Genomic DNA, 55,639 nt, shown 5'->3' with positions numbered 1-55,639 from the left:
TCCGCGCAGTGGCAGGGAGAGCTTGGACGACACGAAGATCATCGCGAGCATCGCGACCGCGACCACCGCCAGCACGACCAGCGCGATCCGCACCCAGCCGTCCCGGTTCAGGGTGAGCTCGTTGCCGTGCGCGGTAGCCGGATCCAGGACGAACAGCAGCGCGGGCGGCGCGACGAACGCCGCCAGTTGCTGACGTCGTGCCGAGTCCACACAGGACCGGTTGGCCAGGGTGTCGTTTCCGGACGTGGGCGTGAGGTCGAGGCCGACCGCGGCCGGGGGCAGGCCCTGGCGTTGCAGGCAGGCGTGGAGCAGGTCGTTCAGCTGGGCGAGGGCGGCCTTCTCGGTGGTGGTCGGAGCCTGGAGTTCCTCCAGTCCACACTTGAGCAGCCTGACCTGGTTGTCGAAGCCGGGGGCGGCGGTGATCCTGACGCGGCCTGTCGGCAGCTCCCGCACCTGGTAGCGCACGCCATCGCCATGCAGGCAGAACGTCACTTTCGCGGCCAGCGTCTGCTGCCGGGCCCGTTCCTCGGGGGTGAGCTGAAACGGCCCTGTCGCACGGGGATCGACGTGGTCCGGCCCGATGTCGGGCACCAGCTCCGAGTCGACCTTCAAGGGGTCGATCACCGCGCTGGCCTCGGCCGGCAGTGACAGCGGCTCCTTCCCGCCGGAGTCCACGAGCGGCTGTCTGTCCATTGTGGTCACCGCGACTCGGCGTCCTGATCGGACGGACGCGACCCTCACCTGTTCGGCGGCGTCGGACCAGCGCGGGTTCCTGGCGGCGAAGCCGAGCAGGTCGTTGTAGACGGTGGCCGCCCTCGACAGCGCCGCTCCCCGTTCCTGCTGGATCTCCCGTGTCGTCGTGGTGACCGCGAGCCAGGCGGTGGCGGCGATCGACCCGATCGCGATGAGCACCGAGATGGCCGTCAGCCGCACCACCAGCGTGCGGCGCAGCGGGATCCTAGGAGCCATCGGTCAGCTTGTAGCCGACGCCGAACACGGTCACCAGACGGGCCGGCCTGCTCGGATCGCGCTCGATCTTCTTGCGCAGGTTGAGCACGTGCGCGTCGATGATCCGCGGCGTCACGTACGCGTCGGTACCCCTGGTCAGCTCGAGCAGCTGCTGCCGGGTGAACACCCGGTCCGGCTGCCGCACCATGACCTCCAGGAGCTGGAACTCGCCGTACGTGCACTCGACGGAGATGCCGTCGATCGTGACCTGGTGCCGTACCGGGTCGACGACGAGGTCACCCAGCCGATGTGCCTGCGCTCGGTCCGCGAGCTCCCTCGGTTTCGCGCGGCGCAGCAGCGTGCGCACGCGGGCGGTGAGCTCGCGGGGACTGTAGGGCTTGGTCAGGTAGTCGTCGGCACCGAAGTCGAGTCCTCGCACCAGGTCGTACTCCGACGAGCGGGCGGTGAGGACGAGGATCGGCACCTCGGATTCCGCGCGCAACGCACGACAGACGTCGAGACCGTCCATCCCCGGCAGCATCACGTCGAGCACCAGCAGGTCCGGCTGCTGTTCACGGGCCCGTGTCAGTGCGATCGCGCCGTCGTGCACCACCGTGACGGAATGGCCTTCCGCCGTGAGGTAGATCCCGATCACCTGCGCCTGGTTCGGGTCGTCCTCGGCGACCAGCACGTGAGCGCACATGCCGCCACTCTATGGGCAGGCACATCAGGTCAGACACCACCGGCACCTCGCTCTGACAAGATCCTCACATCCGCTGGCCAGGCTTTCCGGCATGACCAGCTCTTCCCGACCTGCGGCGCTGGGCGCCGCGGTGCTGACGATCGTGCTCACGGGATGCGCTCAGAAAGCGCCCGAAACGCCGTCCGTCGCCGAACTTCCCGACAAACCCGCTCCCTCCTCGGCACCCTCGAATGCGACCCCGGCCAAGGGCCCGGACAAGCATCCGCAGCAAACGCTGGACACCACGGACGCCGAGTTGTGGGGCTGGTGGAACACGTGGGGGAAATGCCTGGCCGCCAAAGGGGTGCCGACCTTCTCGAAGCGCAACGACCAGGTTGAGGTCACCTTCCCGACCCAGGAGGGAAACGCCGGCAAGGACACCACCTACAAGGACGCGTTCGCCCAGTGCGACATCCTGCGGCCTCTGCTGAACCCCTTGCTGTCCCCCGACACCAACCCCCGCTACCTGGACCAGTACCGCGTCGAGATCAAGTGCCTGAACGACAACGGCCTGAAGGTCACCCCGTTGCCCAACGGCGGCGGCTACAACTACGACGGCACACCGACCATGTCCCAGGACCAGCAGACCAAGATCGAGTTCGACTGCCGCAAGAAGGCCTACGGTGGGTAGTAGAAGGACGGTGTTCGCGGCGCTGGCGGTGATCGCCGTGGCGTCGGCGACGTGGTATCTCTGGCCTGCCCGTTCCGCCGCACCGGCCCTTCAGGCGACCGGCGCGGAAACGCGATCCACCACCACGGTCACCAAAACGACGTTGACCACGTCCGACACGGTCGGTGGCACGCTCGGCTACGGCAGGCTGCGCACCCTCAAGACCACCAAGCCCGGCCTGGTCACCTGGCTGCCCCAGCCGGGAGCGGTGGTGTCCCAGGGCGAGCGGCTGTACTCGGTCGACGACAAGCCGATCACCCTCATGTACGGCGGCACGCCGTTGTACCGCAAGCTCGACTCGATCGGCATGATCGGGGGCGACGTCACCGTGGTCGCGGACAACCTGAAGGCAATGGGGTACCGCCTCGACGCGCCGAAGTCCGGGGTGAAGAAGGAGACCGCGCTCACCTCGTCCCTGGTGGACGCGATCAAGCGCTATCAGAAGACGATCGGCGTCGAGCCCAATGGAGTGCTCGACGTCGGTGACGCGGTCGTCCTCGACGGACCGGTCAGGGTAGGTGCCGTGCAGGCCCAGCTCGGCGACAGCGCCTCGGCCCCGCTGATGACGGTCAGCGGCACGGCCAAGGCGGTGACCGTGGAGCTGGACGCCGCCGCGGCCACCCGCGTCAAGACCGGTGACGCGGTGACCATCACACTCGCCGACGGCACCACCACACCGGGCAAGGTCAGCGCGGTCACGGCGCCCGAGCAGGCCGCGGGCACCGACAGCTCGACACCGGCCAAGATGAGCGTGCTCATCGGTTTCGACGAGCCTCCAGCCAACGGGACAGCCGACTCCGGCCGGGTCCAGGTCACGTTCACCGCGCAGACCAAGGCCGACGTGCTGGCCGTTCCCGTCGGCGCGCTGCTCGCGGTCAAACAGGGTGGCTACGCGTTGCAGCTGCCAGAAGGCCGGCTCCTCCCGGTGGCCACCGGGCTGTTCGCCAAGGGCATGGTCGAGGTCAGCGGCCCGGACGTGACCGAAGGCCTGAAGGTCGTGGTCGCGTCATGACCCCTGTTCTCGCGGTGCGGGGCGTGAGCAAGACCTACCCCGGTGGTGTCGTCGCGCTCGACGACGTCACCCTGAGCATCCACGCGGGAGAGTTGCTCGCGATCGTCGGGCCGTCCGGCTCCGGCAAGTCCACCCTGCTCACCGTCATGGGCACGCTCGACCGGCCGTCGTCAGGCAGCGTCGAGATCAACGGCCGTGACGTGGCGGCGCTGCCCGATGCCGAACTCTCCGCGGTGCGCGGGCGGTTCATCGGATTCGTCTTCCAGCACTTCCACCTGATCGAGGGCCTGTCCGCGACGGCCAACGTGATCATCGGCCTGCTCTACAGCGGTGTGCCGAGGCGGCGTCGCCGGGAGCTCGCGCTGGCGGCGCTGGACCGCGTCGGACTCACGCACCGCGCCGGGCACCTGCCGAGTCAGCTCTCCGGTGGTGAACGTCAGCGCGTCGCGGTGGCGCGGGCGTTGGTCAAGGAACCCGCTCTGCTGCTCGCCGACGAACCGACCGGCGCGCTCGACACCGCGACCGGGACCGCCCTGATCGACCTCCTGGCGACGCTCAACGCCGAGGGCACCACCATCGCGGTGATCACTCACGACCGGGACATCGCCGCGCGACTGCCGCGCCGGGTCGAACTCCGCGACGGCAGACTCGTGGCCGACTCGGAGCGTGCGCATGCGTGATCTCATCGCCGCCGGACTGATCGGCCTGCGGGCGCGCAAGGCCCGTGCCGCCCTGTCCGCGCTCGGCATCTCGATCGGCATCGCCACCCTCGTGCTCGTCACCGGCATCCCCGCGTCCAGCCAGCGTGCTTTGCTGGACGAACTGTCCGCCCTCGGCACCAACGTTCTCGCGGTGTCGTCTCCCGGCAAGATCGAACCGCCCGTGCCGCTGCCGGTCGAGTCGCCGGCGATGGTGCGGCGGATCGCCCCGGTGACCGAGGCGAGTTCGGTGGGCAAGACGACCGCGCAGGTCACCCGCTCGGACCGGTCGGACCCGTCCGAAGTGTCGGGGGTGAGCGTGCAGGCCGCCGAACTCGGCCTGCTCCCCGCCGTCAACGGCCGGATGCAGGCGGGCCGCTTCCTGGACGAGGCAACGCAGTCGTTCCCGACCGCCGTGCTCGGCGCGGTGGCGGCCACCCGGCTCGGCGTGGGGCCGGAGGGAGCGCCGCAGATCTACGTCGGCGGCACCTGGTTCACGGTGATCGGTGTGCTCGCACCCATGCCGCTGTACCCGGAGCTGGAACGGTCGGTGCTGGTCGGCTGGCCGGCCGCACAGCGCCATCTCGGGTTCGGCGGCCATCCCAGCACGATCTACCTCCGTGCCACCGAGTCGGCGGTCGAGGACGTCCGCGCCGTGCTGCCCGCCACGGTCAACCCGGCCCGGCCGGACGCCGTGCAGGTCACCAAGCCATCGGACGCGCTGGCGGCCAAACGCGTCACCCAGACCGCGCTGTCCGGCCTGTTCCTGGGCCTGGCAGGGGTGGCGTTGCTGGTGGGCGGGATCGGGGTCGCCAACACCATGGTCATCTCGGTGCTCGAACGCCGCCGCGAGATCGGCCTGCGCCGTGCCCTGGGCGCGCGCCGCGGCCAGATCCTCGGCCAGTTCCTCACCGAGTCGGTTGCGCTGTCAGGGCTCGGCGGCCTGTTCGGCACCCTGCTCGGATCGGTCGCGGCAGCCGGTTACGCCACCCGGCAGCACTGGCCCGTCGTCCTGGAGCCGGGACTCCTCGCCGCAGGCTGCGCCGGGGCGTTGCTGATCGGAGTGGTTGCTGGGCTCTACCCGTCGATGCGGGCGGCCGGGGTGATGCCGACCGAAGCCCTCGCCACCTGAGAAGGTCACCAACCGACGGCGGGGCATTCCGGTCAGCGCGCCGGATTTCTGCACCGAGATGTGGGCGTCCCGCAGTTCGGCGAAAGTGGTCGTCAGGAGACGTCGGCTCGTTGTTGTCCGCACTCTCGGAGAGTTCCTTCACGAGGGCGTGCGTTTTTCCGTGATGTCCGGTGCTAATCGGGTTTTCGTCAGTTCACATCACGCTCGTGTTCATTCGGCGACGTGCTGGGGATGCGGGCGGGTAGGGCGCTGACGAAGGGGTCATGACCAGCCACAAGCGCATGCGCCGATGCCGGCCGAGGTGGCCGTTCGCGTGTTCTCGAACCCTCTTGAATCACTGTCAATCCCCGTAGGAGTGCGCTAAGTTGGGGCTGTCGGTAAAACTTGCGAAACCTCATTGCGCTGAAGCATCGGGCACCTTCATGACGGGAGACAGCAGCACGTGGAAACCACTGGACCACGCACCGCCGAAAGCATTGCCGCGCACTTCCACGACGTCGATTCCTCTGCCGTCCCCGAGGATTTCATCGCCTATCTGCAGAAGATGGAGGAGAGCGAGAGCGGTCGTGCGGTGCGGGAGGCCACCTATCGCGCCGTGGAGGTCGCCGGGAGCAGGGGAGCGGACATCGGGTGCGGCGCCGGACGTGCCGTCGCGGATCTCGTGCGGCTCGGGAAGGACGCTGTCGGGGTCGACAGCAGTCAGGCCATGGTCGACGCGGCTCTGGCCCGGTTCCCGCACTGTCACGTGGTCAGGGGCAGTGCCTTCGAGTTGCCGTTCGAGGACGCTGAACTGTCGTGGTACCGGTCGGAGCGGACCTTCCTCCACTTCCCCGAGCCCGCCGTGGCGCTGTCCGAGGCCCGCAGGGTGTTGAGGCCGGGCGGGACGATCGTGCTCGCGGACCCCGATCTCGCGTCGCTGGTGGTGAGTTCGCGGATCCCGGAGACGACCGAGGTGGTCAAGGACGCGTTCTGCGCGGCCGTCCCGAATCCCCACGCCGGTACCCACAACGCCTACAGCCTCGCCGACGCCGGATTCACCGACATCTCCGTCGTTCCCGTCATGGCGAACCTGAACGACCACGCGTCCGCGTTCGGCGTGGTGCTGGAGCCGGCTCTGACGGCGGCTCTCACCCAGGGCGCTGTCAGTGAGGAGGCGGCGGCGCGGTGGAAGGACGACCTGGGCGATCTTTCCCGCCGGAACGCCTTCACCGCGACGGCGATCTTCTTCGTCACCACGGCCCGCCTGGCGTCGTAGGTCAGAGGACTCCGGTGGTCGGGTCGCCTGGGCGGTCCGACCACCCTCCTCAGTCGGCTGAGTGCGCACGAAGCCGTTGCCGGAGAAGGTTCTTGCGCACCTTGCCGGTCTCGTTGCGCGGCAGCTGGGGCAGGAGTTCCAGACGGGACGGCTGGCACCATTCGCTCATGCCGAGGCCGTCGAGCCAGTCGCGCAGGCCGTCGAGGGTGGGCGTCCGGACTCCCGGTACGACGACCGCGCAGGCGAGTTCGCCGCCGTGGCCGTCCGGGTAGCCGACCAGGGCGACGTCCCGCACGTCGGGGTGGTCCAGCAGCACCGACTCGACGTCGCTGACCGGGATCATGATGACGCCGATCCGGTCCTCGGCGCGGCCGTGCAGCCGGATGCCGCCGTGGCCGTCCGGCGCCGCCAGGTCACCGGTGTCGTACCAGCCGTCGTCGTGCTCGGCCAGCACGGTCAGCCGGCCGTCGTCGCGGCCCCAGGTGGCCAGGCACAGCGAAGGGCTGCGGACGTGGAGACGCCCGGGTCGCTCGTCGCTGATCGGGTGGTCGGCCCGCAGGTCCATCTCGTGGCCGGGGGCACCGCGCCCGATGGTGCGGCCGGCCAGTTCCGGGTGCTCTCCGGTGCGGGTGAAGGTGCTGGCGCCCTCCGTCATGCCCCAGCCCACGTCCAGCGGGATTCCGAACGTCTCGGTCACTCGCCTGAACAGCGGCTGCGGGACGACGGTGCCTCCCGCGCGGATGATCCGCACCGTGGGCAGTCGCTGCGACGTGCGTTCCATCGCGTCGATCAGGACGGACAGGAAGACCGGGACGATGACCATCCAGCTGACCTCGGCCTGGGCCAGGAAACCGATGACGGACTCCGGCTCCCAGCGGTCCGTCACGACCGCGCAGGCCCCGCGGTGCACCGGCATGAAGATGCCCATGTTGAGGCCGACGATGTGCGTCGCCGCGTTCGGTGAGTAGATGCGGCTGTCCTGGTCGATGCCGTCGGCGGCTGCCAGAGGGGCGTACCAGGCGTACGAGGTGTTGAGGGTGTGCAGGACGGCCTTCGGCTCGCCGGAGGTACCGGAGGTGAACAGCACCAGGGAGACCCGATCCGGGTCCACAACGGACGGATCCGGCAGGGTGCCGTGTTCCGTCTGCTCGAAGTACTCGCGGAAGTCGACGTCGCCGTCCGCGGTCCGTTCGCCGAGCACCACGCGGTGACGCAGTGCGGGCAGCCTGGGTGCCATCTCGGCCAGCGCCGCCGCGTGGTCGAAGTCGTCCCACCGGTCGACGGTCACGCAGACGACGGCCTCCAGCCGGCGGAGCATCCGTTCCAGCTCACGGGGGCGGAACGCGCACATGATCGGCGCCGCCACGGCCCCGAGCCGGGCGCAGGCCAGCACCAGCGGCCCGACCTGCCAGACGTTCGGCAGCTGCATCGCAACGACCTGACCGCTGCGCACCCCCAGCGCGTGCAGCGCGCCGGCGAAGCGGTCCACGTACTCGGCGTACTGCGCGTAGCTCAGCTCCAGGGTGCCCCGGCCGGCCTCCCGCACGAGAAGAGCGGGGGCGTTGGGAGTCTCGGCACGCCACCGCGCCAGGTCGTCCAGGATGGTGCCGGAGCGCCAGTGGCCGTCCTTGCGGTACTGCTCCACTGTGGTGGCGTCGGGGCGCAAGGTGGTGATCGGGTTCACGAGTTCCGCCTGTTCCGAGTTGTCGTTCAGAGTCCTGTGTAGCTGCGGTAGCGGAGCAGCACCCGATCCACCAGCGGGCCCGCAGCGCCGGTGTAGCGGGCCGGGTCGAGCAGGTCGTCCAGGTCGAGGCCCGCCAGCTCCGGCAGGGTGCGCAGGACCTCGCTGAACGTCGACCCCGGTGTGGTGGACGCCTTGGTGAGCAACGACTTGGCCCGGGCCTTGCCCAGCTCGGGGGTCAGGGCCACCGCCAGCCGTTCGGCGACGACGGCGCCGTGGCTCAGTTCGACGTTCGCCCGCATCCGGTCGGGGTGGACTTCCAGGCCTTCCGCCAGTTCCGCCGCGGTGAACGCCGCTCCGCCCGCCAGCCGCAGGGCCTCGCGCAGTGCCTGCCACTCGGTGTGCCACGCGCCGGCCGGACGCTCGTCCTCGGCGATCATCGACTGCGCCAGCACCAGTGCGAGGGCGGGGACCTGCCGGCCGGCGGACAGGATGAGCGTGGCCAGGACCGGGTTTCGCTTCTGCGGCATGGCGGAGGACGCGCCCCTGCCGTCGGCCGCGGGTTCGGTGACCTCGCCGATCTCGGTGCGGGAGAGCGTCTGCACGTCCACCGCGAACTTGCCCAGTGCCCCGGTGACGAAGCTGAGCACCGCGCCCAGATCCGCGATCGGGGTGCGCACGGTGTGCCACGGCAGCACGGGTTCGGCCAAGCCCAGTTCCTCGGCGAAGGGGGCGATCAACTCACACCCGTCCGGTGCCGGGCGGCCCGACTGAACGGCGAACTCGCCGTACGCGGCCAGGGTTCCCGCCGCGCCTCCCAGCGAGGCGGGCAGGCCCGCACACGCCACGGAACGGACCTTCGCCAGTGCGTCCAGCACCAGTTGCAGCCAGCCCGCCGCTTTCAGGCCGAACGTCGTGGGCACGGCGTGCTGGGTCAGCGTCCGGCCCGCGATCAGGGTGTCGCGGTGCTCCTCCGCCATCGCGGCCAGCGCCGCGGCCACCCGGCACAGGTCGCCGTCGATCTGGGCCAGCACCCGGCGGGCGATCAGCATCGCGGCGGAGTCGAGCACGTCCTGGCTGGTGGAGCCGCGGTGCACGGACTCGGCGGCCTCCGGGTCCACGGCGGCCACCAGCGCGGTGAACGCGGGGACCAGTGCCACCACGGGGTTCGCGGCCGCGCGGGCGGCCCTGGCCAGCGCGACGACGTCGAGACCGCCCGCCTCCGCGGCTTTGGTGATCACCAGGGCGTGCGCGACGGGAATCAGGCCCAGCCGGGCCTGGCTGCGGGCCAGCGCCGCCTCCACCTCCAGCATCGCGCTCAGCCACGCCTCGTCGCACGTGGCGGCTTCGACCGGCGTACCGGCCCACGTCGGGGCGAGCAGGCCGGAATCGGTGCGGCTCAAGCGTTCACGCTCCTGTGCTGGGAGTGGACGGTCAGCACTGCTCTGGCGATGGCGTCGGAGTCCTCCAGCGTCACCGAGCCGACGCCGGGACGGATGCCCGCCGCCGTCACCCAGTGCACGCCCTCGGTGGGCACGCCGAACGCGAACCTGGCCGGGTGCGCCAGACCCGCGCGGTCGAGCAGCCGGTACGGGCGTTCGGTCACGGCCAGGCCGCCGCTCTCGTAGCCGCCGACGCGGTAGGGCTGGGACTGGCCGGTGGTGAGCAGGTAGCGCAGCAACGGGTTGGCGCTGCGTCGCAGGTCGATGTCCGGCAGCCGGGCCTCGACGAGGGCGCGGCAGCGCACGGGCGGGCCGGGGACCGCCTCGGAATCCACCAGGAACACGCCTTCGGTGGTGTGGCGGCGGATCCGGATCCGCGGGCCGACCACGTGCAGCACGCCCGCCTCGGCCAGCGCGATCATCTCCTCGATCCGCCGCACCGGTGGGCCGATCGAGGTGAACGCGTTGAGCGGGTTGTACCACCCCTCCAGTTCGCGACGGTAGGAGTCGCCGCTGATCCCGCTGTGGTCCACCACGAGCCGGATCTCGTTGCGCAGATCCCGCAACACGTCCAGCGCCGACTTGAGCGGGCTGGACAGGTTGCCCAGCCGCGCTTCCCGCACGTCGTCGCGCAGGTGGTCGAGCAGCCAGTCGCGGAACTCGGCGCGGTCGGCGAACACCCGGTCGCCCTGCGGCCGCTCGATGCGGTCCCAGTCCCACCGCTCGGTGACCCCGTACTGGTCCAGCAGTCGCTCGTCGTCGTCCGGAATGCCTTGCACGAACGACTGGAGGAACGCCCGCGACGCCGTGTCGCCGCGCCCGGCCTTGACGACCAGGCTGTAGTAGACGGCGCGGACCTCTCGATCCACCAACGGCCACACGGCTTCGCGGAAACCGACCGGTTCGCCGGAGTCGGCGCGCTTGCGCAGGTTCGCGATGACCATCTCGGTGAGGAAGTACGGGTGGTGCCTGCCGTGCGCGCCCTTCTGGTTCTCGCCGCGCGCGTGGTACGGCATGCCGCGCCGGGAACCCGCGTACAGCACCGGTTCCCGGCCGGACGGGAGGTAGCGCAGACCTTCGGGGGTCTGCTCGAACGCGCCGCCACGGCCGACGGTGAGCAGTGCCAGGTAGTCGAAGAAGTTCAGGCCGACGCCACGGACCGCGACGGCCGTGCCGGGCGCGATTGGGCTCAGGTCGACGTCGGCGGGGTTGGCGGGCTCGATGTGACAGAGCCTGTGCCGCAACGCGAACCGGCGGTTCTCGTCCTGCTCGCGGCTGCGCGCGAGCGGACCGTGGCCGAGTGCCAGCACGACCGCGTCCATCCCGGTCAGGCGGGTGCCGTCGAGCAGCGTGACGGTTTGCCGCCCGTCGGCGTCGTCCAGGGCGACGGCAGTGCCGGTGTGCACGACCACGGTGATCGACTCCGGCGCGGTGGTGACCAGCCGGCGGAACACCCAGCGCAGGTACCGGCCGTAGAACGCCCTGGTCGGGTAGTCGTCCGGACCGAGCGCACCACCGGCCGTCCGCGCCCACTCGTAGAGGCTGGGACCCGGCACCACGGGCCCCTCGCACGGCACGCTGTCGTCGGTGAACAGGCTGACCTGCGAGGCGACCGTGTTCATGAGCAGATGACCGGACTGCCCGGTGCGCCACACCCCGCCCGGTCCCGGCGGGAACGGATCCACGACGTGCACCTCGACCGCGCGGCCGTCGGCGTTGGCGCAGATCCGTTCCAGCACTGAGGTTCCCCGCGGCCCGGCCCCGATCAGGCAGATCCGCAGAGCGCTCATCCGGAGGCCAGACCGCGGCGCCAGGACACCGTCGGCTTCCAGCCCAGTTCCGTGCGCGCCCGGTCCGTGCGCGCGCCGCGCATGGCGGTGAGCTGGTAGTTCGCGAACCACCCCAACGCCTTCTCGGCCACGTCGGACGGAATCGGGCGCGGCGGCGGGCCGCCGAGCAGACGCGCGTACTCGGGCAGCCAAGTTCCGCCCTCCGCCGGTTCGTCGTCGGCGATGTTGAACACGCCGGTGACATCACTGTCCACAGCGGACACAGCGGCCAGTGCGGCGTCCTGCACGTGCAGGAACGACGTCACTCCCGTGGCGGTCTCCGGGATCGGCACCTTGCCGTGGCCGATCGCGGCGCCGAACGGGCCGGCGGGGTCGTACTGCGTCTGCGGGCCGAACAGCGTGCCGTAGCGCAGGATCGTGCCCGCGATGTCCGGTGTGCCCAGCACCAGTCGTTCCATCTCGGCCACGGCCTGCACCGTCCTCGCCCACCCCGGATCCGGTGCGTCCAGGTACAGCGGCGCGTCCTCCGACAGGACGGGGTCGCCGAGCGGAGCCGTGGCGAAGGAAATGCTCTGCACCACCAGCTTCGCGGCCCCCGCCTCCCTGGCCGCCATGATCAGGTTCGCGGTGCCCTCGGTGCGCAGCCGCGCCGTGGTCTCGAACGCTTCCGCGCTCATCTGCCGCAACGCGGTCAGCTGGTGCACCACGACGTCCGGCCGGGCCGCGAGCAGCGCGCCGCGCACGGCCGTCGGGTCCAGCGCGTCCGCGACGACGGTGTCGTCGGCGGCCACGGCCTTCGACTCGTCCCGCACCAGCGCGGTCACGTGGTGGCCCCTGGCCCGCAGCAACGGGAGCAGCGCGGTCCCGATGAGTCCGGTGGCACCGGCGACGACGACCCTCAAGACTGGACTCCTTCTGGTTCGACACGGATCAGCATTCGGCACGCCGGGTCGCCGAAGCGCAGGCACCCGGTCGAGCAGTTCTCCGCGAGTGCCACGCCCAGTCCGTCCGACCACCCGGCGTGCACCTCGGTGCACGGGCACTCGTAGCCCTCGAGCGTTCCCGCCATCCGGACCATGGTGACCGCGAAGTTCTGCCGCATGACGACCTCGATCACGTCGTCGTCGAGCACCACCGCCTGGAGGTCCCGCAGCTCGCGCGGGAACGTCCGGTCGGCGCACATCTCGTAGCGCTGCCGCAGTTCCTCCATGTCCCGCGCGGGTTTCCCGCCGAACTGGCGCGCGACCTTCCTGCCGATGCTCGTCGCCACGAACCGCAGCGCCTCCGCGTTGATCTCGTTCGCGACGGCCGGTCCGAACCGCTTCGCCACGCCCTGGTACCAGCGGGCGTCGTGCAGCCACCACGAGCGGTAGACGTCCATCAGCTCCGCGCGGGTCGTGGTGTCCGGGTCGTTCATCGTGGTCATCTGATGCCCTCCGAGGAGATCCCGTCGTTCAGGGCAGAGAGGAATCGGACCTCTGCGGAGCAGGGTGGGTAGGAGTAGTTGTTTCGTTGCGAGAGCGAAGCTGTGTCACCCAGCCCGCACGGGTTCCATAGTGGACTGATATGTTTGTGGCTGTGGGTGGGCAGGTGAGGCGGGCGTTCAAGTTCCGTTTCTATCCGACTGAGGCGCAGGCGGCGGAGTTGTCGCGCACGTTCGGGTGTGTCCGCAAGGTGTATAACCTGGCGTTGCAGGCTCGCAGCGAGGCGTGGACGCAGCGTCGGGAACGGGTTGGCTACGAGGCCACGTCGGCGTTGCTGACCGCGTGGAAGCGCACCGAGGAGCTGGCGTTTCTGGCCGAGGTGTCGGCAGTGCCGTTGCAGCAGGCGTTGCGGCATCTGCAGACAGGGTTCACGAACTTCTTCGCCAAGCGTGCTCGGTTTCCGCGGTACAAGTCGCGGAAGAAGTCGCGCGCCAGCGCCGAGTACACGCGGTCGGCGTTCCGGTGGCGTGACGGGGTGCTGACGCTGGCGAAGATGGCCGAGCCGTTGGACATCCGCTGGTCGCGGCCGCTGCCCGAGGGGGAGACGCCCTCGACGGTGACCGTGTCGCGGGACGCGGCCGGGCGCTGGTTCGTGTCCCTGCTGTGTGAGGATCCGAGTGTGACGCCGTTGCCTGTCACGGATGCGGTGGTGGGCATCGATGTTGGCCTGGATCACCTGCTGGTGCTGTCGACCGGGGAGAAGATCGGCAACCCCCGGCACGAACGCCATGACCGGGAACGGCTGATCAAGGCGCAGCGGGCGTTGTGCCGCAAGCAGAAGGGCAGCAACAACCGGGACAAGGCCCGCGTCAAGGTCGCCCGTGTGCACGCCCGGATCGTCGACCGGCGCACGGATAATCTGCACAAGATCACTACTCGGCTCGTGCGTGATAACCAAACGCTCGTGATCGAGGATCTGGCCGTGTCGAACATGGTCGGCAACCACCGCTTGGCCCGTGCGATCAACGATGCGGGCTGGCGGCAGTTCCGGCAGCAGCTGGAGTACAAAGCGCGCTGGTACGGGCGGGACGTGGTCGTGGTGGATCGCTGGTTCCCGTCGTCCAAGCTGTGCTCCGCGTGCGGCACGCTCGCGACAGCGATGCCGCTGCACGTGCGCACGTGGACCTGCGGCTGTGGTGCGACCCACGACCGTGATGTGAACGCGGCACGCAACATTTTGGCCGCCGGGCTGGCGGTGTCGGTCTGTGGAGCCGGTGTAAGACCTCAACGGAAACCTCCGGGCGGGCTGTCGGCGACGAAGCAGAAAACCCTGCGGCGCGAGCCGTAGGAATCCCCCTCGTTCACGAGGGGGAGGAGTCAACCGCGTCCTCCGGCGAGCTGTTCGGTGAACCGCTCGCGCATGAGCCGCTTGAGCACCTTGCCGGTCGCGCCCTTGACCACGTCGGCCGCGTCCATCCGCAGTGCCCGCGTGACGGGTGGGAAACCCTTGGCACGCAACGCGTCGTTGGCCAGCTCCGTCCACTTGGCATCGTCCGGGCCACCGTCCGTGCTGCCTTCTGCGACTTGGAGGAGCGCGTACGCCTCCGCCACACCGTCGCCCTCCCAGTCCGCGCGCACGCCCTCCGGCGCCACGCCGACCACCGTGCAGTCGGCCAGGTCGGGGAGTTCGGCCAGCAGCAGCTCTTCGGTGCAGGTGCTGAAGACGATGCCCTCACTCGTCCGGATCGCGTCCGGCACGCGGTCGAGGTGGTAGAAGTTGCCCTCCTCGTCCCGCACGGCCAGGTCACCGGTCAGCCAGTAGCCGCCGAGCCGCATCCGGTAGAACGTCAGCGAGTCGTTCCAGTAGCCCGGCGTCAGCGTGGGAGAACGCAGGCCGAGCCTGCCGACGACCCCGGCGGGCAGCGGCTGCCCGTCCTCGGACAGCACGGCGGCCTCGGCGAAGCTGATCGGCTTGCCGACGCACCGGCCGTAGGTCGAACTTCCCGTCCGGTGGCCGATGTGGAACATCGAGTAACCGGCTTCCGACGAGCCGAGGCCGTCGGTGAACACCGAGCCCGGCACCCGGACGCGCTGGAAGTCCTCGTTCACGGTCACGTGGCTGCCCCGCGTGACCAGTTCGCGCACGTACGCCTCGTGGATCGCGTCGCCGCTGTTGTACCAGGCCTCCACGCTCTCCAGGTCGCGCGCGTCCAAGTCCTCGGCGACGATCTCGCCGTACGTCCCGGCGAACCCGAAAACGGTCGTGGGCCGGAACTCCTCGATCGCGTCCAGCACGTCGACACCGCGCTGACTGGACAACAGCAACACCGGTGAGCGCAGCAGGAAGCCGAACAACATCACCGACACCGCCGCGTTGTGCGAACCCGGCATCGCCACGAGCAGCCTGCCCATCGCGTCGCCGACCGACAGCTTCAGCCGGTACAACTGGGCGTACAGCAGGGTTTCGTGGGTGTGCGGCACGCCTTTCGGCATCCCCGTCGTGCCGGACGAGTGCGTGATGATGATCGGGTCGGTGGAGTGGTGCCGGTACGGGTAGTTCTCCGGCAGCGGTCCCGCCTCGGCGATGTCCGCCGCGGTGACCAGGAACCCGAGCTCCAGGTCGCCGTCGGCCAGAGTTCTGGCGTGCTCGGCGTCGGCCACCGCGCCGACCACGCGCTGGCGGCGGATGTACTCGCGGGCGATCTCGGGGCGCAGGTTGCCGTTCACCAGCGACGGGATCGCGCCCAACGACATCAGCGCCAGGTAGTTGACCGCGAACTCGGTGCTGGACCGGGTCTGGACGGCCACGATGTCACGTGGTTTCACCCCCTGGGCGTGGAACCACGACGCGTAGACCTCGACGGCGGCGTGCAGGTCGCCGAGCGTCAGCGCCGCCGGGTGGCTGCCGTCGGGCGCCTGCCACGTGCCGTCGGTCCGCAGGACCTCCTCGTCCAACGGACGGCCGTAGGCCTTCAACCGGTGGATCACGTTGCCCGCGCCGAGTGTCGCGTCCGCCAGCACCTGTGCGCGTTCCGCTTTGCTGATCATGGTGTTGGTCCTTCAGCCAGTCGTCGGAGGTCGTACCCGCCGGAGTCTTCGAACGAGGTGTCCCGGTCGACCAGCAGGGCGACCGCGAAGTCCTCGGTGGGCTGCGGAAGCCCCAGCTCCCGGCAGAACGCGGCGGTGCGGTCGCTGCCGGCCAGTTCGACACCGACGAGAAGAACCCTGTCCAGTTCCTCGTCGTCCAGCAGGACGTGCGCGGTGTCGAGCAGGGCGGAACCGAGTCCGGTCAGCGCGGACATCGCGATCAGCGGCCCGGTGATCCCGAACTCCTTGCTCACGTAGCCGAGGATCGCGTTCGCGGTGGCCTGCATGAACAGCAGCGGGTTGCTCACCTGCCCGCCGATCAGCAACCTGCTCGCCAGGTCCGTCGTGCCCGAGTCGCCGACCGTGCTGCCGACCAGCAGCGCGGTCCGCGTGCCGTCGCCCGGCCGTTCGGTCAGGCAGCGCCGGGCGACGTCGTGGATCAGCGGGTTGAACGAGGACTCCACGAACCCCGGTACGGGGTCCGCGCGGTTGGCGGTGATCATCTGCGCTCCAGCACGAGTGCGGTGTTGACCCCGCCGAACGCCGCGTTGAGGTTCAACGCGCGGCGCACGTCGGCGTCGCGGGCCACGTTGGGCACGTAGTCGAGGTCGCAGTCCGGGTCGGCCTCGGTGAAGTTGGCCGTCGGCGGCAGCACGCCGTCGGTGAGCGCCAGCAAGGTGATCACGAACTCCACGACCCCGGCGGCCTCCAGCATGTGCCCGGTCGTGCTCTTCGTGGAGCTGACCGGCACCTGGTCGGCCCGCGTGCCGAACACCCGGCGCAGGCCACGGGTCTCCGCGGGATCGTTGAACTTCGTGGCGGTGCCGTGCGCGTTCACGTAGTCGATGCGCAGCCCGTCCGGGTCGTCCGCGCGGCGCAGCGCCCGCCCGGCCGCGGCGGCGAGCCCGGCGCCGTCCGGGTGCGGCCGGGAGACGTGATAGGCGTCCGAGCCGGCGCCCCAGCCCACGACCGCGGCGAGCGGCCGTCCACCCCGGCGTCTCACCGCCTCCGCGGACTCCAGCACCACGGTCGCGACACCGTCGCCCAGCAGCATTCCGCCGCGGTCCGCGCTGAACGGCCGGACGAAGCCGTCGCGCGACATGGCCCGGCCCGAGTCGAACTTGGCGAAGACCTCCTCCTCCACGAGGTAGGCCCCGGCGCAGACGGCCGAGGACACCCTGCCGGACGCGATCAGCCCGCACGCGTGGATGATCGCCGCGGCCGAGGCGACGCACGCGTTGGTGAACGCCAGCCGCCGCCCGGAGGACGCGCCGATCCGCGCGGCGAGCAGGTCGGCCTGCCACGCGGGGACCGTGTCGGCAGCCTCGACGCCGGCCTCGCCGCGCCAGAACCGGGTCAGCACCGCGAAGTCACCCGACGTCCCGACCAGCACGGCGGTGTCGTCGCGCGCGGTGAACCCGGCCATCTCCACGGCTTCGTCGGTGCACTCGCCGAGCACGTCCCGCATCAGGTCGGGTTTGTCGGTCCCGGTGGTGGCGGCGAACGGCGTCCGGTACGGGCCGGTGTCGAACCGCGTGGTGGGCGCGAACGCCGGCACACCACCGAAAACGCCGCGGCGCAGCGCGTCCGCACCCCGGCCGAACGCCGTCCGCACCCCGAACCCGGTCACCACCACCTCACTCATCGCCGGAGTCACCCGCCTGCACCCGGCGGAGGTACTCGGTGATGCCGCGCAGCGATCCGAACTCGGCGAGGTGTTCGTCCGCCGGCTCGACCACCAGGTCGTACCTGGTGCCGAGCTGGTGCAGGAACCACACCAGCGCCAACGAGTCCAGCGCCAGCTCGGCGTCCTCGTCGAGGTCCGCCGGCAGTTCGGGGTAGATCTTCGGGTCGGAGAGCAGTTCCCGCACGACCGCGGTCGTGATCTCCACGCGCGTGGTCATGCCGTGGCGCCCCGCTCCACGGTGACGGCGGCCAGCTCGCCCAGCGTCATCGCGCTGAGCGGCTCGATGTCGGTCTCCGGGAACTGCACGTTGAACCGGCGTTCCAGGCGCATGGTCAGCTCGATCAGGCTCAGCGAGTCCAGGTCGATCCCGCCGCTGCCCAGAGGGCTCTCGCTGGTCATCTGGCCGGGCTCGATCGGGTGGTTCATCTCCTCCACGACCGTGGTGAGGATGAAGTCGCGGATCTCTTTCTCCAGCGTCGGCATGGGCCAACCCTTCTGCGTCGGGAAATCAGGACGGTTGGGAAACGGCTTCGCGCAGGGCCTGCGTGCGCCGGATCAACTTCCCGTTGGAGGTGCGGGGAAGTTCCGGCAGCACCCGGATCAGCCGCGGGACCTTGTAGGCGGCCAGCCGGTCGCGGCACCAGCCCGTCAGTTCCCCGGCGGCGGGACCGTCCTGGGCTGTGGCCACGTACGCCTCGATGGACTCGGCGTGGATCACCACCACGTCGGTGATCCGGGGATGCTGGCGCAGCACGGCCTCGACCTCGACCAGGTCGACCTTCAGCCCGCCGATCACCACCAGCGAGTCGCTGCGGCCGAGCAGCCGCACGGTCCCGTGCTCGTCCCGCTCGGCCCGGTCGTACGTCCGCAGCCAGCCGGCGGCGTATCTGTCCACATCGGACCCTCGCAGGTACGGGGTGCCGTCGGGCAGCTCCACCTCCAGCTCGCCGTGGTTGATCCGCACCACGATGCCCGGCGCGACCGGACCGACCGCCGGCCGGGAGGTTCCGCTGACGTCCATCGCGATCACACCGGTCTCGGTGGTGCCGTAGGAGTCGCCGAGACGGAAGCCGAAGCGTTCCAGGAACGCCTCGGCGAGCTCGTCGCTCATCAGCTCGCCACCGGACACCGCGGCCCGCAGGGAGGGCAGGGCGGGCGCGGACTTCGCCGTGGTCAGCAGTTCGTAGTGGAAGGGAGTGCCGAAGATGAGGTGCACGTCGTGTTCCTCGGCGGTGGAGAGCACGTCCCTGGCGGACAGTCGCCGGGTGAACACCACAGCCACGCCCGCCGCGAGCGAGTGCAACAGCCCGGCGATCAGCCCGAAGCTGTGCGCGGTCGAGCTCAGCAACAGCAGCCGTTCGCCGGTCCTGGGCATCCCGTCGATCCGGGTGAACCGCTCGACCTCCGCGGCCAGCGACGCCGGAGTCCGGCCGATCACCTTCGGTTGCCCGGTCGAGCCCGAGCTGAACTGGATCAGCCGGTGCTCGGTCGTCGCCCGCTCACCGTCGCGGTGGTGCTTGGTGACCACCTCGTAGGCGGGCTGGAACGCCATCGCGAACCGCCCGCCGGCCATGGCTCGGACGGTGAACTCCGGACGGCACAAGGAACGCAGCGCGTCGACTTCGGCGGGGGCGAGCCGGTGATCCACCAGCATCACCTGCGCGCCCAGCGACCACAGCGCGAACACCACCTCGACCTGGGTGCGGCTCGGCGGCACCTGCACCAGGACGGTCGAGCCGTCCCCGATGCCGAAACCACCGAACACCTTGGCTTCCTCGGCCACGGCCACGCGAACCTCGGCGCGGGACACGGCACGTCCGTCGTGCACCAGGTAGGGCAGCTCGCCGGGATGAGCGTCGAACAGCTCCTCGAGAAGGCCCCGCATCTCACTGCTCCTTGCAGAATTCGCCGATCGGGATGCCCACGTGCCGCTGGTCGGTCGCGAGGTAGCCGAGCAGCTCGTCGCCCTGCTGGAGCTCGGTGACGTTGCGGACCTTGCCGCCGGGACCGAGCAGGCGGACGTGCCAGTCGTCCTGCACGATCAGGCTGATCTCGACGCCGTCGACGGAGTGCGCGGTGATGCTGAGCAACGGGCGGGACTCCAGTTTGGACCGTCCGACCACGACCCTGCGGGTGCGTCCCTCGGAGTTGACCGCGAGGACCGTGCTGCCCGAACGCAGTTCGCTCAGGTAGTTGGTCCGGTTGTCCGGGCCGAGCACGTAGGAGTGCAGCGCGCCCGCGTTGACCCGGAACGGTCGGGTCGGCATGTACGGCAGCGGGTGGGTTTCGCTGCAGCTCAACAGGAATCCGGTCGAGAACGAGCCGACCAGGATGCCTTCGTCCTCCTCGAAGTGCGTGCAGGTGTCGACGCACACCCGGTCGCCGAGGCCGTGGTGCTCGATGCGGTCGACGACGAGCGTCGACAGCTCCAGCTTCGGGCTGGTCGTCTCCAGCATCCGGCTCAGCGCGAAGACCTCGGTCGCGTCCTTCGGCGCGAGCAGCACGCCCTCGGAGCCGCGCTCCAGCACGTCGACCACGATCGACGCCTCCTCGAGGTCGCCGCAGACCGTGAACAGCTTGCCGGGAGCGCGGTCGGCCGAGGCCAGCACGATCTCCAGCGGGATCTTCGTCGGGTCGGTGAACCGCACCACGCTGTAGGGCAGTGCGACGGCGGCGGCGCACGCCAGCTTGAGCGTGCGGTCGTCGTGCACGTCCACCCACGCCGCGACGTTCTCGCGGTCGCCTGCCGTCAGCACGAGCGCGTCCAGCTCGGCCTGGTCCGCGACCACGGTCGTGGTGATGCCGGTGAAGCTCTCGTCCGCGCCCACCAGCACGCTCGCGATGGTCGGGGGCAGGGTGGCCAGCACGGCGGGGTCGTCGGACACGATGCCGTGCAGCCGGGCGTGGATGGCGGCGTCCACGACGCCTTCGACGTGCTGCGGGGCCACGGTCCGGAGGTCGATCCAAGCGAGCGTCATCTGGCACCTGTCGTCATCGTCGGGATTCGGGAGAGGTCGGCCTGGTATGCCGCGGAATCCGACACCGTGGCGTGCGACCCGTGCACCACGGCGGCCAGCCGGGCCACCAGCGATGCCGGGTGGGAGGAGGTGAAGACCTTGCGGCCCACCGCGAGGCCCGCGCAGCCCGCCGCCATCACCTCGGTGGCGTAGGCGATCAGGTCGGAGCCGTCGACGGGTCCGCCCGCGGCGAGCACCGGGATCGGCGCGTTCAGCACGACCTCCGCCATCCGCCGCACGGGCAGGGTGACCGAGGTCTTCACCAGGTCCGCGCCGAGATCGGCGGCGATGTTGACGACGTGGGCGAGCAAGGTCGGGTCCTGCGGGTCGGCGATCCGCGGTCCGCGCGGGTAGATCATCGCGATCAGCGGCAGGCCCCAGGCTTCACACGCCGTCGCGACCGCGCCGAGGTCGGCGAGTTGGCGCTCCTCGGTGTCGGAACCGATGTTCACGTGCACGCTGACCGCGTCGGCGCCCAGCCGCAGCGCGTCCTCGGCCATGCCGACGAGGACCTTGGAGTTGGTGTCGGCGGCGTGGGCGGTGCCCGCACTGAGATGCACCACGAGAGCACAGGACGCCAGGATCTCCGGCGGCACCAGCCGTGCGCGTCCTTTGTGGACGATCAGCGCGTCCGCTCCTCCCTCCACCAGGCTTCGGAGCAGGTCGTGCCACCGGTCGTGCGGTACGACCGGACCGTCGGACACGCTGTGGTCCAGCGGGACGAAGAGGTGTCGCCCGTCGTGCGCCGAGGACAACCGGCGCATCCTGAATAGCTTTCCGGTATTCGTCATGCCGTCTGAACCTCCTTTGTGAAACTTGGTTCAGCGAAGGAAGTGAATGGGGAACGCTGAGTTGGAAGGCTAGTCACGGCCGCTGGCGCCGAACAAATAACTCTTGCCAATAACTCGGGAGTTATGTCGGTTCACGATAATCGAGACGATTTCGTTTGGGCTGTGTGGACGCATCGAGATCCGCCCATCCGGACGGATCTCGCACATGATGGAGCTCTAAGAACTTTCTCATTTTCTTCTGACAAATTGTGTGTCGTGTCCCGTGCTTCGTTGAAGAGCAGGAGGCCGTCTTGAACGAGCTGACGGATCCGGTGCGCCTGGTGGTGGCGTGCCACGGCGGGCGCGGCCACACGGGCAGGCTCGCCGCGGCGGTGCGGCAGGGAGCCCTGGACGTGACCGGCACCGATGTCGCGGTCGTCGAGGTGGACAAGATCACCTCTGAGCAGTGGTTCCAGCTGGACGACGCGGACGCCGTGATCTTCGGCGCGCCGACGTACATGGGATCCGCCTCGGCCGCGTTCCACCAGTTCGCGGAGGCCAGCAGTCGCCGCTGGCTGACTCGGCGCTGGCAGGACAAGCTGGCCGCGGGCTTCACGAACTCGGGGGCGAAGGCCGGTGACAAGTCAGGAACGCTCGCGTACTTCACGACCTTCGCCGCCCAGCACGGAATGGTCTGGATCAATCTGGGTCTGCGTTCCGGCTGGTGCTCCGCCAATGGCAGTGAGTACGACCTGAACCGGCTGGGCTTCTCGCACGGCGCCGCCGCGCAGTCCAATGTCGACGAAGAACCCGAACTGATGCACAAGGCGGATCTCGAGACCGCTGAATACCTGGGCAGAAGGGTCGCCACGTACGCGCGGGTCGTCGCCGCGGGCAAGAGGGCGCTGGCACGGTGAAAAGGATGCCGAGCTGCCGGAAGCCGGTGGGGGAAACCCAGGGAAGGCGCGGACGCGGACCGTCGTCGCCGACGCTGATCGCGAACTACCACCGGCACATCGCGCCGTCGCAGCCGGAAGCCGTTCGCGACCAGGCGGTGGACTCGGCGCAGGGCGCCAGGACCGCCGCGCCGCGCGAGCCGTGGCCGGCCGACGCCGCGAACCACGCGTTCCCGCGGGCGATGTACACCTCCTCGATCCGGGCCACGCTGCTGTCCCTGATCGGGGTCGCGTTCGTGATCAGATGTTTCCGGCTGGACAGGTGAGGGCGTCATGGAGTTGGGAATTCGGCATCTTCAGGTCGTCGTGGCGGTGGCCGAGGCGGGCAGCATCAGCCGGGCCGCGGCCTCGTTGCGGATCGCCCAGTCCGGGCTCACCGCGCAGCTCAGCCGGATCGAGCGGGAGTTCGGCGCGCCGCTGTTCCTCCGCCGTCCGCACGGGGTCGAGCCGACCGAACTGGGCACCCACGTGCTGCACGGCGCGCGGTTGGTGATCGGTCAGTTCGACGACCTGATCGCGACGGCCCGCACCCGTGCGCACGGCGGCGGGCCGGCGACGATCCGGCTGGGAGGCGTGGACAGCCCGTGGATCTCCACCGTCGCCGCGGCGTTGCGCGGTCTGCGGCCGGACCACGAGCAGATCACCTACGTGGAGGACGATTCCGGCGAGGTCGTGGACCTGGTGCGCACTTCGCGGCTCGACCTGGCGGTGATCACCGAGCATCCCGACGCACCGGCGCCGAAACCGCACGGGCTGATCTTCCGCGACCTCGGGGTCGAGCCGCTGCTGGTCGGCCTGCACGTCGACCACCCGGAGGCCGGCCGCGACAGGATCCGCCTGGCCCACCTCGCCGAGTACGACTGGATCGCACCGGCGGACAAGGCGGGCGGCCTGCGGCAGAGTCTGCGCACCGCGTGCGAGCGTGCCGGGTTCGTGCCGCGGTTCCGGCATTTCGGAGCCGACCACGGCACCGCGGCCACCATCGTCGGCTCCGGCACCACCGTCGGCCTGTTCCCGATGAGCTCGCCGCCCGTGCCCGACGTGGTGCTCCGCCCCCTCGCCGAGGAACCGCTCTGGTGCCGCACCGTGCTCGTCTGGCGGCCCGGCTCGCCGCTGGCCTCCGTCGCGACCGACGTCGTCACCATGGCCTCCGACGAGCGCTTCCGCACCCGCAAACCGTTCCTCGTCGTGGAACCCGATCCGGCCGGCTACCGCCGTGCGATGTGAACTCCCGTGGACCTGGTTCGCCGCGTCACCGAGACCGGCGCGAGGGAGGGCCACGTGATCGCCGGCGTCGCGGCGGGCAGGTCCACGGTGAACACCGCGCCGGCGCCAGGTCTGCCCTCGGCCGACACCGTGCCGTGGTGGGCTTCCACGATCTCGCGGACGAGCGACAGCCCGATGCCGAACCGCTGGCCGCGCCCTGCCGTGCCGCGGTTGAAGCGCTCGAACAGCGACCTCTCGTCCGCCTGGTCGAAGCCGATTCCGTTGTCGCGCACCGACAACCGAACCGTGGTCCGGGTCGGCGTCTCCAGGGTGACGACGATGGTGCCGTCCGCGGGCGTGTGGCCGATCGCGTTGTCCACCAACGCGGTGACCACCCGGCGCAACGCGGATGCTTCTCCTGGCACGAGGAACTGTCCTGGTGTCTGCCGGACCTCCAGCACCAGGCCCGTTTCGGAGGCTCGCGCGTCCTCTGCCGCGACCACCTCGTCCGCCAGTTCCGCCAGGTCCACCAGGGCGGACCGCGGCTGCTCGGCGGAGATCGCGGAGCGGAGGATGTCGTCGACCACGTCACCGAGTTGGCGGGTGCCGTTGACCAGCCGCCGCATCTCCTCGGCCAGGGCTTCCGGACACTTCATCCTGTCCACCTTGCGCGCCAGCAGCTGTGCCCTGGTGTGCAGCTGGGTCAGGGGCGCGCGCAGCTCGTGGCTCGCGTCGGCGACGAACCGCTGTTGCCGCGCCAGGGCTTCGTTGAGCGGCTTTATCGCCTGGTTGAAGAGGAAACGGCTCCCGGCGGGGACGACGACGACCACGGTCAGCGCGGACAGCAGCAGCGCCACGCTGAACGCGATCAGCAGGTTCTGCCTCTCCAGCAGGTGGAACCGCTCGTCCAGGACGACCTGCACGGACTCGTCGCCGCGCCGCTGCGTGAGGACGCGATAGCTCTGCCCGTCGATCTCGATCTGCTCGAACCGCGGCTCGCCGGCGTGGCGCAGGCTCTCGGACAACGGAAAGCCGTCGGGCAGTCCGGCGGTCTCGGCGACCACTCCATCGCGTTCGACGACCAGCCACGTGCACGCGGGTGGCTTCGAGATCGACGAGTGCTCCATCGCCCACATCAGGTCGTGGCGGGTGTCGTTCTCACGCATGTGCGCCGTGATGAGGTAGATGACGCACTCGATGACCAGCACGATCCCCGTGGCCAGCAGCGTCAGCCGTGCGGTGATCGACCAGCGGGTGCGGGTGAGCGCGGCCATCACACGACCCCGGCGCGGTAACCGAGACCGTGCACGGTGTGGATGACCTCGCGCCCCAGCTTGCGGCGCAGGTAGTGCACATACGTGTCCACGATGGACTCCGAGGTGGCTTCCGGGAACACCTGGGTGCGCAGGTCCGAGCGCCGGCGGATGACGTCGGGCGTGACGGCGAGGGTGCGGAGCAGGTCGCATTCGCGGGCGGACAGCTGGACCAGGCCTCTCTTCGAGGTCAGCACCTCGCGCTGGCGAGGGTCGAGGTACCCCTGGCCGAGAGGGAGCAGATCGGTGTGTTCCAGGTGTCTGCGGTGCAGGGCCCGCACCCTGGCGATCAGCTCGTCCAGGTCGAACGGCTTGCTGACGTAGTCGTCAGCGCCGGCGTTCAGCCCTCGCACCCGTTCGGAGACGTCACCGTGACCGGTCAGCATCAGGATCTTCGCGGTCACTCCCACCCGCCGCAGCCGGACCATGAGCTCCAGCCCGTCGATCGCGGGTAGTCCCCGGTCGAGCACGATGATGCCCGGCTTGCGGCTCAGCGCGAGGTGCAGTCCCTGTTGCCCGTCCAGGGCCACGTCGACCTCGTAGCCCTCGTCCGCGAACAGCTCGGCCAGCATCGCCGCCGTTTCCTGGTCGTCCTCGACGAGGAGCAGTCGGACCGGCTCCGGCGCCGGTGCAGGATTTGGCACCCGGATACTTTGTCAGCTTCGAGCCGAGCTTCACATCCCCAGTTCTGACTTAGTGTCGCAACGGAGACACGGAACGCGACGATCGGAGGGGCGATCTTCGGTGAGTTCCTGGGGGTCAGACCGGTGGTTCGGTGATCAGGGAGTTCGGGTGTCAAGGCGCGCATGTGGAGTAACGCGCGCTGGTCGCCGAGGTTCGACTTCGTGGAGGTCTGGGAGGTGAGCCGTGCCGACGACGGTGGTGGGGACGGCGCACGTTGGTGTCGATTTGCGCTGGGTTCGTCCGTTGTCGCGAGTCCGCTTCACGCTGATTTGTGCGGTAGGAGTCCTTCATGGACCACGCTGTCAGCGTCAGGGGTAGAGGATTTGTTGCGCCACAAGTGGTCCGGAGACGCGGCATGCGGCAGGCCCTGACGGGGTCAGGACCTTGCCGCGCCTGTGTTCACGCTTGCTGTTGGGCGCGAACGGTTTCACGGTCCGGGCTGGTCGCCGACGATGCGGTGCGTGGCCAGGTCCAGGCGTACCGCACGATGAGGGCGAGGAGGATCAGTTCCAGTGCGACGCCGAGGCCGTAGAAGTACCGCCAGGACTCGCCCAGCGCGTTGAACGCCGTGACGGGGACGTAGAGCGCGGCGACGGTGAGGTTGGTGATGCGGTTCGCCCTGGCGGGCAGCGTCATCGACAGCGCGACCATGAAGATCGGGACGGCCACGAGGGTCAGCGCCGTCGTCGAGAAGGTCTCGGAGAGGTCGAACTTGAAGACCTTGCCGTTGAGGATGTCCTGGACGACGCCGGGCGTGAAGAAGTTGAGAATGTCCACGTAGGCGTACAGGAACATGAAGCTGGTCCACGCTGCGGCGAGCTTGGCTCTCACCGGGATCCGCTGGTCTTCCAGCGTGGCGGGGTGACGTGTACTCATCGTGGGCTCCGTTGTCGTGGTGAAGATCGGTGGGTTCACGATCGCCGAGCCCGGCGGCGGGCACCCCGGTCCGGAGGCTGGGGTTCGCCTGGCCGATGGCACGGTCTCCCTCCTGTTCTTTCGGCTGGTACGCCGGGGGACACCGATCCCTAGGCTGGAGCCGTGGTCACTGTCTGGCGCTCCATCTCGCGTGAGCCGCGGCCCGCTGACGCGCCACCCGTCGGCCGGCTCGACTGGCTGCTGGCAGCCGTGTTCGCGGCCGCCACCCTGGTCGAGGGCATCTCTCGGCCGGACTTGGCCTGGCAACCCCTCGTGACGGTCCTCGCCCTGACGCTGACGCCCGCGCTGCTCTGGCGGCGGGGGCGTCCTCTGGTGGCCGCCGTGGTCGGGTGGGGCGTTGTCGGGCTGCTCTCGGTCCTCCAGCTGGCTGCCGGCACCGGGGACCTCGGCCTCTACTCCACGATGGCCGTCCTGATCCTGCTCTACTCCCTGGTGCGGTGGGGCTCGGGACGGGAGATGGTCTGGGGGACGGCGTTCGTGACGGCCGTCGTCGCGCTGGGAATGTACGTCTCCTCCGCTGGCTGGGCCGACTTCTTCGGCGGGTGCGTCCTCTTGCTGTTGTTCGTGGCCCTCGCGGCGGTGTTCCGCTACCGGGCGGACCTCTGGCACCGCCAGCAGCGCGAGATCCGCAATCAGGAGCGGGTGGCGCTGGCGCGAGAGCTGCACGACACGGTCGCCCACCACGTGTCGGCCATCGCGGTGCAGGCGCAGGCCGGTGGTGTGCTCGCCGCCATCCAGCCCGAGAAGGCTGCCGAGGTCCTGGCCGCCATCGAGTCCGAAGCGTCGCGGACCCTGGCGGAGATGAGATCCATGGTGCGGGTGCTGCGGGAGGAGGAAGCCGTCGCCTACTCGCCGCAGCCGGGGGTGGCGGACCTGCCTGCTCTGGCGCGCGCCGACGCGACGCCCACCGTCGAGGTCTCGCTGCACGGTTCGCTGACCCGGCTGGCGCGACCCGTGGACGCCGCGCTGTACCGGCTCGCGCAGGAGTCGCTGACCAACGCCGTGCGGCACGCCCGGAGCGCCACCCGCGTCGGGATCGACGTGCGCCGGGAGGGTGACGCCGTCAGGCTGCGGGTCAGCGACGACGGGCAGACCGCTGCGGGGCCGGCTCCGGAGGCCGGGTTCGGCCTGCTGGGCATGGCCGAACGCGCCCAGCTCCTCGGCGGATCGCTTTCCGCGGGGCCGGGGTCCGACGGTGGCTGGGTGGTCGAGGCCGTGCTGCCGGTGGAGGTGGTGGCGTGAGCATCCGTGTTGTCGTGGCCGACGACCAGGACCTGGTCCGGGCCGGGCTGGTGATGATCCTCGGCGCGCAACCCGACATCGAGGTCGTGGGGGAGGCGGCGGACGGGCTCGCCGCGCTCGAACTGGCGACCCGGCTGCGTCCCGACGTCCTCCTCGTCGACATCCGGATGCCGGGGCTCGACGGCGTCGAGGTGACGCGGCGCCTGGCCGGAGCGGCCGTGACGGACCCGATGGCGGTCGTCGTGATCACCACCTTCGACCTCGACGAGTACGTCCTCGGCGCCCTGCGCGCCGGTGCCCGCGGCTTCCTGCTCAAGGACGCCGGTCCGGCGCTGCTCGTGCAGGCCGTCCACGCGGCGGCCAACGGGGACGCGCTGATCGCCCCCAACGTCACCAGCCGGTTGCTGGCGATCTTCGCCGACCAGGCGCCGACGGTACCGGTCCAGCCCGTCGACCCGCTCACCGAGCGCGAGGAGGAGGTGCTCGCGTTGGTGGCACGGGGCCGGACCAACGCCGAGATCGCCACCGAGCTCTTCGTCGGCCTGAGCACGGTCAAGTACCACGTCGCGTCGTTGATGGCCAAGCTCGGCGCACGCAACCGCGTCGAGATCGCGATGTGGGCGTACGACACCAGACGTGTGAGGGCCAACTAGCGGGTTCAGCTCGCAGCTGGTTGCGTTGGGCCGAATGAAGTCCTTTGTGGACTGACCGTGGCGTGCTGAACGTTCCGGCGCGGCGATCAGGTCAGCGGCGCGGCCGGAACTCGAGGATCTCCTGGACGCCGTCGCGCGTGACGACACAGGTCGACTCGGGCACCTCGCGCCAGGCGCCGTGCAGATCGCCCAGCGGCTCGGACACCACGAGCCGGGTGTCGGCGGAGAGCGAGTGCAGTGCGGGGTTGTCCGGGTACTGCTGTTGCAGCGTGGTGATGTCGGCGCTGTGGAACAGGCTGCGCGATCGGCCTTCGCTGGAGTAGCGGAAGGCCCAGGTGGTCTCGCCGTCGGTCGTGGCGACCGTCATCTGGAGCGGATGTCTCACACCGTGGTTCCTGCCGATCGCCTCGACGAAACCGACGGTGCGGGCCACCGCGGTGGGCGGGTCGTGCTCCAGGCCGAAGGTCAGCGCGAGGTGGAAGAGGATCTCCGAGTCGGTCGATCCCTCGATCTCGGCGTAGAGCGAGGGATCGACCACCAACGCGAGTTCCCTGCGCACCAAGGGGAACTCGGAGATGAGGCCGTTGTGCATCCACAGCCGGCGACCGTGCCGGAAGGGGTGGCAGTTCGTCTGCTGGATCGCGGTTCCGGTGGACGCGCGGATGTGCGCGAAGACGACACCCGCCGTGATCTGCGCCGCGAGCTCGCGCAGGTTGCGGTTGTTCCAGGCTGGTTCCGTGCTGAGGAACAGGCCCGGCGCCGGTGCGGTCGCGTACCAGCCGACGCCGAAGCCGTCACCGTTGGTCGTCTCCACTCCCAGCCGGGAGTGCTTGCTCTGCGCGACGAGCGAGTTCGCCGGAACGTAGAGGAGTTCCTCCAGCAGGACCGGGGAACCGGAGTACGCGAGCCATCGGCACATGCTTGGTCAGACCTCCCCGGCGGAACCGGTGGCTCCGGTTCACCTGCGACACAACAGCTTCGCGGCCGGCGGCACACCACCCGCCGCGGTGGAGCACCGGCGAGGTGCCTCATTCGCGGCGGGTGAAGCGGCCAGGACGTGGGCCGTTGGAGTCTGCGCGGGTGGACTCCAAGGCCTTGCGCAAAGCGCTCGTCCCCCTCGCCCTCGCCCAGTTCATCTGCAGCTTCGCCGGCTCCAACATGAACGTGATGATCAACGACATCAGCAGGGACCTGGACACCACCGTCCACGGCGTCCAGGTCGCGATCACGATCTTCCTGCTGGTCATGGCTGCGTTGATGATCCCCGGCGGCAAACTCACCGACCGGTACGGCCGCAAGCGGTGTCTCACCGCCGGCCTCGCGGTGTACGGGGCCGGCGCCGTGCTGAGCGCGCTCGCACCCGGTCTGCCGGTCCTCGTCCTCGGCAACTCGATCTTCGAGGGGGTCGGCACCGCGCTGCTGATCCCGCCCGTCTACATCCTGGCGACGATGCTGTTCAGCGGCGTCACCGCGCGAGCCCGCGCGTTCGGTGCGATCAACGGCATGGCAGGCATCGGCGCGGCCACCGGACCGCTGATCGGCGGGCTCATCACGACGGCACTGAGCTGGCGGGTCGCGTTCCTGTTCCAGGCGCTGGTGATCGTGGTGATCTTCGTGCTGAGCCGCAGGTACGTCCGGGATCCCGGGCCACCGGACCCGGCCCGTCCGTTCGACGTCCGCGGCGCCGTGCTGTCGTCGGCGGGGCTCGTCCTGGTCGTGTCCGGTGTGCTGGCGGCGGACGACAACCTTTGGCTGATGGCCGGGTTGCTCGTCGCCGGCTCTCTCACGCTGGTGTGGTTCTTCCACTCGGTGCGCGCCAAGGAACGCGCGGGCGTCGAGCCGTTGCTGTCGACCGCGTTGTTCCGCAGCCGCACCTCCAACCTCGGCCTGGTCACCCAGAACGTGCAGTGGCTCGTGCTCATGGGCATCTCGTTCGTGGTCTCGGCCTACCTCCAGGTGGTGCGCGGCTACAACGCGATCCAGACCGGCCTGATCCTCACGGCGGCGACGGTGGGCGTGCTGCTCGCGTCGTTGCTGGCCGAGCGCCTCGCGAAACGGCACACCCAGCGCACCCTCGTCCTGACCGGGTTCGGCGTCACGGTCGCCGGCATCGGGCTCTTCCTCGCCCTGCTCACCATCTCGTCGCAGGTGTGGACCTTCCTGCCGGGCCTCTTCCTGATCGGGCTCGGCATCGGCGCGATGCTGACACCGTCGGTGAACGTCGTGCAGTCGAGCTTCCCGGACGCCCTCCAGGGCGAGATCTCCGGCCTGTCCCGCAGCGTGTCGAACCTCGGCTCCTCACTCGGCGCCGCCATCGCGGGCACCATCCTCGTCGCCGACATCACCAGGACACCCGAACGCTCGTACGCGCTCGCGCTGATCGTGCTGGCGGTGATCGCACTGGGCGGCATGGTGGCGGCCGCGTTCCTGCCGCGGACCCAGCCGAGCCCTGTGCGGTGACCGTGCGTTCCACCCGCGGCGGATGAGGTGACCGAGGCCCGTGCGCCCCGACGATGAGGCAACTGATCGAGTCGAGGAGGGGTCGCATGGCCATCGGGCCGATCCAACTGATCGTGCTGGGCTTCACACACCCGGACTTCCGCGGTGAGGTGATCGCCGAACTGGAGAAGCTCCGCAAGACCGACTCCATCCGGGTGATCGACGCCATCGCCGTCCACAAGGACCCGCAGGGCAACATCGCGATCGAGCGCCTGAGCACCCTGTCGCCCGCGGAAGCGGTCGAGCTGGGCGGCAAGATCGGCGCGCTGATCGGTCTCGGCGCCGCGGGGGAGGCGGGCGCGGAGACCGGCGCGGTCGCGGGAGCCGAGTCGGCCGCGGAAAAAGGCGGCGTGCACCCGTTCGACGACGCGGACGCGTGGGACGTGCTCGCCGACATCCCGAACGACAGCGCGGCGGCGCTGCTGCTCATCGAGCACCACTGGGCCGTGCCGTTGCGCGACGCCGTCGCCCGTGCCGGGGGCTTCCGCATCTCCGACGGCTTCATCAGCCCCTTCGACCTGATCGCGATCGGGTTGGTGAACGCGGAGGAGGCCAGGCAACTGCACGACCTGGAAACAGCGGGATCGACTTCGTGAGGAGGCAGACGTGTTCGGATCACGCCGCGTGGCCCGCCGCACCGCACGACGCACGGCACGGCGAGCAGGGGGAGTTCCCGGGATGTTCGGAACACGCCGGGTAGTCCGGCGCACGGCTCGGCGAGTGGCCTGGCGCTGAAGACCTCCAGGACAGGCAAGACCTCTAGGACAGGGCCAGTCCGCGCAGCCGCACCCAGTCCAGCTCTGGCCGGTGCGACGGCACCCCGGGCCGGTGGCGCGGCACCCGCACGCGCAGCGCACCCGGCCTGACCACACACCGCACGGGAGCCGGCAGCGTGACCGCCTCGCCGTCCAGCCCGACCGGCAACGACGGTGTGTCCGCCGTGATGACGACCTCCGTCGCGGTCTGCTGGAACACGGCACTCGACCGCCGCCGGCCGCGCACCAGGCCGGCGGCTTCGGCAGCGTTGCGCACCGTCACCGCGAGCACGCCCAGCACGCCGCCGTCCAACCGCGGCCTGCGTCCCAGCCCGGCGAAGTCGCTCGACCCGTACGGGTTGTTGCTGACCAGCACCGCCTGCGCCCCGACGAGCCCGGCCTCGTCCGCCCGCACCCGCAGCACCGCCGCCCGCGGCCCCGTCAACAGGCCGGGCAACAGGTCGAGCGTCGTCCGGGTCTTGCCGTCGCGGTAGGCGGGGTTCCGCACAACCTCGGCGTACGCGCCGAACGACGCGTTGTTGACGAAGACGCGGTCCCCGGCCACACCGAGATCCACCCGCACCTCGACGCCGTCGCTGAGCGCGTCGAGACAGCGGCGGGGATCGTCCCGGTCCAGACCGAGGTCGAGTGCGAAGTGGTTGCGAGTGCCCGCGGAGACGACCATGAACGGCACCCCGCGTTGCGCCGCGATGCCCGCCACGATCGCCTGGGTGCCGTCACCCCCGGCCACTCCGAGCAGGTCGGCGCCGTTGTCGACGGCCCGATGGGCGAGCGCGGCGACGTCCTGCGGTCCGTCGAGCACGCAGACCTCCGCCCCGAGCCCCTGAGCCAGTTGTGCGAGACCGAACCGCTCGACCTTCCCACCGCCCGACCTCGGATTCATGATCAGGTACGGCCGCCGGGGAGGTGGCACCTCGAGTTCGGCCGGACGGTCCGGCCCACCGCTCGGAGCGAGCGCGCGCCGTCCACAAGCCAGCGCCGCCGACCACAGCAGGGCACACACCACGACCACCCACGCCAGGCGCGCCTGCACGTACAGGACGATCACGGTCAGCGGCGCGAGCAGCATCAGGATCCCCGCCAGCCAGCGCACCAGGCCGCGGTGGGTGATGAACCACCAGGTGGCCACGAGTGCGATGACCGTTCCCGCGCCACCGACCAGCACCAGCCCCACACCGGCGCGCAGCCCCGCCGCGACCAGCACGACCACGACGGCCGTTCCCGCCAGCACGAAGGCGAGCCGGGCCAGCAGTCGTCGTCCCGCAGGCACTGTCACATCGGTCACGGCAGCCTCCACAGTGGATTGTCCGTCCAGCCTGGCCGCACACGGCGCGGGCGGCCTCACCTCCGGCGGGTGAACGGGCCCGGCGGGCTCACCCGCGGCGGCGGAAGCACCGCGGCCGGCCCGGCACGATGATCGGGGCGGTGAAACCGTTGCGCATCAACAGAATTCTCTGCCCGGTGGCCACGGCACTGCTGGCTCTCACCGCCTGTGCGGCCCCTCGCCCCGTCGCCCACGTCAGCCCGGCACCGGCGACCACGGCCAGTCCCGCGCCGGCCGCGCTGCGTTCTGCTTCACGACACTTCCGCGCCCAGGTGCTCGCGCGTGTTCCCACCGACCGGGCCGACGCACGCGGCCTGGAACTGGTGGGGGATCTCCTGGTGGAGGACACGGGGCCGGTGATCCGCGCGGTGGCACCGCTCACCGGTGAGCTCCGAGCCCAGCGGAACGTGCCGCCGGGCAACGGAATCGCGCTCACCCCGGCCGGCCTGTGGCGCACCGGCGCAGGTGCCGCGGTGCTGCTGGATCCGCGGTCACTGGAGGAACGACGCCGTGTGACGATCGCGGACGAGAGCGGGGGACTGTGCTACGACGGGACGAACCTCGTCCAGTCGGACGGCACCACCAGACTGCTGCTGCGCGATCGCGACACCGCCGCGTTGATCCGCGAGCTGCGTGTCGTCACCCGCGAGTGGTCCACCGCACGGCTCGGCGAGCTCCACTGCGTGAACGTCGACGGCCGCCCGCAGGTGTGGGCGGCGGTCACCGGCACGGACTGGATGATCCGCGTGGACCTCGCCACCGGCGCCGTCGTCGCGGACGCCGACCTCACCGCCGTCACCGTCGCCGAAGTGCCGACGGGCCGCGACCAGGTGATCGGGGGCATCGCGGCGGTGCCGGACACGGCGGGGGACCTGTGGCTCACCGGCAGGCATTACCACCACCGCTACCGGATCGGGCTGCAGAGCCGGCCGTGACGCTCGCTGAATCGCGCGACCTATCCGTCCGAGCGCGGCCGGCGCAGTCCGGCCAGCACGAGGGTGATGACGCCGTCGGCCTCGGCCCGCCAAGCAGGGCGGTCGTGGGCCGCACCGATGCCGTGCAGCGCCATCATCACGGCACCGGCGTCCACGTCGTCGCGAACGGTGCCGTCCCGCACGGCGGTGGCCACCAGGTCGGTGACGGCCTGCTCCAGTGCCCGGCTGCCCTCGGCGAGGGCGCCTGAGCGGTCGGCCATGAGCGTGGCCAGCGTCCGGGCGAGGCCCTTGTGGGCAGCGGTGTGGTCGACCACGTCGCGCAGGAAGGTCGCCAGCGCCTCCGCCGCGGGCAGGGTGGCCTGCAGGTGGCGAGCGCGGTCGCACAGCGTGGCGACTTCCCCGCGGTAGACGGCCTCGGCCAGTGCCTCCCTGGTGGGGAAGTGGCGGTAGAGAGTGCCGGTGCCCACCCCCGCCAAGCGGGCGAAGTCGTCGAAGCGCAGGTCGAAGAAGTCTCCGGTCTCGAAGACCTCCCGTGCCGTGGCGAGCAGGGCCTCGCGCTTGCGCTGGGCGTCGGCCCGCAGCGGCTTGCCGGCTGTCATGCGCTCCCTCGCGTTGACAAGTGGAGATTACCTCCATATTTTTGAAGTGGAGATGACCTCCAGATCGATGGTACCCCGGCGAGGTGCGGCGTGAAGATCTTGATGTTCGGCCGAGGCGTGATCGCCACCATCTACGGCTGGACCCTGCACCAGGCCGGACACGACGTCGAGTTCTACGTCCGGCCGGGCCGCGCGGCGGCGTACGGGGACGCGGTGGACCTCGACCTGCTCGATGTGCGGCGCCGGGTGTGGTGGCGGCGCGTCGTCGAGAAGTGGCCGGTGCGCTACCGCGAGGCGCTGGAGCCGGACCACGACTTCGACCTGATCGTGCTCAGCGTGCCGCACCACCGCCTCGCGGAGGCAACGGTCTTCCTGGCCACGCGGGTCGGCCAGGCCACGGTGCTGGTTCTCGGCAACCTCTGGACCGAACCGCGGGCCGCGGCCGGCGCACTGCCGCTCGACCGGATCGCCTGGGGCTTCCCCCTGGCCGGTGGCGGCTTCGGCGCGGACGGCGTGCTCCGCGGGATGCTGCTGCCGTCGATCGTCTTCGGCACCCTCGGCGGGCCTCCGACCGACCGGGAGCGGGCCGTGCGCCAGGCGTTTCGCGGGGCCGGACTCCGGATCAAGGAGCAGCCCGACCTCCGCGGCTGGCTGTGGGTCCACTTCGCGTCGGATGCCGCCCTGTTCTCACAGGGTCTGCGGCTGGGCTCCCTGTCAGAGCTGGCCGGGGCGACGGGCGACCTGCGTGAGGCCCTGCTGGCGGGCCGGGAGCTGCTGCCGCTCCTCGCGGCGCGTGGCATCGACCTGCGACGCCACCGGGCAGGGGTGCTGCTGTTCCGGGCGCCGACCTGGCTGATGGCTCCCGCGCTCGCCTGGCTGACCGCTCACGTCAAGCCCCTGCGCGTGAGCATGGAGGCGCATTCCGACCCCGACGCCGAGGAGCCGCGCGAGATCTGCCGGGACACCCTCGCCGAAGCGCGACGGCTGGGCATCCCGGTACCACGACTGGAAGCCGCGGAACCGAACTTCGCCCGGGCTCCTTGATCCTCGACATGTTCATGTCGCTGAAACCAACGTGGTGCCCCAGCGACCTACTGTCAGTCCATCCTCGACGAGATTGATCCATTCATCGGAACGGCTGCCACCTCGTTGCCTGCGGCGCAAGGGCTGGCGGCCACTTGGTGGTGGCCGAAAGCGCAGGTGGGCAACACCCACCCCGGCGCGACGTCGCCGCTCGGCATGGTGTCCGCCTGCGCCTACTCCGGTGCCTACCCGACCGGATACGGCCTCTACCACAAGAACACCGAGGGTCAGCCGGAGGAGCTGTTCGACCGGCTGCAGGCGTCCGGGTTCACCCACTTCCAACAGTCCGGTACCGGTGCGATCCGCAAGTACTACAACTACGTGCGGGTGACCCCGATGGTGCAGCAGCTGGACGTCCTCGGTGAGGCCTGGCCGCTGCACGACGAGACCGCTGAAGCCGGGTACTACGCGGCCACGCTCGACACCGGCATCCGCTGTGAGGTCACCGTCGGCGCGAAGGTCGCCGTCCACCGGTACGCCTTCCCCGAGCACCGCAGCGCACGGGTCGTCGTCGACCTGTCCTGCGGCGGGCTGGCCATCGATCTCGGCCGCACCGTGCCGCTGCGGGCGCACGTGGAGAGCCTCGGCAACGGCCGCGCCCAGGGAACCGTGGTCGTCGAAGGCGTGCCGCTGTCGGTGTACATCAGGGTCGACAGTCCGGGCTGGCGGCAGATGCTCTGGCACGACCGCCGGCTGATCGAGGGTGGTACGCGGCTCGACTTCGACCGCATCAGGCAGACCACGTTGCGCCCGTTCGGGCTGCTCTACATGGGCCCCACCACCGCGGGGCAGAGCGTCGAGATCCAGATCGGGTTCTCGCTGCGCGGCTGTGAACAGGCGCGGGAGAACCTGCACCGCGAATGCGGCGAGGGGGCGCCGGCGTTCGACGTCGTCCGGGCGCAGACCAGGGCGCGGTGGCGCGACCACGTGGGCCGGGTGGAGGTCGAGGGCGGGTCACCCGCCAGGCGGCAGGTGTTCGCGACGGCCCTGTACCACTCCCTGATCAAGCCGTGCTTCGCCGACGACGAGAGCCCGTTCTGGCCGTCCTCGGGGCCCTTCGTGTTCGACATCTGCACGATGTGGGACATCTACAAGACCCAGCTGCCGTTGCTCATGGCCATCTGCCCGGACCGGGCGGTCGATCTCCTGGAGTCGCTGATCCGGGTGTGCGAGGAGGAAGGCAACTTCCCCATCGGGTATCGGATGGCCCGCGGCGCGGACAGGTTCTTCCGGCAGGCGAGCGCGCTGGTCCACACCGCGCTGGCCGACGCGCACACGCTCGGCCTCGGCGACCTGGACTGGACCTGGGCGCTGGTGCACATGTACGACGACCTGCGCCGGATGTACGGCGAGGACTTCTACGAGCACGGCGTCGTGCACCCGATCTCGCACACGCTCGACCTCGCCTACGCCTGCCACTGCACCGCCGGCGTCGCCAGGGCCCTCAACGACGTCCAGCTCGCCGACGACCTCGACGCGCGGAGCCGCCTGTGGTCCAACGCGTTCGACCCGGACACCGGGCTGCTCCTCGACTCGTCGTTCTACGAAGGCGGCAAGTGGAACTACTCGTTCCGGCTGCTGCACGACATGGCCGCGAGAATCGCGATGGTCGGCGGGAACGAAGCGTTCGTCAGCACCCTCGACGCGTTCTTCGGCTACGGCGCCCCGCGGGTGGCGCAGCCCGGTCAGCGTCCCGGCCCGTTGGAGATGGCGGCCGGCTACCTGCTGAACCGGTTCGAGGGCCTGAACAACGAACCGGACATGGAAGCGCCGTGGTCCTACCACTACGCGGCTCGGCCGGACCGCACCGCCGAGATCGTGCACGCGGCGCTGACCTGGCAGTTCGGCACCGGTCCCGGCGGCCTGCCGGGCAACGACGACTCGGGCGGGCTGAGCTCCTGGTACGTGTGGGCCTCGCTCGGCCTGTTCCCGGTCGCCGGGCAGAACCTGTTCCTAGTCAACGCGCCCGCCTTCAGCCGCGCCACGCTGCACCTCGGGGACCGCGAGTTCGTCATCGAGACCCGCGGACACCGCGAGACGTCCATCAGTTCCGACGGTCTGGAAGAGAACCCGCCGCCGCAGTACGTGCAGTCCGCCCAGCTGAACGGCACACCACTGGATGCGGCGCATCTGCGCGCCTCCGACGTCCACACCGGCGGCCGGCTGCTGCTCGAGCTCGGCCCTCACCCCTCGGAGTGGGGACGCAAGATCCTTCCGCCATCGGTGTCCGACCCGCCCGGAAAGGGGGCTCGCACATGAGCAGGCCAAGCCGCCGTCTCGTCATCGTGGTCCGGGCCGACCCGGTCATCTGCGGTCACTCCGGAGAAGCCCGCAACCTGGCCGAGGTCGCGCTCACCCGCGGCTTCGACGACGTCCGGCTGCTGACGTGGCCGATACCCCTGCTGCAGGCGGCAGGACTGCCGCTCAAGCCGCTGGACCGGATCATGCCCTACAGCGAGGGCATCACCGTGGAGCGGCCCGAGCCCGTCGGCGACTACCGGGTGCCCGACGGCCGGCACCTGGCCGGGCTGACGGGCCGCCTGGTCGAACTGCTGGCCGAGCCGGTGCCGACCACTTGCGTGTCGATGTACCTCGCTCCCCACGACGCCGTGGTGCGCGACGCCGTCGACGCGGCACGGGCCGTCGGCTACGCACCTGACGTCCACACCATCGCGAAGGCGGTCGGCTCGGACGTCACCAACGTGATTCGCTCGTGCCTGCGCGAGGGCCGGTTCGGGGCAGCCGTGGTCCTGTTCACCCGGTTCCTCGCCAACGACCAGGTGATCGCCGTGTCGGAGTACACCAGGCAGGAGATCATCGCCTGCGCCGAGGCCGTCGACGAGCACTGCGGCACCCGCTTCGCCCGCCAGTGCGTGCGCCGGATCTCGGTCAGCTACCCGCCGATCGACACGTCGGCCTACCTCGACCTCGATCCGGCGCTCGTCGACGTCGCCCTGAAGCGACGCGGCCTGGAACGCGACGGGTACGTGTTGTTCCTGTCCAGGGTGACCCGGGCCAAAGGCATCTACGACCTGGTGGACGCGTTCGCCCGCTGCCAGGCGCAGTCACGGCTGAAGCTCGTGATCGCCGGCAACGGCCCCGAACTGGAGCACCTCCAGGCGATCACCCGGCACAACGACCGGATCGTCTTCCTCACCGACGTCGAGGACGAGGAAAAGCCCCTGCTGATGAACGGCTGCGCCGTGTACGCGCTGCCCACCAAGCCCGAACCGGAGTTCGTCGAGACCTTCGGCATCGCGCTGACCGAGAAGATGCTCGCGGGTGGCGGGCCGGTGATCACGACCACCACCGGAGGCGTCGGCGAAGCGGTGGGCGGGACGGCCATCCTCGTCGAGGCCGGCAACGCCCACCACATCGCCGCCGCGATCGACCGGGTGGTCTTCGACATGTCAGCCGAGGAACGTCAACACATGGCGGACCGAGCACGCGAGCACGCCCTGTCCTTCGACCGTGTCCGGGTGTTCGACGGCCTCTTCGCCACGTCCGACCCGGCCGTCGCCCTGACGGGCTGACCCCGTGTGCCCCGTCAGTGGTGCAACGGGGCCCGCGGACCGAGGTAGAGGCCGCCGGTGACGTCGAGGACCTGGCCAGTGACCCACCTGCTGTCGGGCGTGGTGAAGAAGGCGACCGCGTCGGCGATGTCGGCCGCTTCGCCGACCCTGCCCAGAGCGACGATCCGGGTGACGCCCTCGGTCGCGCCGGGCACGTCGTCGAGCCAGGTGTTCATGTCGCTGCGGGTGATGCCGGGGGAGACGGTGTTCACGGTGATTCCCCTGTCTCCCAGGGTGTTCGCCAGCGATCGGCCCAGCGCGTTCAGCGCGCCCTTGGTCATGGCGTAGACCGCCTCGGGGATCGCGAACCAGGTGACCCCCGACGAGATGTTGATGATCCGGCCGCCATCACCCAGCAGTGGCAACGCTTTCTGGATGAGGAAGAACGGCGCGCGCACGTTCACCCGGAACACCCGGTCGAACTCGTCCTCCGTCGCGTCGATGCCGGGGCCGAACACCGCGGCGTTGTTCACGAGCACGTCCAGCGGCCGGCCGGCGAGGCCTTCCACCAGTCCGTCGATCAGCAGGCCGACGCCGTCGGGTCGCGCCAGATCGGCCTCGACCAGGAAGGCGTTGCCGCCGGCCGCCTCGATGGCGGCGACCGTCTCCAGTGCGGCGGCCTTGTTGGTGCCGTAGTGCACGGCCACGAGTGCTCCGTCCGCGGCGAGGCGTTCGGCGATGGCGCGGCCGATGCCGCGGGAGGCACCGGTCACCAGTGCTGTCTTGTTCATCTCGTCCCCTCGGTCCACCTCGTAAGGGAACGTTCCCTTACAACGAGGGTACGCTAGCGTGCGGCTGGAGCACCGAGCAAGAGGGAGAACAGCGATGCGCCGGACGGCGGCCGAGACCAGGGACCTCGTTCTCGACGTCGCCAGCCGCCTCTTCTACTGGCACGGCATCCGGGCGACGGGCGTGGACAAGATCGCGGCGGAAGCCGGGGTCTCGCCCAACGTGCTCTACCGCGCGTTCGCGACGAAGGACGACCTGGTCGCCGCTTACGTCGAGAGGTCGAGGGAACAGGCGGAGGCCCGCTTCGACGCGGCCGTCGCCGCAGCCGGTCCCGATCCGCGCGCGGGCGTTCTCGCCGTGTTCGACGCGCTCGCCGAGGACATCCGTCCCGAGGTGTTCCGGGGGTGCGTCTGCATGATGACGCTCGCGGAGTTCCCCGACGACGCACTACCCGCCCACCGGAGCGCGGTCGGCGCGAAGAAGTGGGTGCGGGAACGGTTCGGCGTGCTCGCGGAGCAGCTGGGCGTGGCGGAGCCCGAGGTGCTCGCCGACCAGTTGTCGATCATCTGGGAGGGCACGAACAGCACCGCGCAGGCGATGGGTGCGGACGGACCGCCGGCCAGCACACGTGCCCTGGTGACAGCGATCCTCGACCACCATGCACCCTGACCGTCACTCCAGAGCCAGCTTCGCCAGAAAGCCGATCGCGTCGTCGACCGGAGGCAGAGCAGAGATCTCGTCGGCCATCGCACGCGCAGCCTTCCGGTAGGACGGCTCGGTGAGCACGTCGGTCACGGCGGCCCGCACCTCCTCCGCCGTGGCAGGCGCCGTCTCTCCGCCGCCGACACCGATCCCCGCGCCGACGGCCGCCACCCGCTCGGCGTTGTCCGGCTGGTCCGCGAACTGCGGCACCACCACCATCGGCACCCCGGCCGCGAGGCCGCCGAGCACGGTTCCGGTGCCGCCGTGGCACACCATCGCCGCCGCGTGGGCGAGGACGTCCTGCTGCGGCACCCATTGCTCGACGTGCACGTTCGGCGGGAGCGCGGGCCAGGCTGACGGGTCGCCGCTGTCGCCGACCGTGGCCAGCACCCGCACCGGCAGGTCGGCGAGCGCCTCGACGACCGTGCGGAACGCGGCCGCTGCGAAGGGCACGCCCGCGGCCACCGTGCCGAACGTGGCGTAGACGAGCGGTGCGTCGTCGTTCGCCCACCAGCCGGGCAGCGGCGTGCCGGCGGCGGCGGGCACGCGGAAGCGGTGCACCTCCGGGCCTGCCTGCGTGCGCGGCACCTCGAGCGACGGCGGCAACAGGCTGAACGACGGCGCGCGGTGGAGGTTCTCGCCCTCCGGATCGCCGGGGAGACCCAGCGACTCGCGGTACGTCACGAGCGCCCGCGCGGCCAGCGGGAGGGTGAAGTCGACGAACTTGTCGAGCCCGATCAGCATCTGCACCTGCGGCACCCCGCGCAGCTCGGCGGCGATGGCCGAGCCCAGCTCACCGATCTCCCTCAGGACGACGTCCGGCCGCCACTCGTCCAGCGCGGCCAGCACGCCCGGCATGATCGACCGGGCGGCGAGCTCCGCGCCCAGCGTCACCATGGTCTCGTTGCGCTTCTCCGGTTCTGCCGCCAGGAACTTCGCGTGGAGCGAGGCCCGTTCGCCCGGATCGACGTCGGGGCACGGCCAGTGCCGGTGCCCGGCACGCTCGACCACCCCGGCGAACGACTCTGGCGCCGCGACCAGCACGTCGTGGCCGGCCTGCAGACAGGCGTCCGCGAATGGAACCATCGGACCGAAATGACCGTTGTTGGCAGTCGTCGCCAGCAGTACGCGCATGAAATCCCCCCGGACTCGCTCGAGCGAATACTGGCACAACCCTGGTCGATGGCGGACGAGATCCGCGGCGACGGCCGCCGAGCCGCGAAGCAGCTCGCCGTCTCATGTGGGACTTCCGGCGAAAACATCCCCGTTACATCTTGACTCGATTGATGTTATCGCTCACAGTCCAGTGGCGCGCTTAGTTGAACGGTCAATTGGCCACTGCGGCCCCGGTCCCTACATATTGCTGCCCTGAACGTATCCGCAAATTGTTAGCGCTAACACCATTCTGGTGGCTGCCCGTGCACGGGCGGGTCGCCCGCATCCGCGCGCCGTCTGGTTTCGGCGGTTCCCACATGACGAAAGGAAAAGCGCTATGTCGGTCGGGTTTGCGAGCACCGCGAGGTGGCGTCGTCGATGGCGGCAGGGGATGGCCGTCGCGGCGGCTGTCGCGTTCGTGGGCGGGATGCTCACCGCGGTCTCCACGTCGGCATCGGCCGCCACTGTGGACACAGCCGCCTGGTACGTGCTGGTGAACCGCAGCAGTGGCAAGGCTCTCGACGTCAACGGTGCGTCCACCGCGGACGGCGCCGGCCTCATCCAGTGGACGCGATCCAACGCCAACAACCAGCAGTTCCAGTTCGTGGACGCGGGCAGCGGCTACTACAAGCTGCGGGTGCGGCACTCCGGCAAGGTCGTGGACGTGCTGGGGGCTTCGACCGCCGACGGTGCCTCCGTGGTGCAGTGGAGCGACAACGGCGGCGCCAACCAGCAGTTCCGCCTCGCCGACTCCAGTGACGGGTACGTCCGGCTGCTCAACCGCAACAGCGGCAAGGCCGTCGAGGTGCAGGGCGCCTCGGCCGCCGACGGTGCCGCCGTGGTGCAGTGGAGCGACTGGAACGGCAACAACCAGCAGTGGCAGCTCGTCCGGGTCGATGGTGTCAGCAGCTCGTGCTCGCTGCCGTCGACGTACCGCTGGAGTTCGACGGGCGCGCTGGCGAACCCGAAGGCGGGCTGGGTGTCGCTCAAGGACTTCACCTCCGTCGTCCACAACGGCAAGAACCTCGTCTACGCCACGACGCACGACACCAAGGACGCCTGGCAGTCGACGGTCTTCAGTCCGTTCACGAACTGGTCCGACATGGCCGGCGCCACCCAGAGCTCGATGCCCTTCAACGCCGTCGCGCCGACGCTGTTCTACTTCGCTCCCAAGAACATCTGGGTGATGGCCTACCAGTGGGGCTGGCCGGACAGCTTCTCCTACCGCACCTCGAGCGACCCCACCAACCCCAACGGCTGGTCCGCGCAGCAGACGTTGTTCACGGGCACGCTGCCCGTCGGAGCCCCGATCGACCAGACGATCATCGCCGACGGCTCGAACGTGTACCTGTTCTTCGCCGACGACGAAGGCAACATCTACCGCGCCAGCATGCCCATCGGGAACTTCCCCGGCAGCTTCGGGTCGAGCTACACGAAGATCATGACCGACACCAAGGCCAACCTCTTCGAAGCGGTCGAGGTCTACAAGGTCAAGGACCAGAACCAGTACCTGATGATCGTCGAGGCGATGGGCTCCCGCGGACGCTACTTCCGCTCGTTCACCGCTACGAGCCTCAACGGCACGTGGACCCCGCAGGCCGCCACCGAGAGCAACCCGTTCGCGGGCAAGGCGAACAGTGGTGCCACGTGGACCAACGACATCAGCCACGGCGACCTGGTCCGCACCAACCCCGACCAGACCAAGACCATCGACCCCTGCAACCTCCAGTTCCTCTACCAGGGACGCGACCCCAGCTCCGACGGCATCGACTACGGCCTCCTGCCCTACAAGCCGGGAGTGCTGACGCTGCAACGCTAGTGGCGTGTCACGCGACGTTCGCGAGGTGACTCGCGCTCAGCAGGACGCCTCGCGGCACCGCCCCCACTCCCACCGCCGACCAGGCGGGGAAGTGGGGGCGGCACCGCGATGTGCCTGTCCGACCACGAATTCCCCCCGGCAACGTTGTCGCCGCCCTGATCAAGTCGGGCCTGGAGTGGGAGTCCACGAGTCCAGCGCCCTGCCGGGGTGGACCTTCACAGCACGCCGTGGTCCCGCGCGTACAACGCGGCCTGGGTGCGGTCGCGCAGGCCCAGGCGGCTCAGGATGCGGGAGATGTGGTTCTTCACCGTGCCCTCGCTCAGGAACAGCCGGCCGGCGATCTCCCGGTTCGTCGCGCCCGCCGCGATCAGGCGCAGCACCTCGGTCTCGCGGTCGGTGAGCACGCCGGTGGACCGCGGCTTCAGCGCCGCCGCCACGTGTCTGGCCGCCGCGTCGTCGAGCTGGGTCACGCCCGCGTGCGCCAGGCGGACCGCCTCCGCCAGCTCGGCCGCGGGCAGGTCCTTGAGCAGGTAGCCCGCCGCGCCCGCGCGCAACGCCTGCACCACGTACTCCTCGTCGTCGAACGTGGTCAGCATGACCACCCGGCAGCCGGGGGCGCGTTTCGCGAGCACCGCCATCGCGTCCACGCCGTCCATTCCCGGCATGCGCACGTCCATCAGCACCACGTCCGGGGACAGCGCGAGCGTCTGCTCGACCGCCTCCCGGCCGTCCGCCGCGGTTCCGATCACCTCGACGCCCGGCTGGATGTCCAGCAGGGACGCGATTCCTTCCCTCACCAGCCGCTGGTCGTCGACCACCAGCACGCGCACCGCCGTCACGGGACCGTCACCGTCACCGACGTGCCCGCGCCCGGCCGACTGTCCACAGTGAACTCGCCGCCGACCAGCGCGGCTCGTTCGCGCAGGCCCAGCAGGCCGTAGCCGGTGCGGCAGGCCGTGAGGTCGAAGCCCCGGCCGTCGTCGGTCACGACCAGGCGGGTGCCGGCCGCGCCGAACGTCACTGCGACCCGCACCGCCGTGGCGTGGCCGTGCCTGCGGGCGTTCGTGACCGCCTCCTGCGCGGCGCGGTGCAACGTGGTGACCGCGGCCTGGTCGAGGTCGGGTTCGTCGCCGTCGATCCGGACCGTGACCACGTCGTCCCGTTCTGCCAGTTCGGTGAGCGCGGCCCGCAGCGAGACCGGTGCCGCGCGCAGGGTTCCGACCGACGTGCGGACGTCCCGCAGCGCGCGGGCGGCCGACTCGCGGGCGTCGGTCAGCGCCTGCTCGGCGGCCCGCGGGTCGCGGTCGCGGAACGCGGTGGCCTTCTCCAGCTGGATCGCGATCGCCGTCAGGTGGTGGCCGAGGCCGTCGTGGATGTCGCGCGCCAGCCGGTTGCGCTCGGTCGCCGCCGACAGCTCCGCGACCTTGGTCGACGCACGGCGTTCCCTCGTCGCGACCTCCGCCATCGCGATCGCCAGCACGAGTCCCGTGCCGAACATCAGCAGGTCCGACAGGTACTCCGCGTCCCGGTACCAGTCCGGCACCCGCACGGCGAAGCCCGCGACGAGCAGCGCCAGGCACAGCCCGCCGAGGACCAGGCCCGCCTTCCTGCCGAACGTGAGGTACGCCGTGAACGGCACCAGCACGAACAGCACCCGCGACAACCCGGATTCGTCCAGCGCCGCCACCGCGAAGAACAACGCCAGCCGTGCCACGAGGAACGCCACCGGCGCACGGCCGAGCCGCCGCTCCACCTCGTCCAGCGCCGCGACCGCAGCGAGCCCGGCGACGAAGCCGGCGAGTCTCGCCCCGTCACCGTCGCCCAGTCCGGCGAGCGCGTAGTACAGCCCGGCCAGCAACACGATCCCGTAGACCGCACCGGAAACCCACGGCACGACGGGCCTGACGCTCGTCACACCGCCGAGGCTACGGCGCGTGCGGCGTCCGTGTCATGAGCCGGAAGGCACATGACCTCCGGCTGCCCGGTCCTGGCCGCGCGGCACTTCCGGCGTGATCACCCGCGCTCGTAGCGTCCGTCGCGAACCCGTTGTCGCACAAGGAGAATGCACATGACACTGGATGTTCTGGCGCGGTGGACCGGCGTGCTCGCCGGGCTGTGCATCAGCCTGCCCGCCGCGGTCGAGGTCGTCACGGGCGAGATCGCGGCCACGAGCTTCGTGCTCGGCATCGCACCCGCGTTGGCGCTCCCGCTGCTCACCGCGTTGCACCTGCGCCAGGGTGGTGGCGGGTTCGGGGCCCTGGCCTTCACCACGAACGTCATCGGGCTCGGCCTGTTCGGCGGCGCCGCGTTCACGCTCAACGTGGCGTTGTTCTACGTCGACGGTCCGGTGCTCGCCGGGCCGACGAGGTTCGCGTTGCTGGGCAGCGCGGTGGTGTTCGCCGTCGGTGCGGTGCTGTTCGGGATCGCGATGGTGAAGGCGCGCACGCATCCCGTGGTGCCCGCGGTGGCGTACGCGGTCGCACTGCCCGTGCTCGCGCTGGCGGCGCCGTTGCCGGACTCCTGGCTCACCAGCGCGATCCACGTCGTCGCGGGCGCGTCCGTCGCCTGGCTGGCCGCGGCGCTGCCCGCTGAATGACCGCCGTCAGTGCTTCTTGCCCCGGCCCGCCAGGCTCGTGACCGCGGAGATGGCGCTCCACACGACCACCCAGACCCGCCACGGCACGTGGGAGACGTCCCGGCGCGGTTTGGGCCGAGGCTCGCGGACCTCGACTTCGTTCTTCTTCTTCGCGGTCTTCGTCATGCGGTTATGCCTCCATGCGGGGCTCGTGGGCCTGAGCACCGAGCTCACGGCAGGTCCGTCCAGTGGCCAGGGGGTTACACGGGACGGAGCAGGTTCGAAACCTCGCGGTGCCGCTTCCAGGGGCGGTCATTTTCCCATGCGGCGGACCGATGCGCGAGTACCCAGGTCAGACGCACCCCGGTGGGTGTGAGTTGCCCCGGTCGGGATGTGCCGGCACCGGACCTGGGGTTGGTCCGGCCGATTCGCTGGGGGATCCGCGGCGCCGACCCCGCGCTCGTCACGGTCGCGTTCGACGGTGACCACCAGCTCTCCTGCGGACTGCGCGATGCCGCGGACGTGCGCGGCGACGTGCAGGGCTCCCAGATCACCCACTACGGCGGAGTGCGGACGGCTGACTGCCGTCAGCGGAGGTGTGAAGGAACGACGATTCCGACGCGTGGCCCGTCATGGTGTCCGATCCCAGCCGGCTCGTCCGGCACAAGCCGTACCTGTCGTTCCTCGCCCAGTACCTCGACTCGCCGACCGGGCTGATGAACGGCGGTGTCGAGTTGCCGCCTGCCGGTGAGGGCGCGTCGTTCGTTCCTGTGCCCCGACGCGGAACGAGTGGAGCCGGGCTCTCAGCGGTGCGCCCGGCTCCAGAGCACCGGCCACCCGCTGGCGCCCACCAGCGCGGCGGGCACCACCAGGCCGTGCTCGGCGATGTGCTCCCAGAACACGTCCACGGGGGCGCCGAGCTCCGCGGCGGCGGCCATCGCGGCTCGCCACGGACCGTCCTCATCGGACAGATCGCTGGCCGGAAAGCCCGGAACCGCCGTCTTTCGAGCTCCCGCCACCTGAACCGTGTCGTGGGAGCCCGCCGTGCAGGTGGTCGCGATCGCCAGCACGCACAGCAGTTCGGTCGACGGTCGGTGGGCGACGGACCGTGCCAGTGCGTCGTCGCCGACCAGTTCGCCCATCGCCGCGCGGATCGCCCGGGCCACCACGTCCATCGCGTGGGCCGGTGCGATCTCCGGCAGGCGGGCGAGCGCGCGCAACGTTCGCGGCAGCGGTGAGCCGTTCGTGAGGGCGCCGAGTCGTTCGTGCTCGCGCAGGCTCTCCACCGCCGCAGTGAGCGGGCGGACTCGGGTCGCCTGCCACAGTGCCTGGGCGCTCAGGCCCGAGTCGAGGGCGGTGCGGACCAGGTCGGTGTGGCCGGGCCGGCGCTTCAACGCGATCACCGCCGCGTCGGGTTCGAAGTCGGCCGGCCTACCCGGTCGTCCCAGTCCGCTCGCCAGCGCGGCATAAGTGCGCCGCGCGGACACGGCTGCGGTCGACGTCAGTTCTCGTTCGACCGCCTTCGTCAGTGCGGTGACGAGTTCGGACGGCAGGCGGGTTGCCACAGGACGGCGTCGCGCGCGCACCGGGGGCACGGGCACGAGCGGTTCCGGCTCGGGCGGTGCGGGGACCGGGATGCCGTCCACCCACCGCTTGATGTGCTTTTCCAGCGCGGGGGTGACGTCGTCGTTGAACCTGGCGCGCAGTTCGTAGACGTGCCAGCCACCGGTGTGCCGGCGGATGTCGAGGTTCGCGGCGACGCGGCCGTCGGCGGGGTCGCGCAACGCCATCAGCACGCACAGGCCGCGGCGCGCCTTGTCGGCGTACCAGGACTCGCCGATGCAATTGCCCATGTAGCTCGACCAGCCGGCGAGCTGCCTCGGCTCGTGGCCGAGTTCCACGGTCAGTCCTGCGACGACCTGTCCGTCCATTGCGGACAGTTCTGGCGGGATCGGGAAGGCGCCGACGCTGGCCTCCGCGACCACTGCGTCCGCGCTGACCCCGGCCGCCAGTTCTGCCCAGCTGCCGCAACGGGGTGGCGGGGTGGCACCGAACATCACGAGCTGCGCGACCGCGGCGGCCGCGAGCGGGACGGAGTCGGCGCGCGGCCTGCCCGGCTCCGGCCGCGGCGGCGCGTCGTAGGTCAGGTCCGGGTGGGGGCGTTCGTGGCGGACCTCGGCGGAGTCGCTGCCGTGGAACGGTGCCAGGGCGTCGGCGAGGTCGGCGAGCCAGAGCAGGTCGTGCGGCGCTTCCACTTCGGCCGGGTCCGCGGTGCCGATCCGTTGCGCCAGCGGCAGGTCCGGGCTGTCCGCGTGCACGTCGGACAGCGGCGGCTGTTCCCAGCTCCGCGGCGCCCGCACGTACCCCAGCGCTGTGCGCCACGGCCGCAGCGCCGCCACGTGCCACGGTTTGCAGGCGTCCCAGCAGTTCTGCAGCGGGTCGCCGAGCTCGCCGAGCAGCTGCGTCACGGTGTCGAAGACGACCACGCCGTAGTTGCGGGCCATGGCGACGCGGGTCTTCACCTGGTTCTCGGTCTTCGCGCTGATCGGCCGGTCCGGGCTCAGCGACTGCACCAGGTGGTGGACGTAGCAGCCGGGCCGCGCCGGGTGACTGTAGGCGCCTTCGGGACGGCGCGCGGCGTCGGCCCGCTGTTCCTCGGTGAGGCACTCGTCGGCCGCGACCAGCTCGGCGCGGTGCCTCTGCGCGGCGACCGCGATGCCTTCGTCGGACAACGTCCTGGCGAACCGCAGCAGCGCGGTCGCCGCGATCGCGTCGCGCAGCAGACGCTCGAGCTCCCACGAGGTCCAGTACGGCGGTGGACGCCAGCGGGCGGCCTCGGCGAGCGTCGGCGTCTCGCCGACGGACCACCTCAGCTGTTGCAGCACCGCCTCGTCGAAGTGGACGCGGTGGCGTTCGCGGAGCTTGTCCACCCGGTCCGCGCGGGTCTGCGTCGCGGCCCGTCGTGCCACGCGCTGCCGTGCGGCCAGCTCGGCGCACACGTGCTCCCACAGGCTGATGATCAACGACAGCCGGCGCGGCCGCTGGTAGCGCGACAGCACGCGGGACAGGTGGTCGGCGAGCGTGGACGCCGCACCGCGCGGGAACGGGTCGATGCCGTCCGGCGTGCGGAGGTCGAGCACGCGTTCCAGCTGCTCCGGCCCGAGGAGCTCCGACGCGGCCGAGGCCAGTTCCAGTGCCGCCCAGCGCCGTTCGCTGACGGCCGTGTTCGTGGCGGCGCCGACCCGCTTGGTCGCCGCCGGCCCGAACAGCGCCACCAGGACGGCGGTCCGGTCGCCCAGCCGGTGCGCGCCGTCGGCGCCGAGGACCCGCAGCGCGGCGAGCACCGCGTCCCGCCGGTCACCGCGGGCGCCGGCCAGCCGCGCCGAGGTGAAGCCGCCGCCGAGGTCGACGCCCGCGCCCGCCGCCTCCGGTCCGCCGGTGACCAGCAGGGCGAGCTGCCGGGTCGCCTCCACCGGGTCCGCGTCGGCCGGTCCCACGGCCACGGGCGACCCCGGCGGGTGCGCGCCGACCCGCGCCTCGGCGAGCCGGGGCGCGGCCGTACCGCCCGACGAGGGGAGCCAGCAGCTCAACCCCGGCCCGGCGGTCACCCCGAAAGCCAGCTGGATCGACATCGACACCATCATCGCGCACCCGCGCCACCGGTTTTGGGCGCTGCGAGGTGCCGTGAGCTGCGACTTCCCCGAGTCCACCGGGTAGTGTCCGCGCGGTGGGGAAGATCGTCCGCATCGGAGTGTTCTACGACGGCACGTGGTTCGCGTACCTGAGCGACTTCTACGCGACCGCGCACCGGCGGGCCGCGCGGATCTCGCTCGACGGTCTGCACGACGCGTTGCGCTGGTTCGTCCACGTGGAGACCGGCTGTCCGCTCGACGAGTGCGTGGTCGCGGAGGCGCACTACGCCCGCGGCCGCATCGACACCCCGGCCGTCTCGTTCGACGCGGCCCTGACCGCCGCCGGCATCACCCGGCACGACCTGCCTCTGCACGGTGGCAAGGAGAAGGGCGTCGACGTCCACCTCGCGCTGGAGGCGTGGGACCGCGCGGTCTCCGTGCCGTTGCAGTGGGTCGTGCTGCTCACCGGTGACGCCGACTTCGCCCCGCTCGTCACGAGGCTCACCGCGCGGGGCGTGCACGTGGTCGTGCCGGTCGTCGACGTGCGGACGATCGACAAGGCACCTGCCTGGACCCCGCGCACCGCGGCGCCGTTGCGGGCCGCGACACCGTTCACCCCCGGCTTCGACGCGCTGTTCGCCCCGGCCGACCAGCCGGACTACCCGTTGCGCAGCCCGTTCGTGCGCTCGTCGGAGGCCGTCGCCTCACCGGCCGGCTCGCCTCGCGGCCGCAGGCGGGGGACCGTGACGACCTGGAAGTCCGGGCAGTCGCACGGGTTCATCACCGACACCCGCGGCGGGTCGTGGTTCGTCTCCCGCGACGACCTGCCGGACGGGCTGACCCTGTTGCTGGCGGGCACGCCCGTGTCTTTCACCGGATCACCGGCTCCGATGCCGGGAAGGAAGTATCCGAGGGCCCAGTCGGTGCGCCTCGACGAGTTTCCACGGCCCTGACAAATCGGTTGCGGCTGGTGTCAGTGGAATGTCAGCGGCGGCCGAGATGCTTCCGGCGCAACATTGCTTCCCCTGCGTTAGCGCGGTTCTGACAGCGCCGATCGGGGGACGGCGTGCCATGTCGGATCCGCGGAAACGAAAAGGGCATAACGTGTTGAAGAAAACGATTTTCGTGGCATTGATGGGTGCGCTGGTGAGCGCGTCCTTCGGCGCCGGTGTCGCCAACGCGGCGACCGACCGCAACGGTACGTGCGAGTCGGGCGAGTTCTGCCTGTACTACAACAGCGACGAGGCGGGCTCGGTGTCCGACTTCGCCGACTCGGTCGCGGACTACGGCGACGACCAGCCGAGCTGCTACGAGTTCAAGGGCGCCGGCAACGGCAAGGGCCTGTGCGTGAAGAACAACGCCGCCTCCGTCTGGAACAAGACCACGAAGTCGGTCACGGTCTTCTACAACAGCAACTACGGTGGCGCGAAGCAGACGTTCGCTCCCGGCGCCAAGGGCAACCTGAAGGCCGAGCTCAAGAACGAGAACGCCTCGCACCGCATCGGCGACGCCGGTGGTGACCCGGACCCGAGCCCCGGCGCCCCGTACCCGGCTCCTGCCACCAACAACGAGCCGTCCCAGGCCGTTCGCGCGCCGCAGGCCTCCAAGCGCACCGCGTTCGTGCGCGGCCAGATCTCCTCGCTGACCGGTGAGCGCCAGTGCTACGTCGGCGACTACCGTCCTGGCGAGCCGTCGACCAGCAACCACAACACCGGCAACGCGCTGGACTGCACGATCTCCAACGCGATCGGCACCTACCCGACCGCCGCGCAGAAGGCCCAGGGCTGGAAGCTCGCCTACTGGCTGCAGAAGTACGCGGTCAAGCTCGACGTCCGGTACGTGATCTGGCAGGGCAAGATCTGGAGCGTCGCCCGCGCGTCCGAGGGCTGGCGCAACTACACCGCGGGCAGCGGTGTGACCGGCGGTCACTACGACCACGTCCACGTCTCGATGCAGAACCCCTACGGTGACTGACCGAAACGCGTGAACTGATTTGACCAGGTGGGCGGCGGCGACGCTGCCCACCTTTTCGGCGTCGAAATTTCGGTGCTCGCGGAAATGGCTCGCAAAGATCAGACTGCGTCTCATGCGACGAATAGCCGCAATCATCGGCACCGCTGTTCTCACGTTCACCGCAGTCCAGCCGACTGCTTTCGCCGGGCCTGTGGGGACCGGGTGGCAGGAACACACACCCGCGTGGAACCTCCAGATCCAGAGCCGCGGCGAGATCACGAGCTACTGATGTGCGGGCCAGTGCGCCGGGCTTCAGCCCGGTGGTGAAGGCCCGCGCGGGAGGCTGGCCACGGCCGAGTGTGCTCTGGGTCGGCCGCTTGGTGTACTGCCGCGGCACGCTGATCGGGGTGGCGTTGGCTGAGCCGGCGACGTGGGGGCCTGGCCGGAGGCGTTGTGTCCGTCAGTAGTGACGCACGATGTCGGGGGAATCTGGCCGTATCCGTTGGTAGGAGACGTCGTTGAAGTCGGCCGGGTCGGGTGCTGGTCGCTGAACATCTTGTGCCGGTACTTCGTCGCGAAACCAGGTGTGCGTGTGGCTCGATAGGGGATGCTTGCCGATACGAACACCCGCGAGAGCGGCCATTTGGGTCAATCCGATACGGTCCGGTTGTGCAGCTGCGGTACAACTTCCGCGTCTATCCGGAGCCCAGTCAGCGGGACGCGCTGGCGCGGGCGTTCGGGTGTGCGCGGGTGGTGTTCAACGACGCGCTGCGCGCACGCCGGACCGCCCATGAGCACGGTGAGCCGTACCCCTCGGACGGTGAATTGTCCAAGCGGGTCATCACGCTGGCGAAGGCGACGCCGGAGCGGGCGTGGCTGGGTGAGGTGTCGGCGGTGGTGTTGCAGCAGTCGCTGGCGGATCTGAACACCGCGTACCGCAACTTCTTCGCCTCGGTCACGGGCACCCGCAAGGGCCGCAAGGTCGCCCCGCCGCGGTTGCGGTCCCGCAAGGACAACCGGCAGGCCATCCGGTTCACCCGCAACGCCCGGTTCACAGTGCTGGGCAACGGACGCCTGCGGCTGCCGAAGATCGGCGACCTTCCCGTGCGCTGGTCGCGTCAGCTGCCCGCCGAGCCGTCCTCGGTGACGATCGTCAAGGACGCGGCAGGCCGGTACTTCGCCTCCTTCGTCGTCACGACGAAGGAGGACGAGACGGTGCCGGCGGCTGGGTCGGAGGTCGGTATCGACCTGGGCTTGACGCATTTCGCGGTGCTCTCGGACGGCACGAAGGTGGCCGCGCCGAGGTTCCTGCGGCAGGCGGCGCGCAGGCTGGCGCGGTTGCAGAAAGCAGTGAGCCGCAAGGTCAAGGGCTCCAACAACCGCAAGAGGGCTTTCGTGAAGGTCGCCCGCGCGCATGCGCGGGTGGTCGATACGCGGCGGGACTGGCAGCACAAGCTGTCCACGGCGATCATCCGCGACAACCAAGCGGTGTACGTCGAGGATCTGTGCGTGGCTGGTCTCGGCCGCACGAGGCTGGCGAAGTCCGTGCACGACGCCGGGTGGTCCGGTTTCACCGGCATGCTGGAGTACAAGGCGGCGAGGTACGGGCGCGTGTTCGCCCGGATCGACCGGTTCACGCCCACGTCGCAGACGTGCTCGGAGTGCGGGCGGATCGACGGGCCGAAGCCGCTGTCCGTGCGGTGGTGGACGTGCCTGTGCGGCGCGACTCATGACCGGGACGTCAATGCCGCCAGGAACGTGTTGGCCGCCGGGCAGGCGGACAACTCAAACGACCGTGGAGCGCGGGTAAGACCAGCACGTGTGCCGGCATCGCGCCGTGAAGCGGTAACCCACCCGGACGCCGCGCGGTCCACGCGCAGCGTGGAGGGAATCTCCGTCGTCCTTCAGGACGGAGAGGATGTCAAATCAACGGCAAGCTCGTGCACACGAACAACGGCCCCAAGGGCGACCACTACTTCAAGTACGGCGTCTACGGCACGCTGAAGACCGCGAGCGCCGAACACCAGTGGCGCAACGTGCACTTCTACCGGAAGTAGCTACCCGACCGGCTGGCGGCGCACCATCTCGGTGATCCAGACCGGCGCGAACGGCGACGTGCAGTTCGGCGGCGTCGGGTAGTCCTTCAGCACTTCCAGGCGCTCGCCGATGCCGATCGCACGGGCCCGCAGCGAGGGGTGGGAGATCCCGATCTGCGCCAGGCAGTGGTTCATCGCCCACTGCAGGCGTTCCGGGGCGTCCTTCATCTCCTTCTCGATGACGTCGAGCAGTCCGGCGAGGTCGAGCCCCTCCGGACCGCGGGCCACAAGGTCCGCGGTCAGGGCCCAGCCGGCGCTCGCGACGACGGGATCGGCGTCGGCGAACCAGCTGACGCGCAGGTCTTCGGCGTGCGGGCTCTTCTTCACGACGTAGTTCACGAGCCAGTCGTGCACCTTGGGCCGCCGCGCCTCGCGCAGCATGGCGTCGAGCTCGTCGCGGGAGAAGGCCTTGGGGCGGCAGATCAGCAACGCCAGCAGCCGGGCGGCGGTGTCACCGGTCCGCCACAGCTCCACCGACAGTTCCTGCTGCGTCTTCAGCCTTTTGGCGACGGCACGCAGCTTGCCGAGGTTCACGCCGTGGTCGTCGCCGTGCTTCTCGTTGACGGCGCGCGCCTTCGGGTCCTCCAGTGCGGCCAGCTCCGCCATGACCTCGGCCACCGTCACGTCAGACCTCCCGTTCGTCGTCGGTGACAGCCTACGAGTTGAGCGCGGCGATCACCGGGCACTGCTCTCGCACGCCGTTCGCGGCGACGTCGAGCAACGCCAGCCGAACCCGGTCGAGGTCGCGCTGCCGTTGCTCGATCTCGGCGACCTTCTCCGCGATGACGTCACCCAGGTCGTCGAGCTCGGGCGCGTCGGAGAGGTCCAGGATCTGCTCGACCTCGGTGAGGGTGAAGCCGAGGCGTTGGGCGCGGCGGATGAACTTCAGGCGCCGCAACGCTTCCTGGTCGTAGTGGCGGTAGCCGCCGCCGGTGCGGGCGGTCGGGTTCACCAGCCCGCGCCGCTCGTAGAAGCGGACGGTGCTGATGCCCACCCCGGCGGCGCGGGCCAGTTCGGATATGCGCACCACCGGAAACTACCTCCGCACCAGCGCGCGCAGCTGGGCCGCGCCCCAGAACAGCTCCAGCACCAGGAACACCGCCAGGACCGGCGTCTGCCCGTGCCACAACGCCCACACGAACCACAGGCTGAACAGCGCCCGACCGGCGGTGTCGATGCCGATGAGCAACGGTTCGGGGCGACGCCACCGCGCGATCGACCACATCACCACCACCGTGCCGAACAACGTGGCGAAGAGCAGGGACATCACGTCGGGCAGGGGAGCGCCGATCAGGTCGAGCATCAGCGTGGCGGTCCACGGCGTGAGGAACGCGGCGCTCGCCACGAGGTCGTAAAGGGCGCCCGCTCGGCCCCATCGGGTCACTGAGGTCTGCATGGCGATCACGATGGACCCTGCACGTTGGTGCAAGGTCAAGCCCGGTTTCCCGATCTACGATGGGTCGCGTGCCCGGCCAGATCGTCCGTCACGCCGACCAGATCGAGGCCGTACGCGTGCGGTTCGCGGCCGTCCACCGGGCGAGCGCGGTCGTCGTCGGCGACGAGACCGTGTACGGGCGGCTGTGCCGGTGGGTCGTCGACGCCGTGCTGGAGAAGCACGCGAGGCAGGACGAGCTGGTCGCCTACGTCGAGGAGAACCTGCGCCTGATCGTGACCGGGTTGTGCGACCTCGCCGGGGAGAGGCGTCCGGTGCCGGACCCCGTGCGCGAAGCCGCCCTGCCCTCGCTCGTCGCACCGGCCGAGCCGCTCGCACTCGGGGCGATGGAGCGGATCGGGCCGCTCAAGGAGGTGCTGGACGAGCTCACCGGACTGCCGGAGGTCATCGCG

Annotated in this window: 55 protein-coding genes (2 of these 55 running past the window's edge); 25 read left to right on the top strand and 30 right to left on the bottom strand. The window is 70.3% G+C overall.

Annotated features, from left to right (window positions below; translation table 11 throughout):
• Together AOM45_RS37390 and AOM45_RS37385 are read right to left on the bottom strand one after the other, a co-directional pair.
• Window positions 1-969: the 5' portion of a sensor histidine kinase gene (locus AOM45_RS37390; protein WP_035911974.1), read on the bottom strand. 780 nt of this gene lie to the left of the window's left edge; 969 of the gene's 1,749 nt are visible here — the first part of the coding sequence; it begins with the start codon at window positions 967-969; the stop codon falls past the left edge of the window.
• Window positions 959-1,651 (bottom strand): response regulator, encoded by a 693-nt coding sequence (locus AOM45_RS37385; RefSeq protein WP_030470453.1) that lies wholly within the window; start codon window positions 1,649-1,651, stop codon window positions 959-961. The genes AOM45_RS37390 and AOM45_RS37385 overlap by 11 nt, the downstream gene beginning before the upstream one ends.
• 91 nt (window positions 1,652-1,742) lie before the next feature.
• On the opposite strand from AOM45_RS37385, the gene AOM45_RS37380 reads away from it, so the two are divergent.
• From AOM45_RS37380 to AOM45_RS37360, 5 genes are all read left to right on the top strand, one after another.
• A complete protein-coding gene (locus tag AOM45_RS37380; protein ID WP_156094125.1) occupies window positions 1,743-2,321 on the top strand; it encodes a hypothetical protein in 579 nt (192 codons plus the stop codon).
• The gene (locus AOM45_RS37375) at window positions 2,314-3,372 is read left to right on the top strand and encodes an efflux RND transporter periplasmic adaptor subunit (RefSeq protein ID WP_063757122.1); all 1,059 of its coding nucleotides are present in this window, start codon (window positions 2,314-2,316) and stop codon (window positions 3,370-3,372) included. Before AOM45_RS37380 ends, AOM45_RS37375 begins: the two co-directional genes overlap by 8 nt.
• The gene (locus AOM45_RS37370) at window positions 3,369-4,052 is read left to right on the top strand and encodes an ABC transporter ATP-binding protein (RefSeq protein ID WP_030470456.1); all 684 of its coding nucleotides are present in this window, start codon (window positions 3,369-3,371) and stop codon (window positions 4,050-4,052) included. Before AOM45_RS37375 ends, AOM45_RS37370 begins: the two co-directional genes overlap by 4 nt.
• The gene (locus AOM45_RS37365) at window positions 4,045-5,202 is read left to right on the top strand and encodes an ABC transporter permease (protein WP_051784186.1); all 1,158 of its coding nucleotides are present in this window, start codon (window positions 4,045-4,047) and stop codon (window positions 5,200-5,202) included. The genes AOM45_RS37370 and AOM45_RS37365 overlap by 8 nt, the downstream gene beginning before the upstream one ends.
• 442 nt (window positions 5,203-5,644) lie before the next feature.
• Window positions 5,645-6,457 carry a methyltransferase domain-containing protein gene (locus AOM45_RS37360; RefSeq protein WP_051784174.1) on the top strand — a complete coding sequence of 271 codons (813 nt, stop codon included), beginning with the start codon at window positions 5,645-5,647 and terminating at the stop codon, window positions 6,455-6,457.
• Window positions 6,458-6,506: 49 nt separating this feature from the next.
• Here the strand turns inward: AOM45_RS37360 and AOM45_RS37355 are convergent, their stop codons facing one another.
• The 5 genes from AOM45_RS37355 to AOM45_RS37335 are packed head-to-tail and all read right to left on the bottom strand — an operon-like array spanning window position 6,507 to window position 12,796.
• Window positions 6,507-8,141, bottom strand: coding sequence for an AMP-binding protein (locus AOM45_RS37355; protein WP_035911976.1), 1,635 nt, complete (start codon window positions 8,139-8,141; stop codon window positions 6,507-6,509).
• A gap of 26 nt (window positions 8,142-8,167) precedes the next feature.
• Window positions 8,168-9,541, bottom strand: coding sequence for a class-II fumarase/aspartase family protein (locus AOM45_RS37350; RefSeq protein ID WP_030470460.1), 1,374 nt, complete (start codon window positions 9,539-9,541; stop codon window positions 8,168-8,170).
• Complete coding sequence (locus AOM45_RS37345; RefSeq protein WP_030470461.1) at window positions 9,538-11,370, bottom strand: FAD/NAD(P)-binding protein; 1,833 nt, start codon at window positions 11,368-11,370, stop codon at window positions 9,538-9,540. The genes AOM45_RS37350 and AOM45_RS37345 overlap by 4 nt, the downstream gene beginning before the upstream one ends.
• On the bottom strand, window positions 11,367-12,272 hold the full coding sequence (gene avaA7 / locus AOM45_RS37340; RefSeq protein ID WP_030470462.1) for a 3-diazoavenalumate denitrifying reductase: 906 nt from the start codon (window positions 12,270-12,272) through the stop codon (window positions 11,367-11,369). The genes AOM45_RS37345 and avaA7 overlap by 4 nt, the downstream gene beginning before the upstream one ends.
• Window positions 12,269-12,796, bottom strand: a complete 528-nt coding sequence (locus AOM45_RS37335) for a hypothetical protein (RefSeq protein ID WP_030470463.1) — start codon at window positions 12,794-12,796, stop codon at window positions 12,269-12,271. The genes avaA7 and AOM45_RS37335 overlap by 4 nt, the downstream gene beginning before the upstream one ends.
• 164 nt (window positions 12,797-12,960) lie before the next feature.
• On the opposite strand from AOM45_RS37335, the gene AOM45_RS37330 reads away from it, so the two are divergent.
• Window positions 12,961-14,142: an RNA-guided endonuclease InsQ/TnpB family protein gene (locus tag AOM45_RS37330; protein WP_201780146.1), complete on the top strand. Its 1,182-nt coding sequence runs from the start codon at window positions 12,961-12,963 to the stop codon at window positions 14,140-14,142.
• Window positions 14,143-14,171: 29 nt separating this feature from the next.
• Here AOM45_RS37330 and avaA6 read toward each other — a convergent pair whose 3' ends face one another.
• From avaA6 to AOM45_RS37290, 8 genes are read right to left on the bottom strand one after another with little or no spacing between them, the layout of a single operon-like run.
• Complete coding sequence (avaA6, locus tag AOM45_RS37325) at window positions 14,172-15,842, bottom strand: 3-aminoavenalumate diazotase (RefSeq protein WP_030470465.1); 1,671 nt, start codon at window positions 15,840-15,842, stop codon at window positions 14,172-14,174.
• Window positions 15,839-16,384, bottom strand: a complete 546-nt coding sequence (locus AOM45_RS37320; RefSeq protein WP_051784175.1) for a beta-ketoacyl synthase N-terminal-like domain-containing protein — start codon at window positions 16,382-16,384, stop codon at window positions 15,839-15,841. Before AOM45_RS37320 ends, avaA6 begins: the two co-directional genes overlap by 4 nt.
• Window positions 16,381-17,526: a beta-ketoacyl-[acyl-carrier-protein] synthase family protein gene (locus tag AOM45_RS37315; protein ID WP_030470467.1), complete on the bottom strand. Its 1,146-nt coding sequence runs from the start codon at window positions 17,524-17,526 to the stop codon at window positions 16,381-16,383. The genes AOM45_RS37320 and AOM45_RS37315 overlap by 4 nt, the downstream gene beginning before the upstream one ends.
• Window positions 17,519-17,785 (bottom strand): hypothetical protein, encoded by a 267-nt coding sequence (locus tag AOM45_RS37310; protein WP_030470468.1) that lies wholly within the window; start codon window positions 17,783-17,785, stop codon window positions 17,519-17,521. The genes AOM45_RS37315 and AOM45_RS37310 overlap by 8 nt, the downstream gene beginning before the upstream one ends.
• Window positions 17,782-18,051, bottom strand: coding sequence for an acyl carrier protein (locus tag AOM45_RS37305; protein WP_030470469.1), 270 nt, complete (start codon window positions 18,049-18,051; stop codon window positions 17,782-17,784). The genes AOM45_RS37310 and AOM45_RS37305 overlap by 4 nt, the downstream gene beginning before the upstream one ends.
• 25 nt (window positions 18,052-18,076) lie before the next feature.
• Window positions 18,077-19,453 (bottom strand): class I adenylate-forming enzyme family protein, encoded by a 1,377-nt coding sequence (locus AOM45_RS37300; protein WP_030470470.1) that lies wholly within the window; start codon window positions 19,451-19,453, stop codon window positions 18,077-18,079.
• A gap of 1 nt (window position 19,454) precedes the next feature.
• Window positions 19,455-20,546 carry a 3-dehydroquinate synthase II family protein gene (locus AOM45_RS37295; RefSeq protein WP_030470471.1) on the bottom strand — a complete coding sequence of 364 codons (1,092 nt, stop codon included), beginning with the start codon at window positions 20,544-20,546 and terminating at the stop codon, window positions 19,455-19,457.
• Window positions 20,543-21,376 carry a 2-amino-3,7-dideoxy-D-threo-hept-6-ulosonate synthase gene (locus tag AOM45_RS37290; protein WP_051784176.1) on the bottom strand — a complete coding sequence of 278 codons (834 nt, stop codon included), beginning with the start codon at window positions 21,374-21,376 and terminating at the stop codon, window positions 20,543-20,545. The genes AOM45_RS37295 and AOM45_RS37290 overlap by 4 nt, the downstream gene beginning before the upstream one ends.
• A gap of 290 nt (window positions 21,377-21,666) precedes the next feature.
• Between AOM45_RS37290 and AOM45_RS37285 the strand changes: the two genes are divergently transcribed.
• From AOM45_RS37285 to AOM45_RS37275, 3 genes are read left to right on the top strand one after another with little or no spacing between them, the layout of a single operon-like run.
• On the top strand, window positions 21,667-22,272 hold the full coding sequence (locus tag AOM45_RS37285; RefSeq protein WP_236703963.1) for a flavodoxin family protein: 606 nt from the start codon (window positions 21,667-21,669) through the stop codon (window positions 22,270-22,272).
• A gap of 5 nt (window positions 22,273-22,277) precedes the next feature.
• Complete coding sequence (locus tag AOM45_RS37280; protein ID WP_156094126.1) at window positions 22,278-22,577, top strand: hypothetical protein; 300 nt, start codon at window positions 22,278-22,280, stop codon at window positions 22,575-22,577.
• A 7-nt stretch (window positions 22,578-22,584) separates the two neighbouring features.
• Window positions 22,585-23,538, top strand: a complete 954-nt coding sequence (locus tag AOM45_RS37275) for a LysR family transcriptional regulator (RefSeq protein ID WP_081902439.1) — start codon at window positions 22,585-22,587, stop codon at window positions 23,536-23,538.
• Here the strand turns inward: AOM45_RS37275 and AOM45_RS37270 are convergent.
• The 3 genes from AOM45_RS37270 to AOM45_RS37260 form a co-directional block, all read right to left on the bottom strand.
• Window positions 23,520-24,791 carry a sensor histidine kinase gene (locus AOM45_RS37270; protein ID WP_051784177.1) on the bottom strand — a complete coding sequence of 424 codons (1,272 nt, stop codon included), beginning with the start codon at window positions 24,789-24,791 and terminating at the stop codon, window positions 23,520-23,522. The genes AOM45_RS37275 and AOM45_RS37270 overlap by 19 nt on opposite strands.
• Window positions 24,791-25,474 (bottom strand): response regulator transcription factor, encoded by a 684-nt coding sequence (locus AOM45_RS37265; protein WP_269083673.1) that lies wholly within the window; start codon window positions 25,472-25,474, stop codon window positions 24,791-24,793. Before AOM45_RS37265 ends, AOM45_RS37270 begins: the two co-directional genes overlap by 1 nt.
• 439 nt (window positions 25,475-25,913) lie before the next feature.
• Window positions 25,914-26,390 (bottom strand): DUF6326 family protein, encoded by a 477-nt coding sequence (locus AOM45_RS37260; protein ID WP_030470478.1) that lies wholly within the window; start codon window positions 26,388-26,390, stop codon window positions 25,914-25,916.
• A 162-nt stretch (window positions 26,391-26,552) separates the two neighbouring features.
• Between AOM45_RS37260 and AOM45_RS37255 the strand changes: the two genes are divergently transcribed.
• Together AOM45_RS37255 and AOM45_RS37250 are read left to right on the top strand one after the other, a co-directional pair.
• The gene (locus tag AOM45_RS37255) at window positions 26,553-27,692 is read left to right on the top strand and encodes a sensor histidine kinase (protein WP_030470479.1); all 1,140 of its coding nucleotides are present in this window, start codon (window positions 26,553-26,555) and stop codon (window positions 27,690-27,692) included.
• The gene (locus AOM45_RS37250; protein ID WP_030470480.1) at window positions 27,689-28,345 is read left to right on the top strand and encodes a response regulator; all 657 of its coding nucleotides are present in this window, start codon (window positions 27,689-27,691) and stop codon (window positions 28,343-28,345) included. Before AOM45_RS37255 ends, AOM45_RS37250 begins: the two co-directional genes overlap by 4 nt.
• Window positions 28,346-28,436: 91 nt before the next feature.
• Here the strand turns inward: AOM45_RS37250 and AOM45_RS37245 are convergent, their stop codons facing one another.
• Entirely contained in the window at window positions 28,437-29,264 is an 828-nt protein-coding gene (locus AOM45_RS37245; RefSeq protein WP_030470481.1) for a class II glutamine amidotransferase, read from the bottom strand.
• Window positions 29,265-29,425: 161 nt separating this feature from the next.
• On the opposite strand from AOM45_RS37245, the gene AOM45_RS37240 reads away from it, so the two are divergent.
• Window positions 29,426-30,805, top strand: a complete 1,380-nt coding sequence (locus AOM45_RS37240) for an MFS transporter (protein WP_236703962.1) — start codon at window positions 29,426-29,428, stop codon at window positions 30,803-30,805.
• Between the two features lie 86 nt (window positions 30,806-30,891).
• The gene (locus AOM45_RS37235) at window positions 30,892-31,440 is read left to right on the top strand and encodes a hypothetical protein (RefSeq protein WP_030470483.1); all 549 of its coding nucleotides are present in this window, start codon (window positions 30,892-30,894) and stop codon (window positions 31,438-31,440) included.
• Between the two features lie 163 nt (window positions 31,441-31,603).
• Here the strand turns inward: AOM45_RS37235 and AOM45_RS37230 are convergent, their stop codons facing one another.
• Window positions 31,604-32,905, bottom strand: coding sequence for a diacylglycerol/lipid kinase family protein (locus AOM45_RS37230; protein WP_051784179.1), 1,302 nt, complete (start codon window positions 32,903-32,905; stop codon window positions 31,604-31,606).
• A gap of 140 nt (window positions 32,906-33,045) precedes the next feature.
• Here AOM45_RS37230 and AOM45_RS37225 point away from each other — a divergent pair, with 140 nt between their 5' ends.
• Window positions 33,046-33,879, top strand: a complete 834-nt coding sequence (locus AOM45_RS37225) for a glutaminyl-peptide cyclotransferase (protein ID WP_030470485.1) — start codon at window positions 33,046-33,048, stop codon at window positions 33,877-33,879.
• 20 nt (window positions 33,880-33,899) lie between these two features.
• Here the strand turns inward: AOM45_RS37225 and AOM45_RS37220 are convergent, their stop codons facing one another.
• On the bottom strand, window positions 33,900-34,478 hold the full coding sequence (locus tag AOM45_RS37220; RefSeq protein ID WP_030470486.1) for a TetR/AcrR family transcriptional regulator: 579 nt from the start codon (window positions 34,476-34,478) through the stop codon (window positions 33,900-33,902).
• A gap of 90 nt (window positions 34,479-34,568) precedes the next feature.
• Here AOM45_RS37220 and AOM45_RS37215 point away from each other — a divergent pair, with 90 nt between their 5' ends.
• The 3 genes from AOM45_RS37215 to AOM45_RS37205 are packed head-to-tail and all read left to right on the top strand — an operon-like array spanning window position 34,569 to window position 39,094.
• The gene (locus AOM45_RS37215) at window positions 34,569-35,522 is read left to right on the top strand and encodes a ketopantoate reductase family protein (protein ID WP_030470487.1); all 954 of its coding nucleotides are present in this window, start codon (window positions 34,569-34,571) and stop codon (window positions 35,520-35,522) included.
• A 60-nt stretch (window positions 35,523-35,582) separates the two neighbouring features.
• A complete protein-coding gene (locus tag AOM45_RS37210; RefSeq protein ID WP_030470488.1) occupies window positions 35,583-37,820 on the top strand; it encodes a glycoside hydrolase domain-containing protein in 2,238 nt (745 codons plus the stop codon).
• Window positions 37,817-39,094, top strand: a complete 1,278-nt coding sequence (locus AOM45_RS37205; RefSeq protein ID WP_030470489.1) for a glycosyltransferase — start codon at window positions 37,817-37,819, stop codon at window positions 39,092-39,094. The genes AOM45_RS37210 and AOM45_RS37205 overlap by 4 nt, the downstream gene beginning before the upstream one ends.
• A gap of 14 nt (window positions 39,095-39,108) precedes the next feature.
• On the opposite strand, the gene AOM45_RS37200 is transcribed toward AOM45_RS37205, so the two are convergent.
• Window positions 39,109-39,864 (bottom strand): SDR family oxidoreductase, encoded by a 756-nt coding sequence (locus AOM45_RS37200; RefSeq protein ID WP_030470490.1) that lies wholly within the window; start codon window positions 39,862-39,864, stop codon window positions 39,109-39,111.
• A gap of 94 nt (window positions 39,865-39,958) precedes the next feature.
• On the opposite strand from AOM45_RS37200, the gene AOM45_RS37195 reads away from it, so the two are divergent.
• Window positions 39,959-40,531, top strand: a complete 573-nt coding sequence (locus AOM45_RS37195; RefSeq protein WP_030470491.1) for a TetR/AcrR family transcriptional regulator — start codon at window positions 39,959-39,961, stop codon at window positions 40,529-40,531.
• A gap of 3 nt (window positions 40,532-40,534) precedes the next feature.
• Here AOM45_RS37195 and AOM45_RS37190 read toward each other — a convergent pair whose 3' ends face one another.
• Window positions 40,535-41,698 carry a glycosyltransferase gene (locus AOM45_RS37190; protein WP_030470492.1) on the bottom strand — a complete coding sequence of 388 codons (1,164 nt, stop codon included), beginning with the start codon at window positions 41,696-41,698 and terminating at the stop codon, window positions 40,535-40,537.
• 358 nt (window positions 41,699-42,056) lie between these two features.
• Between AOM45_RS37190 and AOM45_RS37185 the strand changes: the two genes are divergently transcribed.
• Window positions 42,057-43,538, top strand: coding sequence for a non-reducing end alpha-L-arabinofuranosidase family hydrolase (locus tag AOM45_RS37185; RefSeq protein ID WP_030470493.1), 1,482 nt, complete (start codon window positions 42,057-42,059; stop codon window positions 43,536-43,538).
• A gap of 215 nt (window positions 43,539-43,753) precedes the next feature.
• On the opposite strand, the gene AOM45_RS37180 is transcribed toward AOM45_RS37185, so the two are convergent.
• Together AOM45_RS37180 and AOM45_RS37175 are read right to left on the bottom strand one after the other, a co-directional pair.
• Entirely contained in the window at window positions 43,754-44,377 is a 624-nt protein-coding gene (locus AOM45_RS37180) for a response regulator (protein WP_030470494.1), read from the bottom strand.
• Window positions 44,374-45,453: a sensor histidine kinase gene (locus AOM45_RS37175; protein WP_030470495.1), complete on the bottom strand. Its 1,080-nt coding sequence runs from the start codon at window positions 45,451-45,453 to the stop codon at window positions 44,374-44,376. Before AOM45_RS37175 ends, AOM45_RS37180 begins: the two co-directional genes overlap by 4 nt.
• 153 nt (window positions 45,454-45,606) lie before the next feature.
• On the opposite strand from AOM45_RS37175, the gene AOM45_RS37170 reads away from it, so the two are divergent.
• A complete protein-coding gene (locus AOM45_RS37170; RefSeq protein WP_030470496.1) occupies window positions 45,607-46,134 on the top strand; it encodes a hypothetical protein in 528 nt (175 codons plus the stop codon).
• A 6-nt stretch (window positions 46,135-46,140) separates the two neighbouring features.
• Here the strand turns inward: AOM45_RS37170 and AOM45_RS51330 are convergent, their stop codons facing one another.
• The gene (locus AOM45_RS51330) at window positions 46,141-46,299 is read right to left on the bottom strand and encodes a hypothetical protein (protein WP_156094127.1); all 159 of its coding nucleotides are present in this window, start codon (window positions 46,297-46,299) and stop codon (window positions 46,141-46,143) included.
• A 617-nt stretch (window positions 46,300-46,916) separates the two neighbouring features.
• Window positions 46,917-49,745 (bottom strand): hypothetical protein, encoded by a 2,829-nt coding sequence (locus AOM45_RS37165; protein ID WP_030470497.1) that lies wholly within the window; start codon window positions 49,743-49,745, stop codon window positions 46,917-46,919.
• A gap of 95 nt (window positions 49,746-49,840) precedes the next feature.
• Between AOM45_RS37165 and AOM45_RS37160 the strand changes: the two genes are divergently transcribed.
• The 4 genes from AOM45_RS37160 to AOM45_RS37150 all read left to right on the top strand — a co-directional run bounded on the left by AOM45_RS37160 (window position 49,841) and on the right by AOM45_RS37150 (window position 53,702).
• Window positions 49,841-50,698, top strand: coding sequence for an NYN domain-containing protein (locus AOM45_RS37160; RefSeq protein WP_030470498.1), 858 nt, complete (start codon window positions 49,841-49,843; stop codon window positions 50,696-50,698).
• Window positions 50,699-50,879: 181 nt separating this feature from the next.
• Complete coding sequence (locus AOM45_RS50080) at window positions 50,880-51,719, top strand: peptidase inhibitor family I36 protein (protein WP_081902440.1); 840 nt, start codon at window positions 50,880-50,882, stop codon at window positions 51,717-51,719.
• A gap of 112 nt (window positions 51,720-51,831) precedes the next feature.
• Entirely contained in the window at window positions 51,832-51,987 is a 156-nt protein-coding gene (locus AOM45_RS51325) for a hypothetical protein (RefSeq protein ID WP_156094128.1), read from the top strand.
• Window positions 51,988-52,367: 380 nt separating this feature from the next.
• The gene (locus AOM45_RS37150; RefSeq protein WP_156249760.1) at window positions 52,368-53,702 is read left to right on the top strand and encodes an RNA-guided endonuclease InsQ/TnpB family protein; all 1,335 of its coding nucleotides are present in this window, start codon (window positions 52,368-52,370) and stop codon (window positions 53,700-53,702) included.
• A 53-nt stretch (window positions 53,703-53,755) separates the two neighbouring features.
• Here AOM45_RS37150 and AOM45_RS37145 read toward each other — a convergent pair whose 3' ends face one another.
• Genes AOM45_RS37145 through AOM45_RS37135 form a run of 3 tightly spaced genes read right to left on the bottom strand, consistent with a single transcriptional unit; the run spans window position 53,756 to window position 55,190 of the window.
• A complete protein-coding gene (locus AOM45_RS37145; protein ID WP_030474160.1) occupies window positions 53,756-54,400 on the bottom strand; it encodes a DNA alkylation repair protein in 645 nt (214 codons plus the stop codon).
• A gap of 49 nt (window positions 54,401-54,449) precedes the next feature.
• Window positions 54,450-54,821 carry a MerR family transcriptional regulator gene (locus tag AOM45_RS37140; protein ID WP_030474161.1) on the bottom strand — a complete coding sequence of 124 codons (372 nt, stop codon included), beginning with the start codon at window positions 54,819-54,821 and terminating at the stop codon, window positions 54,450-54,452.
• 9 nt (window positions 54,822-54,830) lie between these two features.
• Window positions 54,831-55,190: a hypothetical protein gene (locus AOM45_RS37135; RefSeq protein WP_030474162.1), complete on the bottom strand. Its 360-nt coding sequence runs from the start codon at window positions 55,188-55,190 to the stop codon at window positions 54,831-54,833.
• A gap of 68 nt (window positions 55,191-55,258) precedes the next feature.
• Here AOM45_RS37135 and AOM45_RS37130 point away from each other — a divergent pair, with 68 nt between their 5' ends.
• A protein-coding gene (locus AOM45_RS37130; RefSeq protein ID WP_156094491.1) for a hypothetical protein crosses the window boundary here: on the top strand, window positions 55,259-55,639 show its 5' portion. Its footprint extends 360 nt past the window's final position; 381 of the gene's 741 nt are visible here — the first part of the coding sequence; the start codon lies at window positions 55,259-55,261; its stop codon lies beyond the right edge, outside the window.

This window comes from Lentzea aerocolonigenes (assembly GCF_000974445.1).
Classification (GTDB): Bacteria; Actinomycetota; Actinomycetes; order Mycobacteriales; family Pseudonocardiaceae; genus Lentzea; species Lentzea aerocolonigenes.
Note: the sequence above shows the minus strand (reverse complement) of the source record. Positions and strands in the feature narration are given on the sequence as shown.

What these genes read in the sequence shown, in the direction of transcription:
- AOM45_RS37385 (WP_030470453.1), bottom strand. Translation starts at nt 1,651, where the DNA reads ATGTGCGCTCACGTGCTGGTCGCCGAGGACGACCCGAACCAGGCGCAG.
- AOM45_RS37380 (WP_156094125.1), top strand. Translation starts at nt 1,743, where the DNA reads ATGACCAGCTCTTCCCGACCTGCGGCGCTGGGCGCCGCGGTGCTGACG.
- AOM45_RS37370 (WP_030470456.1), top strand. Translation starts at nt 3,369, where the DNA reads ATGACCCCTGTTCTCGCGGTGCGGGGCGTGAGCAAGACCTACCCCGGT.
- AOM45_RS37365 (WP_051784186.1), top strand. Translation starts at nt 4,045, where the DNA reads ATGCGTGATCTCATCGCCGCCGGACTGATCGGCCTGCGGGCGCGCAAG.
- AOM45_RS37345 (WP_030470461.1), bottom strand. Translation starts at nt 11,370, where the DNA reads ATGAGCGCTCTGCGGATCTGCCTGATCGGGGCCGGGCCGCGGGGAACC.
- AOM45_RS37335 (WP_030470463.1), bottom strand. Translation starts at nt 12,796, where the DNA reads ATGACCACGATGAACGACCCGGACACCACGACCCGCGCGGAGCTGATG.
- avaA6 (WP_030470465.1), bottom strand. Translation starts at nt 15,842, where the DNA reads ATGATCAGCAAAGCGGAACGCGCACAGGTGCTGGCGGACGCGACACTC.
- AOM45_RS37320 (WP_051784175.1), bottom strand. Translation starts at nt 16,384, where the DNA reads ATGATCACCGCCAACCGCGCGGACCCCGTACCGGGGTTCGTGGAGTCC.
- AOM45_RS37315 (WP_030470467.1), bottom strand. Translation starts at nt 17,526, where the DNA reads ATGAGTGAGGTGGTGGTGACCGGGTTCGGGGTGCGGACGGCGTTCGGC.
- AOM45_RS37310 (WP_030470468.1), bottom strand. Translation starts at nt 17,785, where the DNA reads ATGACCACGCGCGTGGAGATCACGACCGCGGTCGTGCGGGAACTGCTC.
- AOM45_RS37305 (WP_030470469.1), bottom strand. Translation starts at nt 18,051, where the DNA reads ATGCCGACGCTGGAGAAAGAGATCCGCGACTTCATCCTCACCACGGTC.
- AOM45_RS37300 (WP_030470470.1), bottom strand. Translation starts at nt 19,453, where the DNA reads ATGCGGGGCCTTCTCGAGGAGCTGTTCGACGCTCATCCCGGCGAGCTG.
- AOM45_RS37295 (WP_030470471.1), bottom strand. Translation starts at nt 20,546, where the DNA reads ATGACGCTCGCTTGGATCGACCTCCGGACCGTGGCCCCGCAGCACGTC.
- AOM45_RS37290 (WP_051784176.1), bottom strand. Translation starts at nt 21,376, where the DNA reads ATGACGAATACCGGAAAGCTATTCAGGATGCGCCGGTTGTCCTCGGCG.
- AOM45_RS37280 (WP_156094126.1), top strand. Translation starts at nt 22,278, where the DNA reads ATGCCGAGCTGCCGGAAGCCGGTGGGGGAAACCCAGGGAAGGCGCGGA.
- AOM45_RS37275 (WP_081902439.1), top strand. Translation starts at nt 22,585, where the DNA reads ATGGAGTTGGGAATTCGGCATCTTCAGGTCGTCGTGGCGGTGGCCGAG.
- AOM45_RS37270 (WP_051784177.1), bottom strand. Translation starts at nt 24,791, where the DNA reads ATGGCCGCGCTCACCCGCACCCGCTGGTCGATCACCGCACGGCTGACG.
- AOM45_RS37260 (WP_030470478.1), bottom strand. Translation starts at nt 26,390, where the DNA reads ATGAGTACACGTCACCCCGCCACGCTGGAAGACCAGCGGATCCCGGTG.
- AOM45_RS37245 (WP_030470481.1), bottom strand. Translation starts at nt 29,264, where the DNA reads ATGTGCCGATGGCTCGCGTACTCCGGTTCCCCGGTCCTGCTGGAGGAA.
- AOM45_RS37235 (WP_030470483.1), top strand. Translation starts at nt 30,892, where the DNA reads ATGGCCATCGGGCCGATCCAACTGATCGTGCTGGGCTTCACACACCCG.
- AOM45_RS37220 (WP_030470486.1), bottom strand. Translation starts at nt 34,478, where the DNA reads ATGACAGCCGGCAAGCCGCTGCGGGCCGACGCCCAGCGCAAGCGCGAG.
- AOM45_RS37205 (WP_030470489.1), top strand. Translation starts at nt 37,817, where the DNA reads ATGAGCAGGCCAAGCCGCCGTCTCGTCATCGTGGTCCGGGCCGACCCG.
- AOM45_RS37200 (WP_030470490.1), bottom strand. Translation starts at nt 39,864, where the DNA reads ATGAACAAGACAGCACTGGTGACCGGTGCCTCCCGCGGCATCGGCCGC.
- AOM45_RS37195 (WP_030470491.1), top strand. Translation starts at nt 39,959, where the DNA reads ATGCGCCGGACGGCGGCCGAGACCAGGGACCTCGTTCTCGACGTCGCC.
- AOM45_RS37190 (WP_030470492.1), bottom strand. Translation starts at nt 41,698, where the DNA reads ATGCGCGTACTGCTGGCGACGACTGCCAACAACGGTCATTTCGGTCCG.
- AOM45_RS37185 (WP_030470493.1), top strand. Translation starts at nt 42,057, where the DNA reads ATGTCGGTCGGGTTTGCGAGCACCGCGAGGTGGCGTCGTCGATGGCGG.
- AOM45_RS37170 (WP_030470496.1), top strand. Translation starts at nt 45,607, where the DNA reads ATGACACTGGATGTTCTGGCGCGGTGGACCGGCGTGCTCGCCGGGCTG.
- AOM45_RS51330 (WP_156094127.1), bottom strand. Translation starts at nt 46,299, where the DNA reads ATGACGAAGACCGCGAAGAAGAAGAACGAAGTCGAGGTCCGCGAGCCT.
- AOM45_RS37165 (WP_030470497.1), bottom strand. Translation starts at nt 49,745, where the DNA reads ATGTCGATCCAGCTGGCTTTCGGGGTGACCGCCGGGCCGGGGTTGAGC.
- AOM45_RS50080 (WP_081902440.1), top strand. Translation starts at nt 50,880, where the DNA reads ATGGGTGCGCTGGTGAGCGCGTCCTTCGGCGCCGGTGTCGCCAACGCG.
- AOM45_RS51325 (WP_156094128.1), top strand. Translation starts at nt 51,832, where the DNA reads ATGCGACGAATAGCCGCAATCATCGGCACCGCTGTTCTCACGTTCACC.
- AOM45_RS37145 (WP_030474160.1), bottom strand. Translation starts at nt 54,400, where the DNA reads ATGGCGGAGCTGGCCGCACTGGAGGACCCGAAGGCGCGCGCCGTCAAC.
- AOM45_RS37135 (WP_030474162.1), bottom strand. Translation starts at nt 55,190, where the DNA reads ATGCAGACCTCAGTGACCCGATGGGGCCGAGCGGGCGCCCTTTACGAC.